This window comes from Stenotrophomonas sp. 82F1 (genome assembly GCF_056861525.1).
On sequence record NZ_JBSPUD010000030.1, the window covers coordinates 1 to 41,938 of the forward strand.

A 41,938-nucleotide genomic window follows, 5' to 3' on the forward strand; every position below is an offset into this window, starting at 1 on the left:
CGGGTGGGCTGTGCAGGGGACGCCGTGAATACGTCCCTGTAGGCTCGGGCGCGCCATCCGCTTACGCCCCTGCACAGCCCACCCGCCCGGCCTTGGACAGGTTCATGCGGGCGCCAGCCACGGAAAAGAAAAAGAAAAAAGAGCGACAGCGGGTCGCTGCGCTCTCTCTCTATGGTTACGCGATCGGTTTCAGGCGCTGGGGTCAGCGCTTGATCTGCTGGCCGTCGCCGGTGGGTACGCTGTCGTAGTAGCGGCCGGTGCGCGAGTCGAACACGCGGTTGGGGCCGACCGGTTTGACGCCGGGAACGATGCGGCCGTTGCGGTCGTAGACCTTGTCCGGCAACGTCGGTGCGGGCGTGGGGGCGACCTGGGCCGGGCCGGTCGAGCGGATCGGCTGGGCCGGCTGCGGCGAGGGCAGCACCTGCGGCTGCGGGCGCGATGCCTGCGGTGGCGGGGCGACAGGCGGCGGTGCCAGCGTCGAACCGCTGCGGGTGGCGGTCGGATTGCCGGTGGGCACCTGCGCCTGGGCAAGCAGAGGCAGCAGGGCCGTCAACAGTAGTACCAGACGGGGTTTCATGGCGCGCTCCAGGGTGGACCCTATCCACCCTGCACCTGACCCTGTGTGCCGCCCATGAACGGCCATCACACTTGCAAGCGCGTGCCGACACCCCCACGTCTGCGGCATCCCAGGCCACAACCCCACGGAGAGCCGGCATGAGCGCTTTCGATCTGACGCCCCCCACCGCCACGCAGACCGACGCCCTGGTCGCCGGGCTCAGCGCCGAGGAGCGCCGCGTGCTGCTGCAGCATGGCACCGAGGCACCCTTCTGCGGCGTGTTCCTCGACAACAAGCGTGAGGGGGTCTACTGCTGCCGGCTGTGCGCGCTGCCGCTGTTCCGCTCCAGCACCAAGTTCGATTCGGGCACCGGCTGGCCCAGTTTCTTCGCTCCGTTCGACCCGGCACATGTGCGCGAGATCCGCGACAGCAGCCACGGCATGGTGCGCACCGAGATCACCTGCGCCCGCTGCGGCAGCCACCTGGGCCACGTGTTCCCGGACGGTCCGCCGCCCACCTACGAGCGCCATTGCCTGAACTCGGTCTCACTTTCGTTCACCGGCAACGGCGAGCCCTGGCCCAATCCGCTGCAGCGTGGCGGCGCGGAAGCCGGCGTGGCAGGCTGACACCCGCCGCACTGCCCTGCTGACCGACTTCACAGAATTCCCTCTTCAGAAACACCGGTGTCAGGCCGACAAGGAGATATCCCCTCTCCTTGCGTCGCGCCATGCTCATCATCGTTGGATTCCTGGTCGTCATCATCAGCGTGCTGGGCGGCTACCTCGGCGCACACGGCCGCCTTGGGGCGCTGTGGCAGCCCTACGAACTGGTCATCATCGGCGGTGCCGCGCTGGGTGCGTTCCTGGTCGGCACCCCGGCCAAGACGGTCAAGCAGACGCTGCAGGCCATGGTCGGCGTGTTCAAGGGCCCGCGTTACAAGCAGCAGGACTACATCGATGTCCTCAGCCTGGTCTACGAACTGCTCAACAAGGCCCGCCGCGAAGGCTTCATGGCGCTGGAAGACCACGTCGAGCGCCCGGCCGAAAGCGCGCTGTTCGGCAACTACCCGAAGGTGCAGGCCGATCACCACCTGATCGACTTCATCACCGACTGCCTGCGCCTGATGATCGGCAGCAACATCGAGCCGCACGAGCTGGAGCCGCTGCTGGAGCTGGAGCTGGAGAAGCACCACGCCGAGGCGATGGCGCCGTCGCAGGTACTGACCAAGGTCGCCGACGGCCTGCCCGGTTTCGGCATCGTGGCGGCGGTGCTGGGCATCGTCATCACCATGGGCTCGATCGGCGGCGACATCGTCGAAGTGGGTGGCCATGTGGCCGGCGCGCTGGTCGGCACCTTCCTCGGCATCCTGCTGGGCTACGGCTTCGTCGGCCCGATGGCGTCGGCGATGGAAGCCCGCGCCGAGCAGGACAGCCGCATCTACGAGTCGGTGAAAACTGCCCTGCTGGCCTGCCTGCGCGGCTACAACCCGAAGATCGCGCTGGAGTTCGCCCGCAAGACGCTGCCGTCGAACGTGCGCCCGGCGTTCTCCGACTTCGAGCAGCACCTGAAGACGGTCAAGTAAGCCATGGCCGAGACCAAGCCCACCGTCATCGTCCGCCGGGTCAAGAAGGCCGGCCACGCCGCCCACCACGGCGGTTCGTGGAAGGTGGCCTATGCCGACTTCGTGACCGCGATGATGGCCTTCTTCCTGGTGCTGTGGCTGATGGCCAGCACCAGCAAGCCCGAGCGCGCGGCCATTTCCGAATACTTCCGCAACCCCAGCCCGCTGGTCGGCTCCAGCGCGACGCCGGCGCCGGGCATGGCCGGGCCGGGCGGTGCCAGCACTTCGATGATCAAGCTGGGTGGCGCCACCGACGTCTCGCGTGGCAACAGCAACGATCCCTTCCAGAACCAGCAGAAGTCGATACCGCAGCCGGTGGACGAACAGCAGCGCGACAAGCAGCAGCTGGAAGCGCTGATGAAGGAACTGCAGGAGGCGATCAGCCGCAGCCAGGCGCTGGAGCCGTTCAAGGACCAGCTGCTGCTGGACCTGACCCCGGAAGGCCTGCGCATCCAGATCGTGGACAAGCAGAACCGGCCGATGTTCGACCTCGGCAGCGCCACCCTGAAGCCGTACACGCAGCAGATCCTGCATGAGCTGGCCGAGTACCTGAACCACGTGCCGAACCGGATCAGCCTGACCGGCCACACCGACATCACCGCCTATTCGGCCGCACGCGGCTACGGCAACTGGGAACTGAGCGCCGACCGCGCCAATGCCGCGCGCCGCGCGTTGATCGATGGCGGCATGGACGACGGCAAGATCACCCGCGTGGTCGGCCTGTCTTCGTCGGTGCTGTTCGACAGGACCGACCCGCAGAACCCGATCAACCGCCGCATCAGCATCGTGGTGATGACCAAGGCCGCCGAGGAAGCCGCGCTGGCCGGCGCCGGGCCGCAGGTGGGCCTGTCGGCGACTACCGTGGATCCGGACGTGCAGGCCGCGCAGGGGCCAGCAGGGGTCGGATCCCTTTCTGCAGGAAAGGGCTCTGAGCCCTGACCGGGTTCCGCCGGGCATGGCCCGGCGCTACCGGATCCCAGCGCCCAAAGGTAGCGCCGGGCCATGCCCGGCGAGCGCGCAGCGCGGCACCCAGTACAATGGCGGTCTTTCCGTTTCCAGGTGATCCCACCCCATGTCCCAGTCCTCCAAGGCCAAGCGCGACAAGCGCAAGAAGCACCAGGCCAAGCGCCCGTTCCTCCGTCTGAACGCCCAGCAGCAGGTGCAGAACCATGCCGTGCTGGTCAACGAGGACGGCCAGGCCGTGGCCGCCATCGGCCTGCAGGGCCGCGAGTGGCTGCTGGCCATCGGTGGCCAGACCATGGGCAACGCCGACAACCCGGTGCCGATGCTGGCCATGCTCAAGCACCTGTCCAACGTGCAGGAAGCCGAAGGCCGCAAGGTCACCCTGGAATATTCCGAGCTGATGCAGAAGCTGCTCGACACCCTGGCCGAAGAAGCAGGCCAGACCGGCGAGGAGTACCTGGACAAGCTGGTGGCCGAGTTCGCCAGCGAGCAGGCTGAAGACGCAGCCGCCGAAGGCGAAGCTGCCGATGAAGCGGCTGCGGATACTGCCGGCGCCGAAGGCGCTGCCGACGCCGAGGCCGCTACGGCCGCCGACGCCGACGGCAAGCCGCAGGCCTGATCCGGCGGCGGCGGTGTCGGTCTACGTCGATGACGCGGTGCATCCCTGGCGCGGTCAGCGCTGGGCGCACCTGATGGCCGATACCCTGGCCGAGCTGCACGCGATGGCGGCGCAGCTCGGCATTCCCTCGCGAGCCTTCCAGAACAAGGCCAGCGGGGCGCATTACGATGTCACCGCCGAACTGCGTGCGCAGGCGCTGGCGCTGGGCGCGGTGGCCATTTCCCGGCACGTCGATCGCGCGCAGGTGAAAGCGGTGATCGCCAATGCCAGGGCGCAGTACCGGCCGTAGGCGCGCCCAAGGAACACGAGGGCGCGATTGGCATGAACGCATCGCAATGCGCGCGGAACCTGCCGCGACACATTGGACACGATTCATCCAGCGCGGCGAGAAGCCGCCGGGCATGGCCCGGCGCTACCGGTGAATCTCAGAACGGGTCGCTGCCCAACCGCACTTCCACGTTCAGCAGCGAGCACAGCGCCAGCAGGGCGTCGTCATCGCGGGTCAGCGCCATCCAGCCACTGAAACCCTCGTTGCCGGCATCCACGCTCCACAGCGTGTAGTTGTGCTCGCGCAGGCGGTCAAAAGCGGTGCTCATCAGCTGCACGCCGTCCAGGTCTGCGGCGAAATCCTCATCGTCCAGGTCGCCACCCCAGTCCAGCTGCAGGTTGAAGCGCGCCGACAGCTCGTTCACCGCCGACTGCAGCGAATCGAAGTCATCACGCTCCACCTCGAAGCCGGACTGCCAGGCGATGGCGGTGAACAGCGCCGGCAACCAATCGCTATCGGCTTCCAGCGGCTGGCCGTCCTCGGACAGATGCTCGCGCCAGCGGTTGAACTGCTGCAGGGCCAGCTCTTCGTCGCCCGGATTGATCAGCACGAGCAGGTTCCAGACCCGCGCCTCGAAATCGTCCTCGTCGAAATCGTGGGCGTCTTCCTCGAAGTCGAAATAGTCGCTGTTGTCAGGCATGGCGGAACGTCCTCGGGAGCAGGTGGGCATTCTACGGTTTATCCTGTACCGCTGAAGCCGGCCGTGGTGGCCGTCACTGTGAATGAAGCGATGAGCGATACCCCTCCCGACCACCTGGCGATCAACCCGGCCAGCCCCTTCCACGATGCGCAGGCCCTGGAGCGCGGCGTCGGCGTGCGCTTCAACGATGTCGAGCGCGACAACGTCGAGGAATACTCGGTCAGCGAAGGCTGGATCCGCGTGCAGGCCGGCAAGGCCCGCGACCGTCGCGGCAACCCGATGACCATCAAGGTCAAGGGCAAGGTCGAGGCGTATTTCCTGGAACAGAAGCCGGAAGCCTGACGGCTGCCTTGTAGAGCCGAGCCCACGCTCGGCTGCTTTCTGCTCAGGTGTCATGAAACCTGGACGGAAAGCTCAGCCGAGCGTGGGCTCGGCTCTACACGACAGACCCATCACTCGCGCTTGCGCGATTCCAGCAAGTCCAGGTTGCGGATCAGCCGCCGCGCGATCTCGTCCGACACCACGCCGCGGCGGGTCAGCCGGAAAAGTTCCTCGCGCTCGGCATTGAGACCGGCGCTGCGCAGCTGGCGGTAGCCCATCTCCATCCGGTTCACCTTTTCCGGATCCACATCGGGGTTGTCGCGGTCCAGATGCCGCTGATACAGCAGGCTCACCCGCGATGCGGCGTCGTTGTACAGCTGCACGTTCTCGGTGTTCTGGTTGAGCACCAGCTGCTGGCGCATGCGCTCCACGCCCGCCAACGCGGCCTTCGAGGACAGCTTGCGGGCCAGATCCTCTTCCTTGCGCTCACCCGAATCGGCCGGCAGCTGCAGGCCCTTCAACAGCTGCGGCAGCGCCACGCTGGCGCCGACCAGCGAGCACAGGATCACTGCCGCAGCCAGGAAGATCACCAGGTCGCGTGCCGGGAACGGGCTGCCATCGGGCAGGAACAGCGGCAGGGTCAACACACCGGCCAGGGTGATCGCACCCCGCACGCCCGCCACCGAGGTGGCCACCACGATGCGCCAGTTCGGTGCCTCGCCATGCTCCAGGCCGCGGCGTCGCGCGCGCAGCAGGTTCCAGCGCAGCGACAGCCACACCCACAGCAGGCGCAGCGCGATCAGCGTCGCGTTGATCACCAGCACGTACACCAGCAGCCACCACGCGCTCTGGTGGCCGCTCTCGTTCATGGTGGTGGTGGCGCGTTCGACGATGCCCGGCAACTGCTCGCCCAGCAGCACGAACATGATGCCGTTGAAGCTGAACTGCAGCATGTTCCAGACGCCGGCACGCTGCACGCGCATGCTGCCGGACACGCGGCCGGTCATTTCCACGTAGCTCATGGAAATGCCCGCTGCGACCGCAGCGAGAATGCCCGAGGCGTTGATCTCTTCTGCCAGCAGGTACGCCGCGAACGGGATCAGCAGGTTGACCAGCATCGCCGCGCCCGGCTCTTCGCCGAAGCGGCGCCACAGCCAGCGCTGGAACGTGGACACGCCGAGGGTGACCGCCACGCCGACGGCCAGGCCGGCCACCGCCACCCACAGGAAGGTCAGCGAGGCGGTCGCCAGCGAGAAGGTGCCGGTCATCACCGCCGCCACCGCGAAGCGGAAGCAGACCAGGCCGGAGGCATCGTTGAGCAGCGACTCGCCTTCCAGGATGTGCATCAGGCGCTTGGGGATCGGCGCCTTCGAAGCGATCGCACCAACGGCCACCGGGTCGGTCGGCGACACGATCGCGGCCAACGCGAAGCACACCGCCAGCGGCATCACTGGAATCATCCAGTGGATCAGCAGGCCCGCGCCGATCACGGTGAACACCACCAGCCCGAATGCCAGTTCGAGGATGGCGCCCTTGTCGCGGAACAGACCCTGCTTGGGAATGCGCCAGCCATCGAGGAACAGCAGTGGCGGCAGGAACAGCAGGAAGAACACTTCCGGCTCCAGCGCGTGGCCGCGGTTGAATACCCCGGCGATCACCGCACCGAGGCCGATCTGCACCAACGGCAGCGGCAGCGAGAATGGCAGGACGCGAACCAGGTAACCGCTGGCGACAACGGCCACCAGCATCGCCAGGACGACTTCGATGGTGTGCATGCTTCTTCCACAGGAGCGGCGCGTGGGGCCGGAAAAACCGGAGTGCGCCGGGGGACGGGAAAAAACTTAACACAGCAGGCCGCCACTGCGGCCAGCCATCTGAATGCGCGTCAGGACCGCGACAGCAAGCGCCGCTCGAGCCGCGCCGCAGCGCTGCCCGCCCCAAGCGGCAGCAACACCCTGCCCTGCCCTTGTGCCTGGGCAGGGCGTTCCAGCACCGGCTGCAGCAGCCGGCTCATGCCGCGTTCTGAGCGCGATCTGCGCCATCGAAGCGGTACAGGTCCATCGCCAGGAAGCCGGCATCGACACCGGCATCGATGCGCTTGGCACCAAAGCCGTCCTCGCCCGCCGCACCCATCGCGAAGTACAACGGCAGCAGGTGCTCGTCGGTGGGGTGCGCACGCTCCGCAAACGGTGCCTGTCGGCGGTAATCGAACAGGGCATCGCGGTCGTTGGCGGCCAGCCGCTGCTCCACCCAGTCGATGAAAGGACGCACGTAGGGCGCTTCCTTGCCGTCCTGGTAGTTGCCCCAGTCGTGCAGGTTGTGGGTGATGCTGCCCGAGCCGATCAGCAGTACGCCCTGTTCGCGCAGCGGCGCCAGTGCACGGCCCAGCGCGAACTGATGCTGCGGGCCCAGCATCGGCTGGATCGACACCGGCACTACCGGAATGTCAGCCTGCGGGTGCAGCAGGCGCAGCGGTACCCATGCGCCGTGGTCGAGGCCACGTTGCGGATCGAGCGCCACCGGCAGGCCGGCGGCGGCGATGCGGCCCGCCACGTCTTCCGCCAACGCCGGATCACCGGGCGCCGGGTACTGCAGCTCGAACAATTCGCGTGGAAAGCCACCGAAATCGTGGATGGTCGGGGGCTGCGGATGGTTGCCGACCAGCGGCTGCCGGGCCAGCCAATGCGCCGAGGCGATGACGATGGCACGCGGTGCCGGCAGGTCGCGGGCCAGCTCGGCCAGGCGCCCGCCGACCTGGCCTGGATGCAGGGCGGTCATCGGCGAGCCGTGGGAGATGTACAGCGAAGGCAGGCGGGACATGATCTTCTCCAATGACAGGAACAGGTAGCGGGCTGGGTAACGATCAGCGCGAACGCAGGGTCCAGCGGCCATCGCCCAGCAGGAACAGCACGACCAGGGCCAGCGCCCAGAACGCCGGGTATTCCCAACCGCCGCCCGTGTTGGCGAAGCTGAAACCGTTGGCGCCATGCACCGTCACGATGGTGCCCAGCAGCAGCGGCACACCGAGCAGGCCGATCCAGCGCGCGTAGATGCCGAGCAGCAGCGCTGCGGAAATCGTCAGCTCAACGGTGATGGTGAGGTAGCCCAGCACGCCGGGCAGGCCCAGCGATTCGAAGAAGGCAGCGGTACCTGCCGGGGTGAACACCAGCAGCTTGGTCAGCGCATGGACCAGGAACAACACACCCAGGGCCAGCCGCAGCAGGGTCGCGGCATACGGGGCGAGCGGGGACAGGGGGGCGGCGGTAGCGTTCATGGGGGCACCTCGGAGGGGACAGGGCACAGGTTATTGCGCTCTCCATCACCGATAAATACGATGAATCGACCGTATTTATTTCAAAAGGCGCAACAATGGACACCCTGGATGCCATGCGCGTGTTCGTCGCGGTGGTCGAACGCAACGGCTTCAGCGCCGCCGCACAGGCGCTGGACATGTCCACGGCCGGGGTCACCCGCCAGGTCGCCGCGCTGGAAAGACGCCTGTCCACCCGCCTGCTCCACCGCACCACCCGCCGGGTCAGCCCGACCAGTGCCGGCGCCGCCTACTACGCCCAGTGCGTGCGCCTGCTGGCCGAGTTCGATGCGCTCGAGGCCAGCATCGGCGCACAGGCGCTGGAGCCGTCCGGCATGCTGCGCATCAACGCACCGGTCAGCTGGGGCATCGCCCGCCTCGGCCCGTTGCTGGCCGGCTACCGCGAGCGCTTCCCGCAGGTCGAACTGGACCTGGCGCTGTCCGACCGCTTGGTGGACATGGTCGAAGAAGGCTACGACGTGGCCATCCGCATCACCCGCGAGCCCAGCCCGACCCTGATCGCGCGGCGCCTGGGCCAATCACGGATCAGCCTGTGTGCCGCACCGGCCTACCTGGTTGCGAACGGCACGCCGCAGGCACCCGAGGATCTGCAGACGCATACCTGCCTCGGCTACAGCTACTGGGCAGCCGGCGACCACTGGCCACTGCAGGGGCCCGGCGGCGAAGTGAAGGTGGCAGTGACCACCCTGCTGCGCGCCAACAACGGCGACGTCCTGCGCGAAGCGGCGATTGCCGGCATGGGCGTGATCCTGCAGCCGGACTTCCTGTTGGAGGAAGCGCTTGCCGATGGCCGCCTGGTGCGGATCCTGCCGGAATGGGAGGCCGCGCCGATCGGCATCTTCGCCGTCTACACCAGCCGCAGCCATCTCGCGCCAAAGGTGCGCAGCTTCATCGATTACCTGGTGGAAACCGGGGTGTGAGGGCGCTACCAGAGGCGCGCCCATGACACGGTAGCGCCGGGCCACGCCCGGCGAGCACGACGCGCGGCCTAGGCAACAACCTCATCCAGCTGCGCGATGATCTTTTCCAGCGGTGCCGGCCGCCCCAACAGGTAACCCTGCACCTGGTCGCAGCCATGCGCGGCCAGCCAGTCCAGCTGTCCCGGCGTCTCCACGCCCTCGGCGATGATCGTCAGCCCCATGCTGTGGCCCAGCGACAGCAGCGCCCGGCAGATCGACGCGTTGCGCGGATTGGTCTCCACGTCAGCGACGAAGCTGCGATCGATCTTGAGGATGTCCAGCGGCAGGTGCTGCAGATAGGACATGCTCGAGTAGCCGGTGCCGAAATCGTCCAGCGACACGCTGATGCCCTGCTCGTGCAGGCGCTGCATGGTCTGCATCGCCTGTGCCGGCTTGCGCATCAGGCTGCTCTCGGTCAGCTCCACGTGCAGTGCGCCGCGGGCCAGGCCGAAATCCTGCTGCGCGCGGGCGAACTCGGCCACCAGATCGCTGTTGAAGAACTGCACAGCGGACACGTTGACCGCGATCGACAGCTCGCCCCACCCCGCTTCGACCAGACGCCGCTGCGCCTGTGCCGCCGCGCGGATCACCCAGCGTCCCAATGCCAGGATCAGGCCGGTGTCTTCGCACAACTGGATGAACTCGCTGGGCGGGATGAAACTGCCGTCGGCCTGCGGCCAGCGCAGCAGGGCCTCCAGTGACGCCGGGCTGCCATCGCTGGCGTGCCGGATCGGCTGGAAGTACAGCTGGAACTCGTTGTCGATGGCCGCGTGGATGCGCCCGGCCAGGCGCAGGCGGTCGGCCAGGCGGGTGGTCACCGCCGCATCGAACCAGGCCACCACGTTGCCTTCGGCGCGGGCCGCGTGCGCCGCCTGCGCGGCCATGCCGATCGCCTGTTCCGCACTGTGCCCTGCATCGGCGTCATGCACCGCCACACCAATGCGGGGTTCGAACTGGTGCAGCGAATCCTGTCCGCGCATCGGTGCCGAGACGATCTGCAGCAGATCGTCCAGCACGCGCTGGGTGTTGTGTTCCGGCGCGATCGCCAGCACGAAGTCCTCCGCCGGCTGGAACGCCAGCAGGCCAAAGCGCGCGCCCAGCCCGCCCAGGCGCGAGGCCATCGACTGCAGAACCGCATCGCCGATCTCGCGGCCCAGCGTATCGGCCACCAGCTGCAGGCCGCGCAGCTGTACATAGGCGATGGTGTAGGCGCCGGACTGCTCGTCCAGCTGTTCGCTCAGCGCGCGTACGTTGAGCAGGCCCGTGGCCGGGTTGTGGCGTGCGTGATAGGCCAGGTCGCGCTCGTAGGCCAGGCGCTCGCTGACATCCTCTGCCAGCACCAGGCACGCGGGCTGGCCATCGAAATCCAGCTGCGACAGGTGCACGCGCACTTCGAACACCGTGCCGTCCTTGCGCTGGTGCAGGCGCACCGCAGCATCCTGCAGTTCACCACTGCGCACCTGCGCGATGGCGCCCTTGACCTCGTCCCAGCCCTCGCGCGGTCGGATGTCGAGGATGCTCATCGCCAGGAATTCATCGCGGCTGTAGCCGTACTGCTGCACGGCCGCTTCGTTGACCTCGATGAAGCGCAATGTGTCCGGATCGAACACCCAGAACGGCGCGGGGTTGCGATCGAACAGCAGGCGGAATCGGCGCTCGACCTGGCGCATCTGCTCGCGCGCCTGGTAGCGCTCGCTGAGATCGGTCAGTGCACCGATCATGCGCCGCTGGCGATCGGCCACCGCCACCCGCTGGCCGCGCGCGGCCACCCAGCGCACGGCACCGCCGGGCAGCACCAGGCGGAATTCTTCGTCGAGTACCGCGGTGCCGGCGAAGGCCTGGTCGAAGGCCTGCTGCATGCGTGCGCTGTCATCGTGGTGCACGCGGGCGAAGAAATCGGCCACCGGCAGCGCATCGGTCTGCACACCGAAGATCTCACGCGCCAGCGGTGACCAGCGCAGCAGCGCAGCGTCTTCGTCGACATACCAGGTACATACGCGGCCCACCTGATGGGCCAGGCGCAGCTCGGCGTGGCCGGTCCGCAGCTCTTCGGCCATCGACTGCTGCCGGCAAGTGCTGCGGCGCACCGCATACAGCAGCACCACCAGCACTCCGACGTAGGCCAGCACGATGGCGATCGCCGCCTGCAGGTACGGCCACCATGGCTTCAGCACATCTTCGTCGGCCAGGCCGACCTGCACCGCCAGCGGGCTGCGTTCGAGGGTACTGATGGTGGAGATGCGCGGTATCTGGTCCACCGCGCCGGGAATGCTGCCCAGTTCAACCACTGCCTGCCGGCCCAGCAGCTTGCGTGCCGGCAACAGGTAGCGGCGGCCGACGGTGCCATCCGGATCGGGCACGCGGGCCAGCATGTAGCCATCGGCATCGCTGATCGAGGCCAGGCCGCTCGGTCCCACATCCAGACCGCCCACGATCCGCTGCAGTTCGCCGCAGCGCAGCCGCGCCAGCAGCCAGCGATCACCCTCCATCGGCAGCGCCAGCGGCACCACCCAGCCGCCGTCGTTGGCACGCTGCGGCGGGCCGATGTACAGCGCACTTCCCTGGCCTCGTCGCTGCGGATCGGTCCACAGCGGCAGCTGCAGGTCGCCCTTGCCGGCCGTCAGGGCGCGCCCGTAGGTATCGAGCACGACAATGCTGTGCAGTTCGGCGTGCCGGCCCAGCACGCCGGCGATGGCAGCGTCCAGCAGCACGGGCGCCTGCGCAGGCACCGTGCGGAACAGCTCGGCCGCATCCGCGGCGATGCCCCCCATCGCCCGCTCCAGGTTGCGCAGCTCCAGTGCCAGCAGGCGCTCGCTGCCGATCGCCAGCGCCCGGCTCTGCCGCTGCGCGGCTTCCAGCCGGCGCTGGTAATCGTTGGCCAGCATCGCGGCCAGGCCGAGCGCCAGCAGCACGCCCAGCACCACGCCGCCCCAGGTAATGGCACGCAACGGCCGGGCCAGCGCGTGTCTCAGCGCCGGCATCGGTCGGTCTTCCCTGTGCAGTCGGCTGGCTTCATGCGCGAACGATTCCTCCACATCCCCGACCTCAACGGCCGGCGGACGCCATTCTTGACGCCTCAACCTGTCCTGCATGCGCCCTCCCCCGGGTGCTGCAGACATCCAGCCCGCAGCATGCACCACGCCGAGGACCGCGTGAAGGTTGGCGCTGCGTGTTCAGCCAGATCACGCACAGTGCTGGCCCTGCCGGGCACGTCCAGCCGGCCCGCAGCGGATTAGACTTGGAGTTTTCCGCCGCAAGAGAAGTCCATGTCCAAGCTGCGCCGCCCCACCCTGGCACTGGCCATCGTTGCCAGCCTGTCCCTGGCCGCCTGCGACCGCCCGGCCGATCCGGCCGCCGGCACCGCCGCACCGGCCGAGGCGACCCCCGCTGCCGCCAAGCCGATGCTGGGCAGCTTTGGTTTCGATGCCAGTGGCATGGACCGCAGCATCGCCGCCGGTGACGACTTCTTCGGCTTCGCCAACGGCAGCTGGGTGAAGAACACCGAGATCCCGGCGGACCGCTCGCGCTTCGGCAGCTTCAACGTGATCGCCGAAAAGACCCAGGCCGACACCCGCGCGATCCTGGAAGGCGCTGCCGGCAACGCCCAGGCCAGCGGCGAAGACAAGCTGATCGGCGACTACTACGCCGCCTACATGGACGAGGCCGGCATCGAACAGCGCGGCCTGGCGCCGGTGCAGCCGCAGCTGAAGAACATCGATGCGATCGCCGACAAGGCCGGCCTGGCCCGCGCCCTCGGCGGCGACGTGCGCGCCGATGTCGACCTGCTCAATGCCACCAACTTCTACACCGACCGCCTGTTCGGCCTGTGGGTGTCGGTGGACCTGCTGCAGCCCGACCGCACCGCGCCGTACCTGGTGCAGGGCGGCCTGGGCATGCCGGACCGCGATTTCTACCTGGGGGGTGGCCGCATGGCCGAACTGCGCAAGCAGTACCAGGCCTACATCGCGCAGGTGCTGCAGCTGGCCGGCGTGGCCGACCCGGCCGGCAAGGCGCAGCGCATCCTCGCCCTGGAAACGAAGATCGCGCAGGCGCATGCCACCCAGGAAGAAACCAACGACGTGACCAAGGGTGCCAACCCCTGGACCCAGGCCGACTTCAACGCCAAGGCGCCGGGCATGGACTGGGCTGCGTTCCTGGACGCAGCCGCACTCGGCAAGCAGCAGGACTTCATCGTGTGGCAACCGAAGGCCGTGGCCGGCCTGTCCAAGCTGGTGGCCACCGAGCCGCTGGATGCCTGGAAGGACTACATGACCTTCCACGCGCTGGACCGCGCCGCCGCCTACCTGCCGAAGAAGTTCGCCGATGCGCGCTTCGCCTTCCACGGCACCGCGCTGAGCGGAACGCCGCAGCAGAGCGACCGCTGGAAGCGCGCCGTCGATGACGCCAACCATGCGGTCGGCGAGGCCATCGGCAAGCGCTATGTCGAAAAGCACTTCGATGCCAAGACCAAGGAACGTGCCGACGAGATGGCGAAGAACATCATCGCCGCCTTCGCCAAGCGCATCGATGCACTGGCCTGGATGTCACCGCAGACCAAGGCCAGCGCCAAGGCCAAGGTGGCCGGCCTGACCGTGGGCATGGGCTATCCGGACAAGTGGCGCGACTACAGCGGCCTGGAGATCCGCCGTGATGATCCGCTGGGCAATGCGCAGCGCGCCGAACTGTTCGAGTACCAGCGCAACATCGCCAAGCTGGGCAAGCCGGTCGACCACAGCGAGTGGGCGATGCTGCCGCAGACCATCAATGCGATGAACGTGCCGCTGGAAAACCGCCTGGTGTTCCCGGCGGCGATCCTGCAGCCGCCGTTCTTCGATGGCGCCGCCGACGACGCGGTGAACTACGGTGCCATCGGCGCGGTGATCGGCCACGAGATCAGCCACGGCTTCGACAACGCGGGCGCGCTGTTTGACGACACCGGCAAGCTGCACAACTGGTGGACGGCCGAAGACCTCAAGCAGTTCAACGCGGCCGGTGATGCGCTGGCCGCGCAGTTCAGCAGCTACGAACCGTTCCCGGGCGTGCATGTCAACGGCAAGCTGACGTTGGGCGAGAACATCGCCGACGTCGCCGGCCTGGGCACCGCTTACGACGCCTACCAGCTGTCGCTGCAGGGCAAGCCGGGCCAGACCCTGGAAGGTTTCACCCCCGACCAGCGCTTCTTCCTCGGCTTCGCCCAGGCCTGGCGCAGCAAGAGCCGCGAGCAGGCGCTGCGCAATTCGCTGCTGACCGATGTGCACGCACCGGGCCAGTTCCGCGCGCTGACGGTGCGCAACATCGACGCCTGGTACCCGGCGTTCGACGTGAAGGAAGGCCAGAAGCTGTACCTGGCCCCGGACAAGCGGGTCAAGGTCTGGTGATGTAACGCAAACGGGCGCCGAAAGGCGCCCGTTTCGTTTCGATCGGTAGATGCCAACCTTGGTTGGCACTTCGCCATCCACGCATGGCGTGGATCTATAGCCTGCGCATACCTACCACGACCAACGTCGCCGCCGCCGCGAACCCGGCCGCCGCCCACAGATTGGCGTGCAGCCCGATGCCATCCAGCAGCAGTCCCCCACCCCACGCGCCCAGCGCGATGCCGATGTTGAACACGCCCACGTAAAGCGCCGTAGCGATCTCCACGGCCTTGGGGACGGCCGCCATCATCCATGTCATCAACCCCACCGATACCCCACCATAGGCCAGGCCCCACAACAGCAACACCACCACACCGCTGGCCGGCGTGCCGCCGGTCCACAGGAACAACAGCGGTGTCAGCAGCAACCCCAGCGCAATGGCCAGCAGCAACCCGCGCGGACGTCGCGCTGCCAGCAGGCCAACGATGAAGTTGCCGACGATGCCGGCCATGCCATAGGCAAACAGCAGGCCTCCGATCCACGCCGCATCGATGTGTGCCAGCGTGGTCAGCAGCGGCCGCACATAGGTGAACGCGATGAAGTGCCCCGCCACCAGCAGCAGGGTCAGCAGCAGCCCCTGCTGCAGGCCGCGGTTGCCCAGCTGCTGCACGAACTGGCGCGCGCGCACCGAGCCGTCCACCGGTAACCCCGGCACCACCCACAGGTGCAACAGCAGGACGGCTGCACTGAACGCAGCCATCACCACGAAGGCCCAACGCCATCCCAGCGCCTCGCCGATCAGCGCGCCCAGCGGCACGCCCAGCACCGAGGCCGCGGCTACGCCACCGAAGATGATCGAGGTGGCCAGGCCGATGCGCGCTGACGGCACCAGGCGCGCCGCCAGTCCGCCGGCGATGGCCCATATGCCGCCCATGCAGAAACCCACCAGCACGCGCGCGGCCAGCAACCCTCCGATGCCTGGCGCGAGTGCCGAGGCGACGTTGGCCACCAGCAGCAGGCCGAGCAACGCGCACAGGATGCGGCGACGATCAATGCCACCGGCTGCAATCACCACCAGCGGTGCGAACAGCGCCGCCAGCAGTGCCGGCAGCGAGATCATCAGACCGGCGGTGCCTACGGACGCGCCGAGGCTGTCGGCGATCGGAGTAAGCAGTCCGACCGGCAGCATTTCGGTGGTGACCACGGAGAAGGTGGCGAGGCCGACGGCGGAGATGGCCCACCACGGATGGCGTGGCACAGGCGCCGCGTGCGCGGGCGATGACGTACTCACGGGACCATCCTTGCAGAGTAAGTGGACGAAGCAGAAGTGCGCAGCGCACCCTGCGCGAGCAGGGCGACCAGCAGCACGACACTGCCTGCCACCAACGCGACGACGAAGCCGCTGCGCGCACCACCGGCATCGACGCGCTGCCCGGACAACGCAGCACCCAGTGCCACGCCGATGTTCAGGCCAGCCAGCAACCAGGTCATGCCCTCGGTGAGGCGCCATTCGGGCACGCGCTGTTCCACCAGCGACATCGCCACGATCATGGTCGGCGCGAAAGCCAGCCCAGCCAACAGCACCGCAGCGGCCAGTGCAGGCAGGGTGCCCACCAACAGCAGCGGCAAGGTGGTCAGCGCGGTGGCTCCTGCACCCAGCAGCAACAGGCGCTGCAATGGCACCTGCAGCTTCAGCGCACCAAACAGAAGGCCTGCCGCGCAGCTGCCAAGCGCGTAGGCCGACAGCACTGCGCTGGCTGCCAGGGGCTGACCTCGCTGTTCGGCAAAGGCCACGCTGGTGATGTCGACCGTGCCGACGATCACACCCATCGCCAGCATCAGCAATGCGAGCAGGCAGATCTCCGGTTGCCGCAGCAGGGAGCGCGAAGGTGCGGCGCCCTCGCAGCTCTGCAGCGGTGGTTCGGTGCCACGCTGCAGCACCAGTAGAGCCACGCCGACGACAAGCAGCAGAGCGGCAGCCAGCACGCCGGCCTGCGGCCATACCGCCACCGACAGCCCGACCGACAACGGCGGCCCGGCGATGAAGGTGACCTCATCGAACACCGTCTCCAGCGAATAGGCCGTCTGCAGTTGCGGGCGGCCGCGGTGGATCGCGGTCCAGCGCGCGCGCACCATGGCCGACACGCTGGGCATGCAGCCGGCCAGCATCGCCGCGGCGAACAAGGTCCAGTCCGGTGCCCGCAGCACTGTACAGGCCAGCAGGAGCAGCAGGCCTGTCGCGCTGGCCGCGGTGGCCCACGGCAGCACCCTGCCCTGCCCATGGCGGTCGACCCAGCGCGACACCTGCGGCGACAGCAATGCATAGGTGAGCACGAAGGTGGCAGACACTGCGCCGGCCAACGCATAACTGCCGCGCAGCTGCGACAGCAAGGTGATGAGGCCGATGCCGGTCATCGGCAGCGGCAGGCGTGCCAGCAGCCCGGCCAGGGCAAGGCCGGTGGTGCCGGGGGCAGCGAACAGGTCGCGGTACGGGGTGGCCATCGAAATCTCCAAGGCAGCGACTTGCCTGGCGCACGCATCGCCACGACAATACATACAGAGCGTATGAATAAGAGCCTACATTCATACTCTCCGTATGTAAATAATCATGCACTTCATATGTAAGGAGTTCCGGATGGTCCGTCGCACCCGCGCCGAGATGGAAGAAACCCGCGCCAAGCTGCTGGCTACTGCCCGCCGCGTGTTCAGCGAACAAGGCTATGCCGCCACCTCGATGGACGACCTGACAGCCCAGGCTGGGCTGACCCGCGGTGCGCTGTATCACCACTTCGGCGACAAGAAGGGGCTGCTGGCGGCGGTAGTCGCCCAGCTCGACACCGAGACGGACGCGCGCCTGCAGGCGATCAGCGATGGCGCCGAAGATGCCTGGGACGGCTTCGTGCGGCGCTGTCGTGCCTACCTGGAGATGGCGCTGGAACCGGAGATCCAGCGCATCGTGCTGCGCGACGCACGTGCGGTGCTCGGCGGTGCGTCACCGGAATCGCAGCGGCACTGCGTGCACTCGATGCAGCGATTGATCGAACAGCTGATCGCGCAGAGCGTGGTCGCGCCGGTGGATGCGCAGGCACTGGCTTCGCTGATCTACGGCAGCTTGGCCGAAGCAGCGTTCTGGATCGCCGAAGGCGAAGATGGCGATGCACGCCTTCGCCAAGCAACGGCGGCACTGGAGATGCTGTTGCGTGGGCTGAGGTCGACCAAGTAAGGCCTATCCACGCATGGCGTGGATCTACCGTGGGCCATCCACGCATGGCGTGGATCTACCGTGGGCCATCCACGCATGGCGTGGATCTACCGGTGCATTCACCCGGGTCGCGGGCGTGCAGTAGATCCACGCCATGCGTGGAGGCGGCGCCGCGCGGCGCCGCGCCGACCAAGGTCGGCGTCTACCGGGGCAATGCCGGCCACTCGCGCAACACGTCCACCGGCACCCCCACCCGTGCGCAGGCGCGGGTCGCCAGGCCATCGGGCAGCGCGCGGCGGAACAGCGGCGCCATGCCCTGCATCAGCTTGGCCGAGGCTGCGGCCTGCGCACGCTGGCGCGTGCTGCGCTCGAGCATGCCCTCGGCCCAGTCCGGCAGCAGCGCGGCACCGGCACCGAGGAAAATTTCGCGTGACAGGCCGGGCACCGGCACCGGCAGGCGCACGCCGGACAGCACCTGCAGCACCTCGCGTGAGCGTTCGTCCACCACCAGCTCCGGCTGCCGCGCGCAGAAATACGCATCCACTTCCGCCTCGCTGCGCGGCACATCCACCGCGCCCAGCGCTTCGGCCACGCAGCGGTACTCGTCGTAGTAGCGGTCGGCGATCGCGGCAGGCACTTCACGCCCGTAGCGGCGATAGCCCTGCAGGAAGCCGTAGGCCTCGGTCACATGCACCCACGTCAGCAGCTGCGGATCGTCAGCGGCATACGGCTCGCCCTGCGCGGTATGGCCGCGGATCTGCGCGTGGATGCGCCGCACCTTGGCCACCAGCGCTTCCACCTCGCCTGCCGGTGCGTAGCTGGTGCCTGCCACGAAGGCGGTGGTACGGCGCAGGCGGCCGACCAGATCCTGGCGGAAATTGGAATGGTCGTAGACACCGGCCAGCGCGCGCGGATGCAGGGTCTGCAGCATCAGGGCACACAGGCCGCCGGCCAGCATCGAGGGAAGTTCGGCGTGCATGCGCCAGGTCACGCTGTCCGGCCCGAACCAGCCCGGATCGCCCAGCGGATGGTCGTAGTCGATGCCGCTCTGGCCTCGCGGAAACGCATCCAGTACCCAGCGTCGGATCGGGGCGGTGACGGGGCGGGAAAGACGGTGCAGCAACGGCGGCATCACGGGTCCAGATCGGCGGAGGGACGGACCGCGTCCTGCGCGGTACACCCCGATTCTGGGCGATCACGACAGGCACGGCGAGCCCGGCCGCTCAGCGTCGGTTTCATGTGCGCGCGCAGCACGTTTCACCCTGCGACATCTTGTCGCAGGCCATGCGACCAATGCTGCGCCGCACAAATATTCACCTGTTCAGACAGAACCCTTGTGCCGCGTGGCCTTGAGGCCATTGCACCGCTCGCTGGAAGTGCTAGAACTGAACCCGCCACACCGTCGACTGCAGATCGCCGCACGTTCCACCAAGGAGCCAGCCATGATTGCTTTGTTCAAGGGTTTGGGATTACTGCTTCGCGACAACGAGCTCTACAGCAGCCCGTTCGAAAAACAGGTCGCGCACTGGCGCAGCCTCAGCGAACAGCAGATCCGCGATGAAGTGGCGGTGCTGGCCCGGGCCAAGTGCCAGTGGCTGATCACTTCGATCGTCGGATGGCAGGCGGCCTCGCTGCTGATCCTCGGCCTGATCACCAATTACCTGTGGCGCGACGATTACCACATCACCTTCACCCGCGTGGTCGTGGTGTTCGGCTCGTGGATCTCGATCCTGTTCGTGATCTGGTTCATGGCCAACATGTTCGACCGCACCGCCGGCTTCGAGCGCTGGATGAAGGCCTTCAACAGCCGCGCCCGCATCACCTCCAAGGCCGACAGCGTCGAGCACGTGGCCGAAGCGCTGGACCTGGCTGAACACTATCCGGAAGTGCTGGACTACAAGCAGGCGGTCACCGCCAAGCGCGAGCTGCGCCACGAGGACATCCGCATCATGACCGAGATCGGGCGCATGAAGCAGCACTCCGAACTGGTGGGTCGCCTGAACCATGTCGGTGAAACCGAACACCATCACGACATGACGCTGCAGCCGGCTTACTGAGCCGAACGCAATCCGGGGGGAGCCACAATGCCACCGTGCTCAGTCACGGTGGCATTGTTCTTTCTGCACGTCGCTGACGCACTGGCGGAAGTCCCTGGGCAGGCCACTGACCTGCTCGCTCTTGCCTACGGCCACCGCGAAATGGCGCAGCGGCGGCGTCGCACAGGCAGCATCGGTACTGCAGCCCGGGGCCAGCACCAGGTAGTGGCATTGCCCACTGCTGCTGGCGATGCATTCGAAACGCGCCACGCCATCGACCACCGTGCTCTTGCTGTACAGCGTGTCCACGCCATTGGCATTGGTGCGGGTGATTGAGGTGTTGCTGGAGTTTTCGCAGCCGGTGATGGCCAGCACGGCGGCAGCTGCAAGCAGGATACGGCGCATGTTCGTTCCTCGGTGGATGGCGAAGGCCACGGCTACATGCCGCGGAACAGGCTCATGAACGGCTGGCTGACCACCAGCGTTTCCGCACGCTGGCGCAGGCGCAGCACGCCGCGGCCGGTGTCGTCGCGGCTGACCGCTGCGACGGCCTTCATGTTGACGATGGTGGAGCGGTGCACCTGGCGGAAGTGCTGCGGATCGAGCACTTCCAGCAGCTCGCGCAACGGTGTGCGCAGCAGGCTTTCGCCGGCGGCAGTGACCACGGTGGTGTACTTGTTGTCCGCGCGGAAATAGATCACATCGTCGAGCATGATCAGCTGCGTATCGCGACCGTTGCTGGCGGTGATCCAGGCCAGCGGCGGCCGATCGTTGGCGGCCGGGCCTGCACCGAGGCGCTGCAGCAGGCGCTCCAGCACCGCATCGTCCTGGCGCGCGGATGGCAGCCGCGCAAGAATGCGATCGCGCGTGGCCTGCAGCCGCTCGTCGCTGACCGGCTTGAGCAGGTAATCCATCGCACCCTGCTCGAAGGCATCAATGGCGTATTGATCGTAGGCGGTGACGAACACCACCTGCGTTCGCGGGCTCAGTTCGGCCAATGACCGCGCCACTTCGATGCCGCTGATGCCGGGCATGCGGATGTCGAGGAAGGCGATGTCCGGCTGCTTCTCGGCCAGCTGTTCCAGCGCACTGGCACCGTCTTCGCATTCGGCCACCAGCTTCAGTTCCGGCCACAGCCGCCCGAGCTGCTCGACCAGCGAGTGCCGCAGCAGCTCTTCATCTTCGGCGATCAGCGCTTCAAGCGGCATGGCTGGGCTCCTTGGCCGACTGCGGCAGGGTCATGGTGGCGGCTACACCACTGGGGAAGTTGGCCACGATCGCCACCCCGGCCTGCTCGCCGCAGGTCAGGCGCAGGCGCTCGCGCAGGTTCTTCAGGCCGATGCCGGTACCGCTGGTGCCCTGGCCGAAGCCAAGCCCATCGTCGGCGACGGTCACGGTGACGTGGTCATCGAAACCACGCGCGAGGATCCAGATCGTACCGCCACCGGGCTTGGGCTCCAGGCCATGCTTGATCGCGTTCTCGACCAACGTCTGCAACGCCATCGCCGGCAGCTTCACCTCGTGCAGCTCGGTGGGCACCTGCACTTCCACCGCCAGCCGTGCGCCCATGCGGATGCGCAGGATTTCCAGGTAGGCGCGGGTACGTTCCAGCTCCACGCCCAGCGTGGACATCGATTCATCCACCTGCGGCAGCGAACTGCGCAGGTACTGGATCAGGTGGCCCAGCATCTGCTCGGCGCGCGCGGGGTCGGTGCGGGTCAGCACCTGTGCGTTGGCCAGCGAGTTGTACAGGAAGTGCGGCTCGACCTGCGCGTGCAGCAGGTTCAAGCGCGCGACCGACAGTTCCTTTTCCACCTGGGTCTGTTCGGCGGCGGCCTGCTCGTCGCGGCGCTGGTCGGCCACGCGGCGGCTGATCGCGCGGGTCACCGCTTCGGCGTTCTCGTAGTTGCTGCCTTCATCCAGTGCCAGCAGATCGGCCCACCAGCCGGCGTCCGGTTCGAACAGCAGGGTGACGGTGCTGGTGCCCTGCCCCGGCGTTACCGTGGCCAGCACACTGTTGCGCTTGATCGCCAGCCGCGCCGGCAGGTTCCAGCGCGATGGTTGCCGGCCGTTCCACAGGTCGACGCGACGCACATAGGCACGCACCTGCAGGCTGCCGGCAGAACTCTCCACCTCTTCCACCCGTGGCAGTTCGCCGACGGCCGCCTCGACCACTGCGAAGGCCTGGCCGGCATCCATCGGCAGTTCGATCTGCCGGCGCTGGCGGCCGGACAGCGTGGCGCCATCGAGACGACCGGCCACCAGCCAGACCCGGCGCACGTGGGTGATCGCGCTGCCCAGCGCGGAGATCATCAGGAACATCACCAGCAGCCCGAACACCCAGCCCGGGCCGTCGTTCATGCCACTGAAGATGCCGCTCCAGACCATGCCGGCAACGAACAGCGCCGCGGCCCAGGCCAGCAGGTGACGGATGATGAGGGAGAAGCTGGCGATCACGGCGGCGCCTTGGTGGAAGGGGTGAGCCGAGCATAGAGCGGCCCTTCGGGCAAACAAGCGGTGTGCGACGAAGGGCCGGAAAGGGTGGATGGAAGCCCTTGCGGAAACGCCGGGCATGGCCCGGCGCTACCAGGTGTGGCGGAGCAGCGCCCCGCCTTCCCTTATTTGCGCTGGTCGGCGCTGGCGTCACGCACGGCGCGGAACGCCTCGTCCTTGCTCCAGTTCGGCCAGGCTCGCGAATTGGCCAACTGGTTGCCCAGGGTGTACAGCACTTCCAGGTCGCGGGCGGCGCCGGCGAATACCCAGTCCGGCTGCCACTCGTCGCCCTGCTGGTGGTAACGCTTGGCGGTGTAGTCCTCGGACGCCTTCTTGCCCGCCGCGACGCCACCGTCCACCCAGTCCTGCCCTGCCGACCAGGACAGCGCCGGCACGCCACGCTTGGCGAACGGGAAGTGGTCGGAGCGGAAGAACAAGCCGGCCTCCGGCTTCGGGTCCGGCGTGTAGCGGATGTCCCAGCCCTTGGCCACGTCCTTCAACTGGTCCAGCAGTTCGAAGCGCGCCGCGCCATAGATGCCGAAATCGCGCGACGGACCGAACGGCGCCATGCCGTCCATGTTGATCATCGCCACGGTCTTTTCCAGCGGGTACAGCGGGTGCGTTGCGTAGTACTCCGAACCGAGCAGGCCCTTCTCCTCGGCCGTCACCGCCAGGAACACGACGGAACGCTGCGGACGCGGCGCCTTGGCGAAACCGCGTGCCAGTTCGATCAGCGAGGCGGTGCCGCTGGCATTGTCCAGCGCGCCGTTGAAGATGCGGTCGCCGCGTGCATCCGGTTCGCCCACGCCGATGTGGTCCCAGTGCGCGCTGTAGAGGATGGTCTCGTCCGCATGCGTGCTGCCTTCCAGGCGCGCGGCCACATTGTGCGAGGTGATCACTTCGGTCTTCACCGCGTACTTCGCATCCAGGCTGGCGCCGGTCAGCGTTACCGGGGTGAAGTCGCGCTGCTGCGCCTTCTTCTTCAAGGCTTCGAAATCCTGCCCGGCCGCGCGGAACAGCTCCACGGCCAGATCGCGCTGGATCCAGCCTTCCAGCAGCGGGTGGCTGTCGGCCGGGTTGTCGCGCACCACGTCGAACATGGTGTTGGTGTTGGAACCGGCCACCGTGGCCCAGCCGTACGAGGCCGGTGCGGTCTCATGCACGATCAGCACGCCGAGTGCGCCCTGGCGTGCGCCTTCTTCGTACTTGTACGGCCAGCGCCCGTACCAGGTCATGCCCTTGCCGTCGAAGTCGCCCTTGCCGGTTTCGAAGTCCGGGTCGTTGATCAGCACGACGGCGATCTTGCCTTTCAGGTCCACGCCCTTGAAGTCATCCCAGTTGCGCTCCGGTGCCTTCACGCCATAGCCGAGGAACACCAGCGGCGCCTTGCTGATGTCGACGTTGCTGGCGCCGTTCATGGCGGCGCGTACGGCAATCTGCTTGCCCTGCTCCAGCGTGATGGTCTTGCCGCCCTGGTGCAGCGCCAGCTGCGGCGCGCCGACGATGTCACCCTTGCGCAGCGGCACGGCCTGGGTCCACAGGCGCTTGCCATCCTTGAGGTCGCCACCGGGCTGCAGGCCGGCATCGGCGAACTGCTTGCTGAGATAGGCGATGGTCTTTTCTTCGCCGGCGGTGGCCGGTGAGCGGCCTTCGTAGGCGTCGGAGGCCAGTTCCTTGACGTCGGCGGAGATCCGCGCGCCATCGAATTTCGGGGTGGCCGCCATCAGTGCGCTCGACACCGACAGGGCCAGCACGCCCAGTACTACTCGCTTCATTGCTCTCTCCAGCAGGGAAATCGTTCTGGAGTGTAAGGGGTTCGCCCGGGCGGCGCCCGGGACCCGCCGAAACAACGGCGACAGCCGAAGCAACAGCAGAAGCTGGTTTCCTGAGGGTAGGCGGGGTGGGTCCGGTTGCGGGGGACGCCGTAAATACGTCCCTGTAGGCTTGGCCGTGGCATCCATGCCGCGGACACCCCCGCAACCGGACCCACCCCGCCTTCGACAGATCTCCGCAATCTGTCGGAACGGCGGTCTGCTCGGGTAGGTGTCGAACGAAAACAAGAAGGGGTCAGATCCCTTTCCCGGCGGGAAAGGGCTCTGACCCCATCTGTGTGTTGCTTGGACGTGTTACCAGTTCGGGTCTTCAGCCGGGGCGGCGGCGGGCTTGGGCTTCGGCTTGCTGGCCGGGCGCGCGGCGGCGGCCGGGGCGGCCGATGCGGTTGCGCCGGCGGCAGCCTTGGGCTTGCTGCCGAGCTTCTGACGCAGTTCGATCTGGCCCGGGCGGAAACCACCGCGCATTGCGTCCACGCCCTCTTCCAGGGTGCCGTAGGAGGTCTGCGCGGCCACGCGGTCGATGCGGATGGTGCAGCACGGATGCTCGCTGCGGCCGAGCGAGCGGCCGGTCTGCGGGTCCTTCAGCTCTTCGCCCAGGCGCACGGCCTGCCAGCGTTGCCCGACCTGCACGGTGTCACCGCCCTGGCTCAGCACCACCTGGTCGCCATCGACGGACACTACCGACACCGGGAACAACGTGGTGACGATCGTGCTGCCGATCTGGCCGGATAGCGAATCCATCATCGAGGCAGCCATGCTGCGGCCGTTGACCACGCGCGGCAGCGTGCTCGGGCCGGTCGAGGCCAGCTGGTGGTCGAAGCTGTCGGACATCACCACCTGGCCGGTGGTGGCGTTGACCAGGCGCAGGGTGATGCGGCCGCCACCGGAGTACGAGGTCACCTGGCGATCGGACATGCGCAGGTTGCGCACGCTGCGCGGGTACTCGAAACGTTCGATGGTCGGAATCAGGATCAGGTCGGTCGCCAGCTGCTGGCCAACGCGTGCGGTGTCCTGCAGGCGCACGTTGCCACTGTTGATGTGGTCGATCTCGGCCTGCAGTTCGTCGCCGAACTCGCGGTCCAGCACGATGAAGCGCTGGGTCTGGGTAAGCGTGTCGGACAGCCGCGCGCGGATCGCCTGGGCGACCTCGTCGGCATTCACCCGGCCATCGCCAACCGCATAGCTGCCCGACTTGGTGCGCGGCAGGGCCACCACGATCTTCGGCTTGCCTTCTTCATCCGGCGCACGGTACTGGGCAATCTGCGCGCGTACACGCACCTTCCAGTAGCTGCGCATGCTGCGCCGGGTGACGTCCGAATCGAAGGAGCTGGCACCGCGCTTGGCGTCGACCTTGACCTGCTCTTCGTAGTTTTCCTTGACGCTGGCCGACGCCGAACCGCCCTTGGCGGAGGCTTCGCCGGAGGCGCTGGCCGAGGCCGAACCCTTGAAGCTCCAGCCTTCGTCGCTGGCGCGCACGCGGGCAATGGTCTCTTCGTCGAGCTGGCTCACTTCATCCTGCGAGAGGATTTCATAGCCCAGCACCGCGCCCTGCGAGCCGGCAATCATCTGCTGGGAGAACGCGTCGGCGCGGATATCGCCGACGTGTTCACCGTCCACGTCCACATGCAGGCCTGCGCGCAGGCTCTGCATCTGGCTGGCCACGCGTACGCCGTTGACCTGGGCCACGGCCGACTGCAATGCCGCCAGCACCGCCAGTTCCGGGGTGCTGCCGATACCGTCGGCTTCGCGCGCGACCTGGGTGGTGCCGCCGAAATCCGGCGTGCCACGCAGGGGCGCTTCCTGCACCGGCGCATTGCTGGCCAGTGCACTGGCGGCCTTGTCCTTGGCGGGTGCGGCTTCTGCCGGTGCATCCTGCTTGCCGCAGGCTGCCAGCAGGGCCGCGGCCAGGCCCAGGCCGATCAATCGAGTCGTCGTACGCATGCGGAGCTGCCTCGTATCAGAGCGAATCCAGCATCGAATCGGCGTTGGACGGCACCTTCACCTTGCTCTTCTTGGCGAAGGTCACGGCCGACTTGGTCGAGCCGTACAGGCCCTTGATGAAGCCCGGCGATTCCTTGGCAACCCAGGCACCAGCGGCCAGCTTGCGGCCAACGGTGGCCATCTGGGTGGCGCCCAGGTTCTTCATGCCGGCCGCAAAGCCGCTGGCTTCGCCGCTCAGCTTCTGTGCTTCGGCAGCCGAGGCCAGCAGCGAGACCAGGCCTTCGGCGTAGTGCTGCTTGGATTCAGCGTTCAGTTCCGGCTGTGCGGCCTGGCGCTCGTCGATGGCAGCCTGTGCGGCTTCGCTGACCGACACCGACTTCTTCATCGCGTCGACGTTCACCGAACCCGACGACAACGCCTGGCGCTCGGCTTCCAGCAGCTGCACCTGCTCGGCCAGGCCGAAGGCGCGGGCGAAGGAGGTCTGCGCCTGCAGCGAGTGCGACTGCGAGCTGACGAAACGACGGACCAGCGCTTCCTGCGCGGCTTCGTCCGGGGCGGCAGCGCTGGTGCTGCTGCTGGAGGTGCCGGTGGCGGCGCCAGCGATGTCCTTCAGCTTGCCGAACTGGGCATGGGCCGGCATCGACAGGGTGGCGGCCGCGATGGCAACGACGAGAGCGGTATTACGGATCATGGAAGATTCCTTTGGGAGAGACGGCCGCGATGCGGCACGTGGAAGCAATGGGTGGCGCTGGTCAGCCCACTGGTAGCGCCGGGCCATGCCCGGCGAGCGCAGCGGAACAGCCCGAGCCGGGCGACATCCGGTATCAGCGGACCGCCTTGACGTTCAGTTCGTTGATCATCTGCTGGGCCGCCTTTTCGGCAGCCAGCTGCAGCGCATTGGTGCGGGCGACGGTTTCGTTCGGGCCGGTACCGGAGAACTGCACCGGGCCCACCGACGACACGGTGCGCGGGAAGCGACCGGTCACGTCCAGCACCTTGCCGGTGACGGTGACGAACACGCGGGTGTTGCCGCTGGCCGGATCACGGTCGCGCATGCCGACGTCGAGGGTGCCGACGGCGATGTACGGGATGTTCGCCACGCGGATGCCGTTGGCGGTATCACGCAGGGTGGCCGCGGACAGATCGTTGCCGGTGCTGAAATCCTTGCGGATGCGCTCGATGCTGAGCAGGCCGCGCGACTCGCCTTCCACGTATTCGGCTTCAACCACTTCGTAGCCGGCGGCGCTGAAGGCACCGGTCATGGCGGTGTTGACTTCGGCGGCGTTGGCCACCTTCCAGCTGATGTTGTCGCTGCGTGCGGTGGTGCTGCCGCCGCTGGTGACCGACACCGAGCCGTTCTGGTTGATGCTGCCGTTGGTGCTGACCGAGTTGCCGCGGAAGCTGTCGCCTTCACGGGTGTTCTCGCTGTAGCTGCTGCTGGCGTCGACGCGACGGTATTCCTTGTCCTGGAACGACTGCACGGTGTCCTGCGAGCGCGCCATGAACAGGAAGGTCAGCAGCGAGCGCTGTGCAGCGGTGGCACCGGCCACGGCCGAACCGGCATCCAGCTTGGTCTGCAGCAGCGTGGTGTTGATTTCGGCGCGGACGGTGACGCTGTAGGTCTTGGCCTTCTTGTCTTCGGTGTCCGACAGCTGCACGGCGCTGAGCACGTAGCGGTCGATTTCGCCGAGGAACTCGGCGCGACGCGATTCGAACAGGCGCAGCTTGGCCGCACCGGATTCGGCGATGTACGCCTCCAGTGCGTTGGCCTTGGCCTTGTTCAGGGCCTGGGCACGGGTATCGGCACTCAGGCGCAGGCTGTAGCTGGCCGAACCGGTACCGCGCGAGCTGGCAGTCTGCGCGGCGACCGGCGAGGCCACCGCCAGGGCGATGAGGATGAGCAGGATGGTACGCATCAACGACATGATTTGATCAACTCCTGGAGGGCTTGGGTCTGTTGCTGCAGCGGGCGTCCGCCCGGCTTCTGCTCGTCCAGCCAGGCGCGCGAATCGGCACGCTTGGCGGCGGCGCCGGCGAAGGCATCGAAGCCGGCCAGCAGGGTTTCGTAGCTGGCCGACCACTGGTCGACCTGCCACTGCGTGACCGGCACCACCTTGGTGGCGCCCTTGCGCAACGGTTGTTCGAAGTACACCTTGCCGGAGAACGGCTCGGTGACCTTGGCGGTGAAGAAGGCGCCGAACAGCATCGTCTTCATCGCCGGCGTTTCACTGATGACGCCGTTCTTCAGCGCATCCACCTGCAGGCTGATGACGTAGTCCGCCTCGGGAATCTTCAGCTGGTAGACCTTCCCGTCGGCAAAGCGCGCGGCCATGGCACCGCCGATCGCCTGGCCCGAGGCCGGCGGCAGCAGGCCGACACCGGTATTGGACGACAGCGTCTTGGACAGTTCATGGGCCAGCGTGGCACGCAGCGGACCGGCCCACTTCGGGTCGGGCAGCTTGGCCAGCGTGGCGTCGGACAAGGTCACCGCACCCACCTGCAGGCGACGCGTGGCCGCTTCCGGCAGCTTGGCCTGGGCCAGGGTCGTGGCCAGCACCTGCGACAGGCTGGTATCGGCACCGCCGTACAGCAGATCGGCGACGATCGCGTCGATATCGTCGCTGTCCGGGCGGTACTCCTGCACGTCGATGCGCTGCAGGGTGAGCGGATAGGAGGCGATCACCTGGCGCTCGCGGAAATCGAAGAACAGCGCCTGCAGGGCCACTTCCACCAGCACCTTGTACTGGTCGCCGATCGGTTCGACCGACACCAGTTCGCGGTCCAGCGCAGCGGCCAGCACCACGGCACTGGTGGTGCCGTCGAGCATCGCCACCGGCTGGTCGATCAGTTCCAGGTTGGCCGGCGCGCGGCGCTTGAGCGCCTGTGCCAGGGTCTGGTTGAGCGGAATCAGGCCACGCTTTTCCAGCACGGCATGCGCATGCGGCGTGGTTGCCTGTACGGCGGCGGCGTCAGCGGTATAGGCAAAGCCGGCCCAGTAGGCCTGCTGCGATTTGTCTGCGGCCTGGCTGGCCAACGGCCATACGGCCAGGCACAGGGCATAGGCAAGCAGGCGCGCAAAAGCGCGCGGTGCGCTCTTCGTCCTTGAAAACATCCAACCGCTCCTCGGTCATGACACACGAAAGACAGGCGTGAACACGCCCGCTGGGCGCGAAACATAGCCGCTCCGGGGCAAACCGACAAGTGCTGACCTTGTCGGCTTCAATTTTCCGGCGGCAGGCCGGCTCGTTGCCGCAGCAAGGTCCGCTCTGCCTGGTTCTGGCTCAGGGCCGCTGCCGAGGCGAATGCGTCACGTGCATCCTGCTCCCGCCCCAGTTGCTGCAGCAGCTCACCGCGTACCACCATCAGCGGTGCATAGCCCTGCAGGCGTGGCTCGTCCAGCAAGGGCTGCAACAGCGCCCACGCCGCGAACGCACCTTCGCTGCGCGACACCGCCACCACCCGGTTCAATGCCACCACCGGCGACGGCATCACCTGCAGCAACTGCGCATACAGTGCGGCGATCCGCGCCCAATCGGTGTCTTCGGCGCGACGCGCACTGGCGTGGCAGAAGGCGATCCGCGCCTGCAGCACATACGGATCATCGCCGCCGCCTGCCGACACCGCGCGCGCCAATGCCTGCTGGCCGCGTTCGATCTGCAGCCAATCCCACTGCGCCCGGTTCTGCTGGTCCAGCAGGATCGGCGCGCCCCGCGCATCCACCCGGGCCGCCGCGCGCGAGGCCTGCAGTTCCATCAGCGCCAACAGGCCAAGCACCGAAGGCACCGGCATCCGATGGGCCAGAATGCGCGCCAGCCGCAGCGCCTCGGCACACAGTGCCGGTCGCATCCAGTCGTCGCCGGCGCTGGCCGCATAGCCTTCGTTGAACACCAGGTAGATCGCCTCCAGCACCGACGCCAGCCGTTCCGGCAATGCCTCGGCACGCGGCACTTCGTAGGGCACCTGCTTCTGCGCCAACGTACGCTTGGCCCGCACGATGCGCTGGGCGATGGTCGGCTCCGGCTGCAGGAACGCGCGGGCGATCTCGATCGTGGTCAACCCGCCCAGCAGGCGCAGGGTCAGTGCCACCCGCGCGTCGGCAGGCAGGACGGGATGGCAGGCCACGAACATCAGGCGCAGCAGGTCATCGCCGATGTCATCTTCCAGGGCCTGGCTGTCGTCGGGCGCGGGCAAAGCGGCCGGATGCAGTTCCTCTCCCCATTGCGCATGCTGCTGCGCCACCCGCTGGTGCTGGCGCAGCACATCGATGGCACGGTTGCGCGCGGTGGTCATCAGCCAGGCTCCGGGATTGTCCGGGATGCCCTGCACCGGCCAGCGCTCCAGCGCGGCCAGCCAGGTGTCCTGGGCCAGCTCTTCGGCGCGGCCGACGTCGCCGCCGAGCAGGCGCGCCAGGCGCGCGATCAACACTGGCGATTCCATCCGCCAGAGGGTGTCCAGGCGCTGGCTCAGGGCGGGCTCGTGCATGCAGCGATCACAGCATGCGGGCCCGGCCTGCACAAGCACCGGCATTCACGATTCCACGATCGGCTTGAAGCCGCCCCAGAACATGCGCTTGGTATCGAATGGCATGTCCTTGGGGCCGATATGCGCCAGCCGCGGGTCTGCCATCACCTTCTTGTTGATGCGATCACGCGCCGCGCGCGTGCGGAACACCACGAAGGCCACGATCACCGTTTCGCCCGGCTTGAGTTTCACCGCCTGCGGGAACGAGGTCGATTTCCCGGGCTGCACGTCATCGGCCACGCATTCCATGTACTGCAGCGCGCCATGGTCCTTCCACACCGCGCCGGCCTGGCGGGCAAGGCGTCGATAGGCCGCCACCTTGTCCTGCGGGCACGGCAGCACGTAAGCATCCACGTAAGCCATGGGGAGTCTCCCTGCGGCGGCCGGTCAGCCCGGCTCGCCGTCCATGTGTGCGATTTCCCAGAGATGCCCATCCAGGTCCTGGAAACCGCGCTGGTACATGAAGCCGTAGTCACGCGCCGGCTGTGGTTCGCTGGCACCGGCAGCCAGCGCCTTGTCCACCATCACGTCCACCGCCTTGCGGCTGTCCGCCGACAGGCAGGTGATCACCTCGGTGTGGCCATGCGCATCGGCAATCGGCTTGGTGGTGAACTGCTTGAAGAACGGCTGGGTCAGCAGCATCACGAAGATGCTCTCGCTGATGACCATGCAGGCCGCATCATCGTTGGTGAAGGTCGGGTTGAAGCTGTAGCCCAGCGCGGCGAAAAAGGCCTTGGATGCGTTGAGATCCTGCACGGGTAGGTTGACGAAGATCATCTGCGGTCGCGGTGCACTCATCGGTAAAGCTCCTTGTGGATGAAGGAAAAAGGGATCAGGGCTGCTTCATGCAGTTGACCATCCACGGCTTGCCGTAACGGTCGGTCAACATGCCCCAGCGGTGGGCCCAGAAGGTTTCGGCGATCGGCATCTGCACCTGGCCACCTTCGGCCAGCGCGGCGAACACGCGTTCGGCTTCTTCGATGCTGTCCACGTCGACGTTGATGGTGGTGGAACCACCCTCGCCGCCGCCGGGGCCGTCGGCCGCCATCACGATCGCGCTGCCGATCTCCAACTGGCTGTGGGCCACATGGTCGAGCGTATCTGCCGGCATCTCATTGCAGCCCGGCGAGCCGTCGGACGGCGGCATGTCGCGGTACTTCATTTCCGAGGTGACCTGGCCGCCGAGTGCTTTCGCATAGAACGCCATTGCGTCGTGGGCCTGGCCGCTGAAGCCAAGGAAGGGAATCAGTTTCATGGCATTGCTCCGTTGTACGTTTCAGGGCGGTAGCGCCGGGCCATGCCCGGCGGAGAAATGGATCGAATCAACCTTCCAGCTGTGCACGCAGACGCTGTTCCTGCTGCTGTAAGTCGGGGGTGAAGGCTTCACCGAAGTCTTCGGCGGTGATCAGCGGCCGCAGCTCCAGCGCACCGCCTGCGCCGAAAGGCGCACGGCTGGCCCATTCGATGGCCTCGTCCAACGAGCGCACCTCCCACAGCCAGAACCCGGCGATCTGCTCGCCGGCCGGACCAAACGGGCCGGTCTCGACCCGCGGCGTGCCGCTGCCGAAATGAATACGGCGCCCGCGCTGGGTGGCATGCAGGCCTTCCCCGGCGAGCATGATGCCGGCGGCCACCAGTTGTTCGTTGTAGGCGCCCATTTCGGACAGTTCCTGTTCACTGGGCATGCGCCCGGCCTCGGAATCGGCGTTGGCTTTGACGATCACCATCACTTTCATTGCGGTCTCCGCTGGGCTGCGGGTGCGTGCCCTTCCCTCTTACAACGAACCAGGGGCGTGAGGATCGACAGCTTCCGGGAAATTATTTTTGTCGCGGAAGGCGCGCCTTCGGCGGGGATCGGCGAACGGCGGAGCCCCTCCGTGGTGGGGTAGGTTGGTCGTGAAGAGCTGCATCTCTGTGGGTTGGCCGGGCGGGTGGGCTGCGCAGGGGACGCCGTGAATACATCCCTGTAGGCTCGGGCGCGCCGGACATGGAGCTGACGCCCCTGCGCAACCCATCCGCCCGGCCACGGACAGGTTCCTGCCTCCCATCCACCGCGGGAAGATCAAGAAAAAAGGCATAAGCAACAGCAACAGCGAAAGCAGTCGGCTGGCTGCCTTGGCTTTGCGAGCGAAGCGACCCGCTTTTGCTCTTGCTTGTGATTTCCCGTGGTGGACGCCGCAGGAAACTGTCCAAGGCCGGGTGGGTAGGCGGGTCGGGGGTGTCCGCGGCATGGATGCCGCGGCCACCCCCGACCCGCCTACCCACCCGGCCAATCCCATGGCTCATGCTTGTGCTTCCACCACGGAGGGGCCCCGCCGTTCGCCGATCCCCGCCGAAGGCGCGCTTCCCGCTCTGCCTTTCGCAGTGCAGCATGCCCCCGCGCAAACCTGCGCGATCATGGACCCCCGCCCCCGCCAGGACTCCGCCATGCAGCAGTACCTGCTTTTGATCTACATCGACCCGTCACTGCTGCGCACCCTGCCCATCGACGACTTCAACACGTTGATGCGCGACTGCCTCGCCCACGCCGACAAACTGCAGGCCGAGGGCACGTTGCTGGCCGCGCAGAAACTGCAGCCGATCGAATCGGCGCAGACCCTGCGCGTGCGCGATGGCCACAGCCGGGTGCTTGATGGCCCCTTCGCCGAAACCCGCGAACTGCTGGCCGGTTTCAACCTGATCGTCGCCCACGACCGCGATGAGGCCATGCGTATCGCGCAGGGGTTCCCGTGGGCACGCTTCGGCAGCATCGAGGTGCGGCCGCTGGAAGACATGGACGCCGAGCGCGAACGCTGCGGCGCCCCCGCTGCGGCTATGGCAGCAGCCGTACCCTGATCTCGCGCGGGCCTACGCCTTCGTTGCCGCTGTAGTCGCGCGCACTGGCACGCACGATGTACTCGCCCGGCGGCAACGCCGCCGGCTGCCAGCGACCGGTTTCCATCAGCCCATCGCGCACGGTGTTGGTCACCAGATACCGGAAGCGGGTGACCGCACTGCCGTGCACGGTGATGCCGCTGTCGGGCGCGTAAGCCACTTTCACCGCCTGCTTCTGCGGCGGCATGCGGTTGAAGACGATGTTCCAGCGCGGTTGCTCGTAGCCCTGCAGCGGCTGCCCGGCGGCATCCAGGATCTGGTAGCCCACCTGGTACGGCCCCAGCCGACGACGCGGCAGGTTGTTGTCCACCTGGTCCCAGGCTTCCACCACGATCTGCACGCCACGTCCCTGCCGGGCCAGCATCACCACGCCATCGCTGCCGGCAGCCAGCGGCTGGTCGTTGTCGTCCAGCAGCGCCACCTCGGTGATGCGCGGTGCGAAGTGGTCGGCGTAGTCCTTGAACCCGAGCGCCACCGCATTGGTCTCGAAACCGCCATTGCCCACGGCCAGGTGCACGTGCGCCTGGCTGTTGATGCTGCCCAGACGGTCGCCCACGTGGATGCGCGTACCACGACGCACGCGCATGCGCTCCAGCGTGCCGTCTTCGGCGTACAGCGGCTGCCAGCGCGCGTCGAACGGTTCGCCGCGTGGCGTACGACCGACGCGCATGTGGATGTACTTCAACCGGTCCACGGCCAGGCCTTCAGCCTGCCCGCCCAGGCTCCAGGCGGCAATCGGGCTGCTGATCTTGCCCTCGGCAATCGCCAGCACGGTCTGGCCGACATCGCCGCGCACGTCAAAGCCGCCGTGCAGGTGGTGGCGGCTCTCCCCCTGGAAGGTGCCGCGCACTTCGCCGAGCGTGCCGACTACTTCATGCCAGCCATCCTGTGGTGCCAGTGGCCAGCGCCCGCCGCTGTCCGGCAGCGCCGCATCGGAGGCCGGCCCCACCAACGCCGGTGCCGGCAGTTCACCCACCGGCAGCGGTCGCAGGCGATGCAGGCGATAACCGGCGGAGTCGGCCACCAGCAGAGCGCCGTCGGCCTCCAGGGCCAGGCCACTGGGGCGCGCCAGCCGTGGCAGGCGGTCATTGCCCAGCAGCGCCAGTTGATGACCCTGCGGGGTCACCTGCACGATGCGCCCGTCCAGGTCACCCACATACAGCACACCGTCGTGCGTGGTGGCCAGTGACAGCGGGCCGTTGATGACCTCACCCTTGCCGACTGCGGTACTGACCATTCCATCGGCGCCGACGCGGCGGATTGCGTTGTTGAACAGGTCGGCCACCAGCAGTGCGCCGTGCGCATCGAAGGCCAGCGCCACCGGCGTATCGAAGCGGGCGTCGGTACCGGGCGCATCGGCGAAGCCCGGGCGGTCGCCGCCGGCCAGCGTACGCACGTTGCCATCGGCACCGATCACGCGGATGCGGTCGTTCCAGGTATCGGCCACGTACACCTGTCCCCGCGCATCCACGGCGATGCCCATCGGCCCATCGAAACGCGCCTGCGCGGCAGGGCCATCGGCAAAGCCCTGCTGGCCACCGGCCAGCGTCGTCACCTGTCCATCAGTGCTGATGCGTCGGATCGCATGATTGCCGGTGTCGGCCACATACAGATTGCCCTGTGCATCGGCGGCAATACCCGAAGGTGTGTTGAAACTTGCCTGCAGGGCAGGCCCATCAACACGCCCCTCGCCCTGCCCCGCGACCGTTTCGATACGGCCATCGGGCAGGCGGCGGCGGATGCGGTTGTTGTCACCGGCATCGGTGAAATAAACGCTGCCATCGGCACTACCCAGCAATGCGTAGGGATCGGCGAAGCGTGCCTGGGCCGAGGCGCCATCGCGATCACCCGGATGGCCATCGCCGGCCAGCAGCTCGATCTGTGCGGTCCACGCCAGCGGCGTCGGTACAGGGCCAGCCGGCGCCTGCGGGCCGGAGGCGGGGAACTCCCACCAGGTTGCCGCCAGGGCCACCGCTGTTGCCACTACCACCGCCCCCACCGCCATCCCTTGCCACCGCGCCATCGTTCCGTTTGCCTGTGCTTGCATGAAGAGGCACGAACGATAGTCGCTGCGCCCGTGCAGCGCCATGGCCGATGGTCAGGGCCGATGGTCAGAACAATTTCACAGCGCTTGTCCTGCGCTGCCACAGCAGGTTCAATGTCCGCTCCATGGACGGAGGCCCACCATGCCCCGCTGTACCCCACTCTTCGTGCTGCTGTTTACCGCCCTGGCCAGCGCCACCGCGTCGGCGAACGTGCCGCGCGCACCCACCTCCCCTTCGCAGCCTCCGTCGGATGTGGCGATGGACGCGGCGCATGCGGCGTACGCGCAGCAATGGGATACGGCCATCGAACAGTCCAGCAGCGGCAATACACTGGCCGCGTTGATCGCCATGCAACGACTGATGGAGAGCCCGCTGCTGGCAGATTTCGATGCCGAGCGCCGCGGCCGCGCCGCGCAGTTTGCCGGCTGGACGGCGGCCATGCAGAAACAACCCGCGCTGGCACGGCGCTATCTGCAGCAGGCGCTGCTGGCGTTGCCGGGCGATGCAAGCATCCTGACCACGCTGGTGTCGCTGGACCTCAACGATGACCAACCGGCAGCGGCGGTCGAGCATCTGACACAGGCCCTGGCGCGTGCCAACGGCCCGCTGCCGATCGATCATCGCGTCATCAGCTACCTGCAGTACCACCTGCGCGAACAGCCTGTGCAACGCATGGCACTGCTGCAGGCGCTGTTCGACAACGGCTGGAAGAGTGGCGGCATCGAACCCACCGGGTTGTGGCTGGCTCTGGCCACGCTGCAGGCCGACAACGGTCGCGGCGATGCCGTACGGGCAACGCTGGCCCGCATCGACACCCCGGCCGAGCTGATCCGCTTGCGCAGCGACAAGCGTTTCGACCGCTACGTGGACCGTGCCGATGCACGCTTCGATCCGGGCAAGGCCGCACAGGTCCATCTGGACACCCTGCGCGTATCGGGCCTGTTGGATCGTGAGCTGGATGCGCGCCTGGTGGATTTCAGCAGCACGCTGCTGATGCTGGACCGCAACGAGGAAGTCCTGGCGTTGACCAATGACCTGGCCGAGGCCGCCGCGGAAGGACAATCGCCGCCCGCCGCCAAAGCGGAGTGGCTGGCGTGGCTGCTCAACAGCCGCATCGCAGCGCTGCGACGCCTGGAGCGTACCGATGAGGCGCTGGCGACGGCGAAGCTGGCCGCCCGCATCGGCGCACTCGGCCCCGATGGTCTGGAGCATCAGATGAACGTGGCCTTCGTGCTCAACTCACTCGGCAAGACGCAGGAAGCAGAGGCCGCGATGGCCACATTGACCGGTCTGAGCGGCTATGGCCAGGCCGCACAGGCCTTGATCCATTTCGTCGCCGCCCGCCAGCGTGGTGATTCCAGCGCTGCCGCCGCGGCACGTGCGGTCATCGTCGCCCAGCGCCAGGACGCGCGCCTGTTCTACCGCGAGATGCTGCTGGAGGAAGGCGATCTGGATGGTGCCGCAGCGGTGCTGATCGAGCAGCTGCGCTCGCCGCTGGAACGCAGCGACGCGCTGGCCAGCCTGCAGGACATGCGCGTGTATCCCTCGTTGCCGGGCGATGTACGCATCGATGCTGCCTGGCGCGAACTCAAGCAGCGTACCGACGTGCAGGCCGAAGTGTCGCGCGTCGGTCGCATCGAGCGTTACGATCTGGTGGGCAGCACCACATCGCGCTGAACGCCGGCTACTTCGCCGGCACTTCGATGCGGATGCCCATTGCCTCGCGATAGCGGGTGTACAGGGCCATCACCTTGTCCACGTAGGCCAGGGTTTCGGCATACGGTGGCACGCCCTTGTAGCGTGCCACCGCACCGATGCCGGCGTTGTAGGCCGCTGCTGCCAGCGGACGGTCGCCGTTGTAGCGGCGCAGCAGCGCGCGCATGTAGCGGGCACCGCCGTCGATGGACTGCTGCGGCGAGAATGGATCGCGCACGCCGTATTCCAGCGCGGTATCCGGCATCAGCTGCATCACGCCCTGCGCGCCCTTGCTGGACACCGCCAGCGCGTCGAAGTTGCTTTCGGCATGGGCGATCGCCCGCAACCAGGCATCGTCGACGCCGGTGGCCTTGGCCGCCGCCTTGAACTGTTTGGCGTGCTGGGCCAGCTGGGGCTTGCCGACCTTGCCCAGGCCTTCATGCGCCGGTTCGCCCGGCGGTGTGGCCACGGTGAACTTCAGGAATATGCGCGAGCCGGGCAGGTTGCGGGTGGAATAGACAAGCTTGCCGTCCTGCTCGCGCTCGTACAGCACGCCACTGAACACGCCCATGTTGCCCCACAGGTTGGGTGTCTGCACGGCGCTGTCGTCGATTTCCTTTGGCGTGCAGCGCGAGCCGGGCTCCGGTGCGGTGGCCAGGCTGACCGTGTTGCCCTGGACGCAGCGGTAGACCGTGCGCGCAGCGGCCAGCCCTGGCCACAGGCCAGACAGCAGCAACAGCGCGACGAGGGCGGGACGGAGGGACATGGCGGCCGGATGATCCGGCGGCGGCCGCTAACAATGAGTGAATGGGGGTTTTCGGCCGGGCGGCGCCCGGCACCCGCAGAGGCAACGGCAACGGCCGAAGCAACAGCAGAAGCTGGTTTCCTGAAGGTAGGCGTGGTGGGTCCGGTGGCGGGGGCCGCTGCAAGTACGTCCATGTAAGCTCGGTCGCCGCATCCATGCGGCTCACGCCCCCGCAACCGGACCCACCACGCCTTCGACAGATTTCCGCGATCTGCCGGAATGGCATGGCCTGCTCTTGGTGGGTGTCGACCTTGGTCGACACATGGATCCATGCCATGTGTGGATGGGTCTTCCCGACTAGCGTGCCATCTTCCGCCGCAGCCAGTAGCCCGCGCCCAGCAGCACAAACCATGCAGGGCTGGCCACCAGCGCCTGGCGGGTGTCGGCCTGCAGGCTCAGCAGCACCAGCACGGCGGCGAAGAACAGCAGGCAGGCCCAGCACATCGCTACGCCACCGGGCATCTTGAAGATCGAGGCCGCGTGGCGTTCGGGGTAGCGACGGCGGTAGACCATGTAGGCCACCAGGATCAGCGACCAGACGAAGATGAACAGCACCGTCGCCAGGGTCGTCACCAGGGTGAAAGCGGTCACCAGGTTGGGGATCAGGTAGATCAGCAGGGTGCCGCCCAGCAGGCACAGGCAGGAGAACAGCAGGCCCCGGGCCGGCACCGCTGCGCGCGAGAGCTTGGACAGGCCGCGCGGTGCATGGCCTTCTTCGGCGAGCCCGAACAGCATGCGGCTGGTGGAGAAGATGCCGCTGTTGGCCGACGACGTGGCCGAGGTCAGCACCACGAAGTTGATCAGGCTGGCGGCGGCGGGAATGCCGGCCAGCACGAACAGCTGCACGAACGGGCTCTTGTCCGGCACCACCTGGCGCCACGGGGTGACCGCCATGATCGCGATCAGCGCCAGCACGTAGAAGATGATGATGCGCACCGGGATCGAGTTGATCGCCTTGGGCAGGTTGCGCTCCGGGTCGGCCGTTTCCGCAGCGGTGGTACCCACCAGTTCGATGCCGACGAAGGCGAACACCGCGATCTGGAAGCCGGCGAAGAAACCGACCAGGCCCATCGGGAACATGCCACCGTCATTCCACAGGTTCGACAGCGCTGCGGTATGCCCGCTCGGCGAGGTGAAGCCCCACGCCACCAGCCCGGCACCAGTGATGATCAGCGCGCAGATCGCCACGATCTTGATCAGCGCGAACCAGAATTCCATTTCGCCGAACAGCTTCACCGTCACCAGGTTCAGTGCCAGCAACAGCAGCACGCAGGCCAACGCGGGTATCCATGCATCCAGGCCGGGGAACCAGAACTGCGCATAGGCGGCGATGGCGATCACATCGGCGATGGCGGTGACGATCCAGCAGAACCAGTACGTCCAGCCACAGAAGAACCCGGCCCACGGCCCGAGCAGGTCGGTGGAGAAATCGATGAAGGATTTGTACTGCAGGTTGGACAGCAGCAGCTCGCCCATCGCGCGCATCACGAAGAACAGCATCGCGCCGATGATCAGGTAGACGAACACGATGGACGGGCCAGCCAGGCTGATGGTCTTGCCCGAGCCCATGAACAGGCCGGTACCGATGGCACCGCCGATGGCGATCAGTTGCAGGTGGCGGTTGGACAGGCTGCGGCGCAGGTGCTCGGGGGGCGTGGCGGGCTCGGTCATGGGCGCGGAAGGAGGCGGGCGAAGCATTCGACGGTAGTCCTCCGGCTGCCACAACGCCAGCGCCGGACGGCCTAGGGCCGTCAGCAAGTGTCACTTTCACCACAATGTGACCCATTACCGCATTTGTCCCATTCCGCCCAGCCCGGCGCCGTGTTCATATACCGCCATCGCCCAAGGACCGGCCCCGCCCATGTGCCCAGCCCTGCACACCTCTCTGGAGCCCCGGTCATGAGCCGACTGCGGGTCATCATCGGCGGCACCGTACTGGCCGTGCTGGCCGCTGCGGTGCCGATCGCGGTCATGGTCTATGCCACCTGGGACCGCGCCGTCAGCGTCGAGCAACAGCGCCTGCATGCCATCGCCGATCGCACCCTGCGCCGCACCGAAGTGTCCTACCAGGAAGCACTTGCCGCATTGAAGTCGGCGGAGGCCACGGTGCTGCCGGCCTGCGGGGCCGAACACATCCAGCGCATGCAGACGCTGGTGATGACCACCCCGTCGTCCGACCAGATGGGCTACTTCGAGGGCGGCAAGCTGCGCTGCACGTCGTGGGGGCCGTTCCAGCGGGACGTGGACCAGCCCACGCCGGACCACGTCACCAGTGATGGCGCCGGCATCACCGTCGATGTGCGCCCCGAGGCGGCCGGCCGGCGGCCGATGCTGTCCATGATGTACGGCTCCTACGACGTGCTGGTCGACCCTCGGCGCTTCGTCGACGTCATCGTCGATCCGGACGTGCGGCTGGCCCTGGCAAGCCCGGATGGGCGGCTGCTGACCCAGCAGGACGGCATGGACCCGACCCTGTTGCAGAAGCTGCTGCGCGAACCCGGCGAGGGGCTGGACCGCGACACGCTGTACGCCAGCGCGCGCAGCGGGGAATGGCTGGCGATCGCCACGGCACCGCGCACCGCGCTGGCCGCTACCTTCCGGCAGCAGGCGTGGTTGTTCGTGCCCTTGGGACTGCTGATGGCCGCCGCCGGTGCCGGCCTGGTGATCTGGCTGTCGCGGCGACGGCTGTCGATGCGCGGCGAACTGGGCATCGCCATCCGCCGCCGCGAACTCTACCTGCACTACCAGCCGATCATCGAACTGGACACCGGCATCTGCGTCGGCGCCGAGGCGCTGGTGCGCTGGCAGCGGCCCGACGGCACGCAGGTGCGCCCGGACCTGTTCATTCCCCTGGCCGAGGAGGCCGGGATGATTGCCGCCATCACCGACCTGGTGATCGAGAACGTGGTTACCGACATGCGTGAACTGCTGGCCGAGGATCGCAGCGCACACATCGCGATCAATCTGGCGGCCGAGGACATCAGCAGCGGGCGGGCGCTGAAGGTGATCTCGCAGCGCATGGCCGGCAGCGGCATCCTGCCGCAGCAGATCTGGCTGGAGGCCACCGAACATGGCTTCCTCGATATCGACCGTGCGCGCACCATGCTGGCCGCAGCGCGACGCGCGGGCCACAGCGTGGCCATCGATGATTTCGGCGTCGGCTATTCCAGCCTGCAGTACCTGCAGCAGCTGCCGTTGGATGCGTTGAAGATCGACAAGTCCTTCGTCGATGCGATCGGCACCGAGAGCGCGACCAGCCCGGTCACCCCGCACATCATCGGCATGGCCCGCGAGCTGGGCCTGTGGCTGGTGGCCGAAGGCGTGGAAACCGAGGCGCAGCTGGCCTACCTGCACAGCCAGCACGTGCAGTTCGGCCAAGGCTGGCTGTTCTCGCGGCCGTTGCCGCGCGATGAGTTCATCGCTTTCCATCGCAAGCGCCAGCAGCAGTACGGCGCGGCGCGGGAGCACATGCAGAATCCGCGTAGCGTGCCGTTCGAGCGTGAGCAGGCGGGGGAGGAGTAGTCGGCGAACGGCGCGGCCCCTCGTGGTGGGTCGCGGAGAGCGGTTCGTGGGTTGGTCGGGCGGGGTGGATACGCGGGGGACGCCGTGAATCCCCAGACCTGCCCAGCCGCTGGCGGCTGTGCGTTCAAGCGCCTGCGAAGCAGTGCTTCGCAAGCAAAGCGCCCTCACCCATGGAGGCTTGGCCGCGGCATCCATGCCGCGGACACCCCCGCGTACCCCCCCCCCCCCCCCCCGGGCCCATCACGGCGGCGTTGCACCACCGAAGAGGGCAAAGAAA

39 protein-coding genes are annotated in these 41,938 nt (G+C 67.4%); 13 read left to right on the forward strand and 26 right to left on the reverse strand.

Features of this window, described 5'->3' with window-relative positions:
- Window positions 1–202 precede the first annotated feature (202 nt).
- Window positions 203–577, reverse strand: a complete 375-nt coding sequence (locus tag AC13GI_RS20085) for a classical arabinogalactan protein 4 (RefSeq protein ID WP_482997163.1) — start codon at window positions 575–577, stop codon at window positions 203–205.
- Window positions 578–714: 137 nt separating this feature from the next.
- On the opposite strand from AC13GI_RS20085, the gene msrB reads away from it, so the two are divergent.
- From msrB to AC13GI_RS20110, 5 genes are all read left to right on the forward strand, one after another.
- The gene (msrB, locus tag AC13GI_RS20090; protein ID WP_380656022.1) at window positions 715–1,182 is read left to right on the forward strand and encodes a peptide-methionine (R)-S-oxide reductase MsrB; all 468 of its coding nucleotides are present in this window, start codon (window positions 715–717) and stop codon (window positions 1,180–1,182) included.
- Between the two features lie 101 nt (window positions 1,183–1,283).
- On the forward strand, window positions 1,284–2,138 hold the full coding sequence (motA, locus tag AC13GI_RS20095; RefSeq protein WP_012509934.1) for a flagellar motor stator protein MotA: 855 nt from the start codon (window positions 1,284–1,286) through the stop codon (window positions 2,136–2,138).
- Window positions 2,139–2,141: 3 nt separating this feature from the next.
- Window positions 2,142–3,116, forward strand: a complete 975-nt coding sequence (motB, locus tag AC13GI_RS20100; protein ID WP_482997164.1) for a flagellar motor protein MotB — start codon at window positions 2,142–2,144, stop codon at window positions 3,114–3,116.
- Window positions 3,117–3,249: 133 nt separating this feature from the next.
- Complete coding sequence (locus AC13GI_RS20105; protein ID WP_482997165.1) at window positions 3,250–3,759, forward strand: hypothetical protein; 510 nt, start codon at window positions 3,250–3,252, stop codon at window positions 3,757–3,759.
- A 13-nt stretch (window positions 3,760–3,772) separates the two neighbouring features.
- On the forward strand, window positions 3,773–4,048 hold the full coding sequence (locus AC13GI_RS20110; RefSeq protein WP_180167766.1) for a DUF4031 domain-containing protein: 276 nt from the start codon (window positions 3,773–3,775) through the stop codon (window positions 4,046–4,048).
- Between the two features lie 136 nt (window positions 4,049–4,184).
- Here AC13GI_RS20110 and AC13GI_RS20115 read toward each other — a convergent pair whose 3' ends face one another.
- A complete protein-coding gene (locus AC13GI_RS20115) occupies window positions 4,185–4,727 on the reverse strand; it encodes a DUF6630 family protein (RefSeq protein WP_089238429.1) in 543 nt (180 codons plus the stop codon).
- A 90-nt stretch (window positions 4,728–4,817) separates the two neighbouring features.
- Between AC13GI_RS20115 and AC13GI_RS20120 the strand changes: the two genes are divergently transcribed.
- Window positions 4,818–5,069: a DUF3297 family protein gene (locus AC13GI_RS20120; protein ID WP_049466119.1), complete on the forward strand. Its 252-nt coding sequence runs from the start codon at window positions 4,818–4,820 to the stop codon at window positions 5,067–5,069.
- 110 nt (window positions 5,070–5,179) lie between these two features.
- Here AC13GI_RS20120 and AC13GI_RS20125 read toward each other — a convergent pair whose 3' ends face one another.
- From AC13GI_RS20125 to AC13GI_RS20140, 4 genes are all read right to left on the reverse strand, one after another.
- Window positions 5,180–6,823, reverse strand: coding sequence for a Na+/H+ antiporter (locus AC13GI_RS20125; protein WP_099821572.1), 1,644 nt, complete (start codon window positions 6,821–6,823; stop codon window positions 5,180–5,182).
- Window positions 6,824–6,933: 110 nt separating this feature from the next.
- Window positions 6,934–7,062, reverse strand: coding sequence for a hypothetical protein (locus AC13GI_RS20130; RefSeq protein ID WP_380656040.1), 129 nt, complete (start codon window positions 7,060–7,062; stop codon window positions 6,934–6,936).
- Window positions 7,059–7,868 carry a dioxygenase family protein gene (locus tag AC13GI_RS20135; RefSeq protein WP_482997166.1) on the reverse strand — a complete coding sequence of 270 codons (810 nt, stop codon included), beginning with the start codon at window positions 7,866–7,868 and terminating at the stop codon, window positions 7,059–7,061. Before AC13GI_RS20135 ends, AC13GI_RS20130 begins: the two co-directional genes overlap by 4 nt.
- A gap of 43 nt (window positions 7,869–7,911) precedes the next feature.
- Window positions 7,912–8,322: a DoxX family protein gene (locus AC13GI_RS20140; RefSeq protein ID WP_482997167.1), complete on the reverse strand. Its 411-nt coding sequence runs from the start codon at window positions 8,320–8,322 to the stop codon at window positions 7,912–7,914.
- Between the two features lie 95 nt (window positions 8,323–8,417).
- Between AC13GI_RS20140 and AC13GI_RS20145 the strand changes: the two genes are divergently transcribed.
- Window positions 8,418–9,299, forward strand: coding sequence for a LysR family transcriptional regulator (locus tag AC13GI_RS20145; RefSeq protein ID WP_482997168.1), 882 nt, complete (start codon window positions 8,418–8,420; stop codon window positions 9,297–9,299).
- Between the two features lie 68 nt (window positions 9,300–9,367).
- On the opposite strand, the gene AC13GI_RS20150 is transcribed toward AC13GI_RS20145, so the two are convergent.
- Entirely contained in the window at window positions 9,368–12,430 is a 3,063-nt protein-coding gene (locus AC13GI_RS20150) for a bifunctional diguanylate cyclase/phosphodiesterase (RefSeq protein WP_482997169.1), read from the reverse strand.
- Window positions 12,431–12,604: 174 nt separating this feature from the next.
- Between AC13GI_RS20150 and AC13GI_RS20155 the strand changes: the two genes are divergently transcribed.
- Window positions 12,605–14,716 carry a M13 family metallopeptidase gene (locus AC13GI_RS20155; RefSeq protein ID WP_099821567.1) on the forward strand — a complete coding sequence of 704 codons (2,112 nt, stop codon included), beginning with the start codon at window positions 12,605–12,607 and terminating at the stop codon, window positions 14,714–14,716.
- A 94-nt stretch (window positions 14,717–14,810) separates the two neighbouring features.
- Here AC13GI_RS20155 and AC13GI_RS20160 read toward each other — a convergent pair whose 3' ends face one another.
- A complete protein-coding gene (locus AC13GI_RS20160; protein ID WP_482997170.1) occupies window positions 14,811–15,986 on the reverse strand; it encodes an MFS transporter in 1,176 nt (391 codons plus the stop codon).
- Entirely contained in the window at window positions 15,983–17,197 is a 1,215-nt protein-coding gene (locus AC13GI_RS20165) for an MFS transporter (RefSeq protein ID WP_482997171.1), read from the reverse strand. Before AC13GI_RS20165 ends, AC13GI_RS20160 begins: the two co-directional genes overlap by 4 nt.
- Before the next feature lie 133 nt (window positions 17,198–17,330).
- Here AC13GI_RS20165 and AC13GI_RS20170 point away from each other — a divergent pair, with 133 nt between their 5' ends.
- A complete protein-coding gene (locus tag AC13GI_RS20170) occupies window positions 17,331–17,918 on the forward strand; it encodes a TetR/AcrR family transcriptional regulator (protein WP_482997172.1) in 588 nt (195 codons plus the stop codon).
- Window positions 17,919–18,099: 181 nt separating this feature from the next.
- On the opposite strand, the gene AC13GI_RS20175 is transcribed toward AC13GI_RS20170, so the two are convergent.
- Window positions 18,100–19,029 (reverse strand): oxygenase MpaB family protein, encoded by a 930-nt coding sequence (locus AC13GI_RS20175; protein WP_099821563.1) that lies wholly within the window; start codon window positions 19,027–19,029, stop codon window positions 18,100–18,102.
- 310 nt (window positions 19,030–19,339) lie between these two features.
- Between AC13GI_RS20175 and AC13GI_RS20180 the strand changes: the two genes are divergently transcribed.
- Complete coding sequence (locus tag AC13GI_RS20180) at window positions 19,340–19,954, forward strand: hypothetical protein (protein WP_482997173.1); 615 nt, start codon at window positions 19,340–19,342, stop codon at window positions 19,952–19,954.
- A 39-nt stretch (window positions 19,955–19,993) separates the two neighbouring features.
- On the opposite strand, the gene AC13GI_RS20185 is transcribed toward AC13GI_RS20180, so the two are convergent.
- The 13 genes from AC13GI_RS20185 to AC13GI_RS20245 all read right to left on the reverse strand — a co-directional run bounded on the left by AC13GI_RS20185 (window position 19,994) and on the right by AC13GI_RS20245 (window position 32,456).
- A complete protein-coding gene (locus AC13GI_RS20185; protein ID WP_482997174.1) occupies window positions 19,994–20,338 on the reverse strand; it encodes a hypothetical protein in 345 nt (114 codons plus the stop codon).
- A gap of 32 nt (window positions 20,339–20,370) precedes the next feature.
- Complete coding sequence (locus AC13GI_RS20190) at window positions 20,371–21,141, reverse strand: LytR/AlgR family response regulator transcription factor (protein ID WP_482997175.1); 771 nt, start codon at window positions 21,139–21,141, stop codon at window positions 20,371–20,373.
- On the reverse strand, window positions 21,131–22,390 hold the full coding sequence (locus AC13GI_RS20195) for a histidine kinase (protein WP_099821560.1): 1,260 nt from the start codon (window positions 22,388–22,390) through the stop codon (window positions 21,131–21,133). Before AC13GI_RS20195 ends, AC13GI_RS20190 begins: the two co-directional genes overlap by 11 nt.
- Before the next feature lie 161 nt (window positions 22,391–22,551).
- On the reverse strand, window positions 22,552–24,201 hold the full coding sequence (locus tag AC13GI_RS20200; RefSeq protein WP_482997176.1) for a M28 family metallopeptidase: 1,650 nt from the start codon (window positions 24,199–24,201) through the stop codon (window positions 22,552–22,554).
- Between the two features lie 351 nt (window positions 24,202–24,552).
- Entirely contained in the window at window positions 24,553–26,199 is a 1,647-nt protein-coding gene (locus AC13GI_RS20205; RefSeq protein ID WP_346579520.1) for a CsgG/HfaB family protein, read from the reverse strand.
- 16 nt (window positions 26,200–26,215) lie between these two features.
- Complete coding sequence (locus AC13GI_RS20210; protein WP_380656798.1) at window positions 26,216–26,890, reverse strand: hypothetical protein; 675 nt, start codon at window positions 26,888–26,890, stop codon at window positions 26,216–26,218.
- Window positions 26,891–27,023: 133 nt separating this feature from the next.
- Window positions 27,024–28,124: a hypothetical protein gene (locus AC13GI_RS20215; protein WP_482997177.1), complete on the reverse strand. Its 1,101-nt coding sequence runs from the start codon at window positions 28,122–28,124 to the stop codon at window positions 27,024–27,026.
- Window positions 28,115–29,311, reverse strand: coding sequence for a hypothetical protein (locus tag AC13GI_RS20220; RefSeq protein WP_025878385.1), 1,197 nt, complete (start codon window positions 29,309–29,311; stop codon window positions 28,115–28,117). Before AC13GI_RS20220 ends, AC13GI_RS20215 begins: the two co-directional genes overlap by 10 nt.
- A 107-nt stretch (window positions 29,312–29,418) precedes the next feature.
- The gene (locus AC13GI_RS20225; protein ID WP_482997178.1) at window positions 29,419–30,681 is read right to left on the reverse strand and encodes an RNA polymerase sigma factor; all 1,263 of its coding nucleotides are present in this window, start codon (window positions 30,679–30,681) and stop codon (window positions 29,419–29,421) included.
- Between the two features lie 45 nt (window positions 30,682–30,726).
- Complete coding sequence (locus tag AC13GI_RS20230) at window positions 30,727–31,083, reverse strand: DUF1428 domain-containing protein (RefSeq protein WP_482997179.1); 357 nt, start codon at window positions 31,081–31,083, stop codon at window positions 30,727–30,729.
- A gap of 24 nt (window positions 31,084–31,107) precedes the next feature.
- The gene (locus AC13GI_RS20235) at window positions 31,108–31,518 is read right to left on the reverse strand and encodes a VOC family protein (protein WP_482997180.1); all 411 of its coding nucleotides are present in this window, start codon (window positions 31,516–31,518) and stop codon (window positions 31,108–31,110) included.
- 34 nt (window positions 31,519–31,552) lie between these two features.
- Window positions 31,553–31,975: a VOC family protein gene (locus AC13GI_RS20240; protein WP_033830236.1), complete on the reverse strand. Its 423-nt coding sequence runs from the start codon at window positions 31,973–31,975 to the stop codon at window positions 31,553–31,555.
- Window positions 31,976–32,042: 67 nt separating this feature from the next.
- The gene (locus AC13GI_RS20245; RefSeq protein WP_482997181.1) at window positions 32,043–32,456 is read right to left on the reverse strand and encodes a YciI family protein; all 414 of its coding nucleotides are present in this window, start codon (window positions 32,454–32,456) and stop codon (window positions 32,043–32,045) included.
- A 691-nt stretch (window positions 32,457–33,147) separates the two neighbouring features.
- Between AC13GI_RS20245 and AC13GI_RS20250 the strand changes: the two genes are divergently transcribed.
- On the forward strand, window positions 33,148–33,555 hold the full coding sequence (locus tag AC13GI_RS20250) for a YciI family protein (RefSeq protein ID WP_089238385.1): 408 nt from the start codon (window positions 33,148–33,150) through the stop codon (window positions 33,553–33,555).
- Here the strand turns inward: AC13GI_RS20250 and AC13GI_RS20255 are convergent.
- Window positions 33,533–35,617 carry an NHL repeat-containing protein gene (locus AC13GI_RS20255; RefSeq protein WP_482997185.1) on the reverse strand — a complete coding sequence of 695 codons (2,085 nt, stop codon included), beginning with the start codon at window positions 35,615–35,617 and terminating at the stop codon, window positions 33,533–33,535. The genes AC13GI_RS20250 and AC13GI_RS20255 overlap by 23 nt on opposite strands.
- 163 nt (window positions 35,618–35,780) lie before the next feature.
- Between AC13GI_RS20255 and AC13GI_RS20260 the strand changes: the two genes are divergently transcribed.
- Window positions 35,781–37,316 carry a hypothetical protein gene (locus AC13GI_RS20260; protein WP_482997182.1) on the forward strand — a complete coding sequence of 512 codons (1,536 nt, stop codon included), beginning with the start codon at window positions 35,781–35,783 and terminating at the stop codon, window positions 37,314–37,316.
- A gap of 7 nt (window positions 37,317–37,323) precedes the next feature.
- Here AC13GI_RS20260 and AC13GI_RS20265 read toward each other — a convergent pair whose 3' ends face one another.
- Together AC13GI_RS20265 and cycA are read right to left on the reverse strand one after the other, a co-directional pair.
- On the reverse strand, window positions 37,324–38,100 hold the full coding sequence (locus AC13GI_RS20265) for a lytic transglycosylase domain-containing protein (protein WP_482997183.1): 777 nt from the start codon (window positions 38,098–38,100) through the stop codon (window positions 37,324–37,326).
- Window positions 38,101–38,436: 336 nt separating this feature from the next.
- Complete coding sequence (gene cycA, locus AC13GI_RS20270; protein ID WP_205406440.1) at window positions 38,437–39,810, reverse strand: D-serine/D-alanine/glycine transporter; 1,374 nt, start codon at window positions 39,808–39,810, stop codon at window positions 38,437–38,439.
- A gap of 228 nt (window positions 39,811–40,038) precedes the next feature.
- Between cycA and AC13GI_RS20275 the strand changes: the two genes are divergently transcribed.
- Window positions 40,039–41,661, forward strand: a complete 1,623-nt coding sequence (locus tag AC13GI_RS20275; protein ID WP_482997184.1) for an EAL domain-containing protein — start codon at window positions 40,039–40,041, stop codon at window positions 41,659–41,661.
- The last annotated feature ends 277 nt before the right edge of the window (window positions 41,662–41,938 follow it).

Bases quoted from the DNA above. Each gene is read 5' to 3' on its own strand.
- AC13GI_RS20085 (WP_482997163.1), bottom strand. From the start codon at position 577: ATGAAACCCCGTCTGGTACTACTGTTGACGGCCCTGCTGCCTCTGCTT.
- msrB (WP_380656022.1), top strand. From the start codon at position 715: ATGAGCGCTTTCGATCTGACGCCCCCCACCGCCACGCAGACCGACGCC.
- motA (WP_012509934.1), top strand. From the start codon at position 1,284: ATGCTCATCATCGTTGGATTCCTGGTCGTCATCATCAGCGTGCTGGGC.
- motB (WP_482997164.1), top strand. From the start codon at position 2,142: ATGGCCGAGACCAAGCCCACCGTCATCGTCCGCCGGGTCAAGAAGGCC.
- AC13GI_RS20105 (WP_482997165.1), top strand. From the start codon at position 3,250: ATGTCCCAGTCCTCCAAGGCCAAGCGCGACAAGCGCAAGAAGCACCAG.
- AC13GI_RS20115 (WP_089238429.1), bottom strand. From the start codon at position 4,727: ATGCCTGACAACAGCGACTATTTCGACTTCGAGGAAGACGCCCACGAT.
- AC13GI_RS20120 (WP_049466119.1), top strand. From the start codon at position 4,818: ATGAGCGATACCCCTCCCGACCACCTGGCGATCAACCCGGCCAGCCCC.
- AC13GI_RS20125 (WP_099821572.1), bottom strand. From the start codon at position 6,823: ATGCACACCATCGAAGTCGTCCTGGCGATGCTGGTGGCCGTTGTCGCC.
- AC13GI_RS20130 (WP_380656040.1), bottom strand. From the start codon at position 7,062: ATGAGCCGGCTGCTGCAGCCGGTGCTGGAACGCCCTGCCCAGGCACAA.
- AC13GI_RS20135 (WP_482997166.1), bottom strand. From the start codon at position 7,868: ATGTCCCGCCTGCCTTCGCTGTACATCTCCCACGGCTCGCCGATGACC.
- AC13GI_RS20140 (WP_482997167.1), bottom strand. From the start codon at position 8,322: ATGAACGCTACCGCCGCCCCCCTGTCCCCGCTCGCCCCGTATGCCGCG.
- AC13GI_RS20145 (WP_482997168.1), top strand. From the start codon at position 8,418: ATGGACACCCTGGATGCCATGCGCGTGTTCGTCGCGGTGGTCGAACGC.
- AC13GI_RS20150 (WP_482997169.1), bottom strand. From the start codon at position 12,430: ATGCAGGACAGGTTGAGGCGTCAAGAATGGCGTCCGCCGGCCGTTGAG.
- AC13GI_RS20155 (WP_099821567.1), top strand. From the start codon at position 12,605: ATGTCCAAGCTGCGCCGCCCCACCCTGGCACTGGCCATCGTTGCCAGC.
- AC13GI_RS20165 (WP_482997171.1), bottom strand. From the start codon at position 17,197: ATGGCCACCCCGTACCGCGACCTGTTCGCTGCCCCCGGCACCACCGGC.
- AC13GI_RS20170 (WP_482997172.1), top strand. From the start codon at position 17,331: ATGGTCCGTCGCACCCGCGCCGAGATGGAAGAAACCCGCGCCAAGCTG.
- AC13GI_RS20175 (WP_099821563.1), bottom strand. From the start codon at position 19,029: ATGCCGCCGTTGCTGCACCGTCTTTCCCGCCCCGTCACCGCCCCGATC.
- AC13GI_RS20180 (WP_482997173.1), top strand. From the start codon at position 19,340: ATGATTGCTTTGTTCAAGGGTTTGGGATTACTGCTTCGCGACAACGAG.
- AC13GI_RS20185 (WP_482997174.1), bottom strand. From the start codon at position 20,338: ATGCGCCGTATCCTGCTTGCAGCTGCCGCCGTGCTGGCCATCACCGGC.
- AC13GI_RS20190 (WP_482997175.1), bottom strand. From the start codon at position 21,141: ATGCCGCTTGAAGCGCTGATCGCCGAAGATGAAGAGCTGCTGCGGCAC.
- AC13GI_RS20200 (WP_482997176.1), bottom strand. From the start codon at position 24,201: ATGAAGCGAGTAGTACTGGGCGTGCTGGCCCTGTCGGTGTCGAGCGCA.
- AC13GI_RS20205 (WP_346579520.1), bottom strand. From the start codon at position 26,199: ATGCGTACGACGACTCGATTGATCGGCCTGGGCCTGGCCGCGGCCCTG.
- AC13GI_RS20210 (WP_380656798.1), bottom strand. From the start codon at position 26,890: ATGATCCGTAATACCGCTCTCGTCGTTGCCATCGCGGCCGCCACCCTG.
- AC13GI_RS20215 (WP_482997177.1), bottom strand. From the start codon at position 28,124: ATGTCGTTGATGCGTACCATCCTGCTCATCCTCATCGCCCTGGCGGTG.
- AC13GI_RS20220 (WP_025878385.1), bottom strand. From the start codon at position 29,311: ATGTTTTCAAGGACGAAGAGCGCACCGCGCGCTTTTGCGCGCCTGCTT.
- AC13GI_RS20225 (WP_482997178.1), bottom strand. From the start codon at position 30,681: ATGCACGAGCCCGCCCTGAGCCAGCGCCTGGACACCCTCTGGCGGATG.
- AC13GI_RS20230 (WP_482997179.1), bottom strand. From the start codon at position 31,083: ATGGCTTACGTGGATGCTTACGTGCTGCCGTGCCCGCAGGACAAGGTG.
- AC13GI_RS20235 (WP_482997180.1), bottom strand. From the start codon at position 31,518: ATGAGTGCACCGCGACCGCAGATGATCTTCGTCAACCTACCCGTGCAG.
- AC13GI_RS20240 (WP_033830236.1), bottom strand. From the start codon at position 31,975: ATGAAACTGATTCCCTTCCTTGGCTTCAGCGGCCAGGCCCACGACGCA.
- AC13GI_RS20245 (WP_482997181.1), bottom strand. From the start codon at position 32,456: ATGAAAGTGATGGTGATCGTCAAAGCCAACGCCGATTCCGAGGCCGGG.
- AC13GI_RS20250 (WP_089238385.1), top strand. From the start codon at position 33,148: ATGCAGCAGTACCTGCTTTTGATCTACATCGACCCGTCACTGCTGCGC.
- AC13GI_RS20255 (WP_482997185.1), bottom strand. From the start codon at position 35,617: ATGGCGCGGTGGCAAGGGATGGCGGTGGGGGCGGTGGTAGTGGCAACA.
- AC13GI_RS20260 (WP_482997182.1), top strand. From the start codon at position 35,781: ATGCCCCGCTGTACCCCACTCTTCGTGCTGCTGTTTACCGCCCTGGCC.
- AC13GI_RS20265 (WP_482997183.1), bottom strand. From the start codon at position 38,100: ATGTCCCTCCGTCCCGCCCTCGTCGCGCTGTTGCTGCTGTCTGGCCTG.
- cycA (WP_205406440.1), bottom strand. From the start codon at position 39,810: ATGACCGAGCCCGCCACGCCCCCCGAGCACCTGCGCCGCAGCCTGTCC.
- AC13GI_RS20275 (WP_482997184.1), top strand. From the start codon at position 40,039: ATGAGCCGACTGCGGGTCATCATCGGCGGCACCGTACTGGCCGTGCTG.